Annotated in this window: 53 protein-coding genes and 2 pseudogenes (2 of these 55 only partly in view); 16 read left to right on the forward strand and 39 right to left on the reverse strand. The window is 65.7% G+C overall.

Annotated features, from left to right (window positions below; genetic code table 11):
• Positions 1 to 190, reverse strand: the 5' end (the start) of a protein-coding gene (locus tag AC5Y2L_RS12220) for a dihydrofolate reductase (protein WP_499934721.1). It extends 305 nt beyond the left edge of the window; the window shows 190 of its 495 coding nt (coding positions 1-190); the start codon lies at positions 188 to 190; its stop codon lies beyond the left edge, outside the window.
• Positions 187 to 987, reverse strand: coding sequence for a thymidylate synthase (locus AC5Y2L_RS12225; protein WP_499934722.1), 801 nt, complete (start codon positions 985 to 987; stop codon positions 187 to 189). The genes AC5Y2L_RS12220 and AC5Y2L_RS12225 overlap by 4 nt, the downstream gene beginning before the upstream one ends.
• 42 nt (positions 988 to 1,029) lie before the next feature.
• Here AC5Y2L_RS12225 and AC5Y2L_RS12230 point away from each other — a divergent pair, with 42 nt between their 5' ends.
• Positions 1,030 to 1,767 (forward strand): dienelactone hydrolase family protein, encoded by a 738-nt coding sequence (locus tag AC5Y2L_RS12230; protein ID WP_499934723.1) that lies wholly within the window; start codon positions 1,030 to 1,032, stop codon positions 1,765 to 1,767.
• 71 nt (positions 1,768 to 1,838) lie between these two features.
• On the opposite strand, the gene AC5Y2L_RS12235 is transcribed toward AC5Y2L_RS12230, so the two are convergent.
• From AC5Y2L_RS12235 to AC5Y2L_RS12245, 3 genes are read right to left on the reverse strand one after another with little or no spacing between them, the layout of a single operon-like run.
• Complete coding sequence (locus AC5Y2L_RS12235) at positions 1,839 to 2,930, reverse strand: acyl-CoA dehydrogenase family protein (protein ID WP_499934725.1); 1,092 nt, start codon at positions 2,928 to 2,930, stop codon at positions 1,839 to 1,841.
• A 5-nt stretch (positions 2,931 to 2,935) separates the two neighbouring features.
• Positions 2,936 to 4,132, reverse strand: a complete 1,197-nt coding sequence (locus tag AC5Y2L_RS12240) for an acyl-CoA dehydrogenase family protein (protein WP_499934726.1) — start codon at positions 4,130 to 4,132, stop codon at positions 2,936 to 2,938.
• A complete protein-coding gene (locus AC5Y2L_RS12245; protein ID WP_499934728.1) occupies positions 4,129 to 4,911 on the reverse strand; it encodes an SDR family oxidoreductase in 783 nt (260 codons plus the stop codon). Before AC5Y2L_RS12245 ends, AC5Y2L_RS12240 begins: the two co-directional genes overlap by 4 nt.
• Before the next feature lie 110 nt (positions 4,912 to 5,021).
• Here AC5Y2L_RS12245 and AC5Y2L_RS12250 point away from each other — a divergent pair, with 110 nt between their 5' ends.
• Positions 5,022 to 5,351: a PE-PGRS family protein gene (locus tag AC5Y2L_RS12250; RefSeq protein ID WP_499934729.1), complete on the forward strand. Its 330-nt coding sequence runs from the start codon at positions 5,022 to 5,024 to the stop codon at positions 5,349 to 5,351.
• 3 nt (positions 5,352 to 5,354) lie between these two features.
• Here AC5Y2L_RS12250 and AC5Y2L_RS12255 read toward each other — a convergent pair whose 3' ends face one another.
• The 4 genes from AC5Y2L_RS12255 to AC5Y2L_RS12270 all read right to left on the reverse strand — a co-directional run bounded on the left by AC5Y2L_RS12255 (position 5,355) and on the right by AC5Y2L_RS12270 (position 12,510).
• Entirely contained in the window at positions 5,355 to 8,579 is a 3,225-nt protein-coding gene (locus AC5Y2L_RS12255) for an acetyl-CoA carboxylase family protein (protein ID WP_499934730.1), read from the reverse strand.
• A 16-nt stretch (positions 8,580 to 8,595) separates the two neighbouring features.
• Positions 8,596 to 9,741: a PPE family protein gene (locus tag AC5Y2L_RS12260; protein WP_499934732.1), complete on the reverse strand. Its 1,146-nt coding sequence runs from the start codon at positions 9,739 to 9,741 to the stop codon at positions 8,596 to 8,598.
• Positions 9,742 to 9,771: 30 nt separating this feature from the next.
• Entirely contained in the window at positions 9,772 to 10,602 is an 831-nt protein-coding gene (locus AC5Y2L_RS12265) for a PPE family protein, SVP subgroup (RefSeq protein WP_499934733.1), read from the reverse strand.
• 378 nt (positions 10,603 to 10,980) lie between these two features.
• Entirely contained in the window at positions 10,981 to 12,510 is a 1,530-nt protein-coding gene (locus AC5Y2L_RS12270; protein WP_499935028.1) for a class I adenylate-forming enzyme family protein, read from the reverse strand.
• 56 nt (positions 12,511 to 12,566) lie between these two features.
• Between AC5Y2L_RS12270 and AC5Y2L_RS12275 the strand changes: the two genes are divergently transcribed.
• Positions 12,567 to 13,400 carry a thioesterase family protein gene (locus tag AC5Y2L_RS12275; RefSeq protein WP_499934735.1) on the forward strand — a complete coding sequence of 278 codons (834 nt, stop codon included), beginning with the start codon at positions 12,567 to 12,569 and terminating at the stop codon, positions 13,398 to 13,400.
• Here the strand turns inward: AC5Y2L_RS12275 and AC5Y2L_RS12280 are convergent.
• From AC5Y2L_RS12280 to dapB, 3 genes are read right to left on the reverse strand one after another with little or no spacing between them, the layout of a single operon-like run.
• Positions 13,397 to 13,849 carry a flavodoxin family protein gene (locus AC5Y2L_RS12280; protein WP_499934736.1) on the reverse strand — a complete coding sequence of 151 codons (453 nt, stop codon included), beginning with the start codon at positions 13,847 to 13,849 and terminating at the stop codon, positions 13,397 to 13,399. The two genes, AC5Y2L_RS12275 and AC5Y2L_RS12280, sit on opposite strands and share 4 nt — an antisense overlap.
• Positions 13,846 to 14,301 (reverse strand): tetratricopeptide repeat protein, encoded by a 456-nt coding sequence (locus AC5Y2L_RS12285; RefSeq protein ID WP_499934737.1) that lies wholly within the window; start codon positions 14,299 to 14,301, stop codon positions 13,846 to 13,848. Before AC5Y2L_RS12285 ends, AC5Y2L_RS12280 begins: the two co-directional genes overlap by 4 nt.
• Positions 14,298 to 15,032 (reverse strand): 4-hydroxy-tetrahydrodipicolinate reductase, encoded by a 735-nt coding sequence (gene dapB, locus AC5Y2L_RS12290; RefSeq protein ID WP_499934739.1) that lies wholly within the window; start codon positions 15,030 to 15,032, stop codon positions 14,298 to 14,300. Before dapB ends, AC5Y2L_RS12285 begins: the two co-directional genes overlap by 4 nt.
• 152 nt (positions 15,033 to 15,184) lie before the next feature.
• Between dapB and AC5Y2L_RS12295 the strand changes: the two genes are divergently transcribed.
• The 3 genes from AC5Y2L_RS12295 (at position 15,185) to AC5Y2L_RS12305 (ending at position 16,137) form a co-directional block, all read left to right on the forward strand.
• On the forward strand, positions 15,185 to 15,421 hold the full coding sequence (locus tag AC5Y2L_RS12295; RefSeq protein ID WP_499934740.1) for a FitA-like ribbon-helix-helix domain-containing protein: 237 nt from the start codon (positions 15,185 to 15,187) through the stop codon (positions 15,419 to 15,421).
• Positions 15,418 to 15,822, forward strand: a complete 405-nt coding sequence (locus AC5Y2L_RS12300; protein ID WP_499934741.1) for a type II toxin-antitoxin system VapC family toxin — start codon at positions 15,418 to 15,420, stop codon at positions 15,820 to 15,822. The genes AC5Y2L_RS12295 and AC5Y2L_RS12300 overlap by 4 nt, the downstream gene beginning before the upstream one ends.
• Before the next feature lie 81 nt (positions 15,823 to 15,903).
• The gene (locus tag AC5Y2L_RS12305; protein WP_499934743.1) at positions 15,904 to 16,137 is read left to right on the forward strand and encodes a hypothetical protein; all 234 of its coding nucleotides are present in this window, start codon (positions 15,904 to 15,906) and stop codon (positions 16,135 to 16,137) included.
• 479 nt (positions 16,138 to 16,616) lie between these two features.
• Here AC5Y2L_RS12305 and AC5Y2L_RS12310 read toward each other — a convergent pair whose 3' ends face one another.
• Positions 16,617 to 17,705, reverse strand: a complete 1,089-nt coding sequence (locus AC5Y2L_RS12310) for an NAD(P)H-dependent amine dehydrogenase family protein (protein WP_499934744.1) — start codon at positions 17,703 to 17,705, stop codon at positions 16,617 to 16,619.
• A 6-nt stretch (positions 17,706 to 17,711) separates the two neighbouring features.
• Complete coding sequence (locus tag AC5Y2L_RS12315) at positions 17,712 to 18,737, reverse strand: aromatic ring-hydroxylating dioxygenase subunit alpha (RefSeq protein WP_499934745.1); 1,026 nt, start codon at positions 18,735 to 18,737, stop codon at positions 17,712 to 17,714.
• A gap of 149 nt (positions 18,738 to 18,886) precedes the next feature.
• Here AC5Y2L_RS12315 and AC5Y2L_RS12320 point away from each other — a divergent pair, with 149 nt between their 5' ends.
• Together AC5Y2L_RS12320 and AC5Y2L_RS12325 are read left to right on the forward strand one after the other, a co-directional pair.
• Positions 18,887 to 19,453 (forward strand): TetR/AcrR family transcriptional regulator, encoded by a 567-nt coding sequence (locus AC5Y2L_RS12320; RefSeq protein ID WP_499935029.1) that lies wholly within the window; start codon positions 18,887 to 18,889, stop codon positions 19,451 to 19,453.
• Between the two features lie 5 nt (positions 19,454 to 19,458).
• A complete protein-coding gene (locus tag AC5Y2L_RS12325) occupies positions 19,459 to 20,589 on the forward strand; it encodes an epoxide hydrolase family protein (protein ID WP_499934747.1) in 1,131 nt (376 codons plus the stop codon).
• Positions 20,590 to 20,671: 82 nt separating this feature from the next.
• On the opposite strand, the gene AC5Y2L_RS12330 is transcribed toward AC5Y2L_RS12325, so the two are convergent.
• From AC5Y2L_RS12330 to aldR, 5 genes are all read right to left on the reverse strand, one after another.
• A complete protein-coding gene (locus AC5Y2L_RS12330; protein ID WP_499934748.1) occupies positions 20,672 to 21,748 on the reverse strand; it encodes a PDR/VanB family oxidoreductase in 1,077 nt (358 codons plus the stop codon).
• Between the two features lie 4 nt (positions 21,749 to 21,752).
• Positions 21,753 to 23,501 carry an SDR family oxidoreductase gene (locus AC5Y2L_RS12335; RefSeq protein WP_499934749.1) on the reverse strand — a complete coding sequence of 583 codons (1,749 nt, stop codon included), beginning with the start codon at positions 23,499 to 23,501 and terminating at the stop codon, positions 21,753 to 21,755.
• A gap of 3 nt (positions 23,502 to 23,504) precedes the next feature.
• A complete protein-coding gene (locus AC5Y2L_RS12340) occupies positions 23,505 to 24,413 on the reverse strand; it encodes a metal-dependent hydrolase (RefSeq protein WP_499934751.1) in 909 nt (302 codons plus the stop codon).
• Positions 24,414 to 24,474: 61 nt separating this feature from the next.
• Positions 24,475 to 24,936, reverse strand: a complete 462-nt coding sequence (locus tag AC5Y2L_RS12345) for an SRPBCC family protein (protein WP_499934752.1) — start codon at positions 24,934 to 24,936, stop codon at positions 24,475 to 24,477.
• Between the two features lie 35 nt (positions 24,937 to 24,971).
• The gene (gene aldR, locus AC5Y2L_RS12350) at positions 24,972 to 25,487 is read right to left on the reverse strand and encodes an HTH-type transcriptional regulator AldR (protein WP_499934753.1); all 516 of its coding nucleotides are present in this window, start codon (positions 25,485 to 25,487) and stop codon (positions 24,972 to 24,974) included.
• Between the two features lie 67 nt (positions 25,488 to 25,554).
• On the opposite strand from aldR, the gene ald reads away from it, so the two are divergent.
• Positions 25,555 to 26,688: an alanine dehydrogenase gene (gene ald / locus AC5Y2L_RS12355; RefSeq protein WP_499934755.1), complete on the forward strand. Its 1,134-nt coding sequence runs from the start codon at positions 25,555 to 25,557 to the stop codon at positions 26,686 to 26,688.
• Positions 26,689 to 26,869: 181 nt separating this feature from the next.
• Here the strand turns inward: ald and AC5Y2L_RS12360 are convergent, their stop codons facing one another.
• The 5 genes from AC5Y2L_RS12360 to AC5Y2L_RS12380 form a co-directional block, all read right to left on the reverse strand.
• Positions 26,870 to 27,895, reverse strand: a complete 1,026-nt coding sequence (locus tag AC5Y2L_RS12360) for a nitronate monooxygenase (RefSeq protein WP_499934756.1) — start codon at positions 27,893 to 27,895, stop codon at positions 26,870 to 26,872.
• Positions 27,896 to 27,899: 4 nt separating this feature from the next.
• Positions 27,900 to 29,207, reverse strand: a complete 1,308-nt coding sequence (locus tag AC5Y2L_RS12365) for a M16 family metallopeptidase (RefSeq protein WP_499934757.1) — start codon at positions 29,205 to 29,207, stop codon at positions 27,900 to 27,902.
• The gene (locus AC5Y2L_RS12370; protein WP_499934759.1) at positions 29,194 to 31,476 is read right to left on the reverse strand and encodes a polyribonucleotide nucleotidyltransferase; all 2,283 of its coding nucleotides are present in this window, start codon (positions 31,474 to 31,476) and stop codon (positions 29,194 to 29,196) included. Before AC5Y2L_RS12370 ends, AC5Y2L_RS12365 begins: the two co-directional genes overlap by 14 nt.
• Positions 31,477 to 31,785: 309 nt before the next feature.
• The gene (gene rpsO, locus AC5Y2L_RS12375; RefSeq protein ID WP_067113585.1) at positions 31,786 to 32,055 is read right to left on the reverse strand and encodes a 30S ribosomal protein S15; all 270 of its coding nucleotides are present in this window, start codon (positions 32,053 to 32,055) and stop codon (positions 31,786 to 31,788) included.
• Positions 32,056 to 32,166: 111 nt separating this feature from the next.
• Positions 32,167 to 33,141, reverse strand: coding sequence for a bifunctional riboflavin kinase/FAD synthetase (locus AC5Y2L_RS12380; RefSeq protein ID WP_499934760.1), 975 nt, complete (start codon positions 33,139 to 33,141; stop codon positions 32,167 to 32,169).
• Positions 33,142 to 33,300: 159 nt separating this feature from the next.
• Here AC5Y2L_RS12380 and mntR point away from each other — a divergent pair, with 159 nt between their 5' ends.
• Positions 33,301 to 33,993 carry a manganese-binding transcriptional regulator MntR gene (gene mntR / locus AC5Y2L_RS12385; protein ID WP_499934762.1) on the forward strand — a complete coding sequence of 231 codons (693 nt, stop codon included), beginning with the start codon at positions 33,301 to 33,303 and terminating at the stop codon, positions 33,991 to 33,993.
• A 283-nt stretch (positions 33,994 to 34,276) separates the two neighbouring features.
• On the opposite strand, the pseudogene AC5Y2L_RS12390 reads toward mntR, so the two are convergent.
• The 6 genes and pseudogenes from AC5Y2L_RS12390 to AC5Y2L_RS12415 form a co-directional block, all read right to left on the reverse strand.
• A pseudogene (locus AC5Y2L_RS12390) lies at positions 34,277 to 35,514 on the reverse strand (acyl-CoA dehydrogenase family protein).
• A 1-nt stretch (position 35,515) separates the two neighbouring features.
• A pseudogene (locus AC5Y2L_RS12395) lies at positions 35,516 to 36,718 on the reverse strand (lipid-transfer protein).
• Between the two features lie 111 nt (positions 36,719 to 36,829).
• Positions 36,830 to 38,356 (reverse strand): succinic semialdehyde dehydrogenase, encoded by a 1,527-nt coding sequence (locus AC5Y2L_RS12400; RefSeq protein ID WP_499934763.1) that lies wholly within the window; start codon positions 38,354 to 38,356, stop codon positions 36,830 to 36,832.
• Complete coding sequence (locus tag AC5Y2L_RS12405; RefSeq protein ID WP_499934764.1) at positions 38,353 to 39,201, reverse strand: SDR family oxidoreductase; 849 nt, start codon at positions 39,199 to 39,201, stop codon at positions 38,353 to 38,355. Before AC5Y2L_RS12405 ends, AC5Y2L_RS12400 begins: the two co-directional genes overlap by 4 nt.
• A 61-nt stretch (positions 39,202 to 39,262) precedes the next feature.
• On the reverse strand, positions 39,263 to 40,756 hold the full coding sequence (locus tag AC5Y2L_RS12410) for a flavin-containing monooxygenase (RefSeq protein ID WP_499934766.1): 1,494 nt from the start codon (positions 40,754 to 40,756) through the stop codon (positions 39,263 to 39,265).
• A gap of 96 nt (positions 40,757 to 40,852) precedes the next feature.
• The gene (locus AC5Y2L_RS12415; RefSeq protein ID WP_499934767.1) at positions 40,853 to 41,875 is read right to left on the reverse strand and encodes an AraC family transcriptional regulator; all 1,023 of its coding nucleotides are present in this window, start codon (positions 41,873 to 41,875) and stop codon (positions 40,853 to 40,855) included.
• 72 nt (positions 41,876 to 41,947) lie between these two features.
• On the opposite strand from AC5Y2L_RS12415, the gene AC5Y2L_RS12420 reads away from it, so the two are divergent.
• Positions 41,948 to 42,829: a short-chain dehydrogenase/reductase gene (locus tag AC5Y2L_RS12420; protein ID WP_499934769.1), complete on the forward strand. Its 882-nt coding sequence runs from the start codon at positions 41,948 to 41,950 to the stop codon at positions 42,827 to 42,829.
• A 7-nt stretch (positions 42,830 to 42,836) separates the two neighbouring features.
• Here AC5Y2L_RS12420 and AC5Y2L_RS12425 read toward each other — a convergent pair whose 3' ends face one another.
• The 8 genes from AC5Y2L_RS12425 to AC5Y2L_RS12460 all read right to left on the reverse strand — a co-directional run bounded on the left by AC5Y2L_RS12425 (position 42,837) and on the right by AC5Y2L_RS12460 (position 50,798).
• On the reverse strand, positions 42,837 to 44,453 hold the full coding sequence (locus tag AC5Y2L_RS12425; protein WP_499934770.1) for an acyl-CoA synthetase: 1,617 nt from the start codon (positions 44,451 to 44,453) through the stop codon (positions 42,837 to 42,839).
• Positions 44,454 to 44,468: 15 nt separating this feature from the next.
• A complete protein-coding gene (locus AC5Y2L_RS12430) occupies positions 44,469 to 45,320 on the reverse strand; it encodes an alpha/beta fold hydrolase (protein WP_499934772.1) in 852 nt (283 codons plus the stop codon).
• Positions 45,317 to 46,558 (reverse strand): acyl-CoA dehydrogenase family protein, encoded by a 1,242-nt coding sequence (locus AC5Y2L_RS12435; RefSeq protein WP_499934773.1) that lies wholly within the window; start codon positions 46,556 to 46,558, stop codon positions 45,317 to 45,319. Before AC5Y2L_RS12435 ends, AC5Y2L_RS12430 begins: the two co-directional genes overlap by 4 nt.
• A 49-nt stretch (positions 46,559 to 46,607) precedes the next feature.
• Positions 46,608 to 47,477, reverse strand: coding sequence for an SDR family oxidoreductase (locus AC5Y2L_RS12440; protein ID WP_499934774.1), 870 nt, complete (start codon positions 47,475 to 47,477; stop codon positions 46,608 to 46,610).
• A gap of 38 nt (positions 47,478 to 47,515) precedes the next feature.
• Positions 47,516 to 48,391: a MaoC/PaaZ C-terminal domain-containing protein gene (locus tag AC5Y2L_RS12445; RefSeq protein ID WP_499934775.1), complete on the reverse strand. Its 876-nt coding sequence runs from the start codon at positions 48,389 to 48,391 to the stop codon at positions 47,516 to 47,518.
• Position 48,392: 1 nt separating this feature from the next.
• Positions 48,393 to 48,833, reverse strand: coding sequence for a type II toxin-antitoxin system Rv0910 family toxin (locus tag AC5Y2L_RS12450; protein WP_499934777.1), 441 nt, complete (start codon positions 48,831 to 48,833; stop codon positions 48,393 to 48,395).
• A gap of 38 nt (positions 48,834 to 48,871) precedes the next feature.
• The gene (locus AC5Y2L_RS12455) at positions 48,872 to 50,062 is read right to left on the reverse strand and encodes a lipid-transfer protein (protein WP_499934779.1); all 1,191 of its coding nucleotides are present in this window, start codon (positions 50,060 to 50,062) and stop codon (positions 48,872 to 48,874) included.
• A gap of 160 nt (positions 50,063 to 50,222) precedes the next feature.
• Positions 50,223 to 50,798: a TetR/AcrR family transcriptional regulator gene (locus tag AC5Y2L_RS12460; RefSeq protein WP_499935030.1), complete on the reverse strand. Its 576-nt coding sequence runs from the start codon at positions 50,796 to 50,798 to the stop codon at positions 50,223 to 50,225.
• A gap of 169 nt (positions 50,799 to 50,967) precedes the next feature.
• Between AC5Y2L_RS12460 and AC5Y2L_RS12465 the strand changes: the two genes are divergently transcribed.
• Positions 50,968 to 51,210 (forward strand): ribbon-helix-helix protein, CopG family, encoded by a 243-nt coding sequence (locus AC5Y2L_RS12465; RefSeq protein WP_499934780.1) that lies wholly within the window; start codon positions 50,968 to 50,970, stop codon positions 51,208 to 51,210.
• Positions 51,207 to 51,641, forward strand: a complete 435-nt coding sequence (locus AC5Y2L_RS12470; protein WP_499934781.1) for a PIN domain-containing protein — start codon at positions 51,207 to 51,209, stop codon at positions 51,639 to 51,641. Before AC5Y2L_RS12465 ends, AC5Y2L_RS12470 begins: the two co-directional genes overlap by 4 nt.
• Here AC5Y2L_RS12470 and AC5Y2L_RS12475 read toward each other — a convergent pair.
• Positions 51,608 to 52,564: an AraC family transcriptional regulator gene (locus AC5Y2L_RS12475; RefSeq protein WP_499943978.1), complete on the reverse strand. Its 957-nt coding sequence runs from the start codon at positions 52,562 to 52,564 to the stop codon at positions 51,608 to 51,610. The genes AC5Y2L_RS12470 and AC5Y2L_RS12475 overlap by 34 nt on opposite strands.
• Before the next feature lie 187 nt (positions 52,565 to 52,751).
• On the opposite strand from AC5Y2L_RS12475, the gene AC5Y2L_RS12480 reads away from it, so the two are divergent.
• The 3 genes in view from AC5Y2L_RS12480 to AC5Y2L_RS12490 are tightly spaced (at most 1 nt apart) and all read left to right on the forward strand, a layout consistent with a single transcriptional unit that may run on beyond the window.
• On the forward strand, positions 52,752 to 53,669 hold the full coding sequence (locus tag AC5Y2L_RS12480) for an alpha/beta hydrolase (protein ID WP_499934784.1): 918 nt from the start codon (positions 52,752 to 52,754) through the stop codon (positions 53,667 to 53,669).
• Complete coding sequence (locus AC5Y2L_RS12485; protein ID WP_499934785.1) at positions 53,669 to 55,162, forward strand: flavin-containing monooxygenase; 1,494 nt, start codon at positions 53,669 to 53,671, stop codon at positions 55,160 to 55,162. Before AC5Y2L_RS12480 ends, AC5Y2L_RS12485 begins: the two co-directional genes overlap by 1 nt.
• Before the next feature lies 1 nt (position 55,163).
• Positions 55,164 to 55,789, forward strand: the 5' end (the start) of a protein-coding gene (locus tag AC5Y2L_RS12490) for a cytochrome P450 (protein WP_499934787.1). It continues 811 nt past the right edge of the window; 626 of the gene's 1,437 nt are visible here — the first part of the coding sequence; it begins with the start codon at positions 55,164 to 55,166; its stop codon lies off the right edge, out of view.

Here is a 55,789-nt window from a genome sequence, read left to right on the forward strand (position 1 = left end):
CATTTCTGCGGCCGGGCAGTGGCCTGTTCCGGGCCGGCAGCGAGTCCCAGGTTAGGCGGCCCATGACCACGGTGTGACCAATGGTGAGTTGTTTGAAGCGAACCATGTCCTCTGGCACCCGCCACGGAATGTCGCCGCCGCGACCGATCACCCCGGACGTCGACTGCGCCCAGATCAGGCCAGTGCTCATACAGCGACGGGGGCTTTGATCGCCGGATGCGGATCGTAGTTCTTGACGACGACGTCGTCGTACGTGTAGTCGAAAATCGAATCCCTTTGCGCCAGAACAAGTTCGGGATACGGTCGCGGCTGCCGACCGAGCTGGATGCGAACCTGTTCGACGTGGTTGTCGTAGATATGGCAGTCGCCGCCCGTCCAGATGAACTCGCCGACATCCAGACCCGACTGGGCGGCCATCATGTGGGTCAGCAGGGCGTAACTGGCGATGTTGAACGGCACGCCCAGGAATAGGTCGGCACTGCGCTGGTAGAGCTGACAGCTCAATCGTCGATCCGCGACGTAGAACTGGAAGAACGCGTGACACGGCGGCAACGCCATTTGCGGGATTTCGCCGACATTCCAGGCCGACACGATGATGCGCCGAGAGTTCGGGTCGGTGCGCAGCAAATGCAGCGCGTTACTGATCTGGTCGATGTGCTCGCCCGACGGCGTCGGCCAGGATCGCCACTGCACGCCGTAGATTGGACCGAGATCGCCTGCGCTGCTTGCCCATTCGTCCCAGATGGTGACTCCGTGCTGGTGCAGCCAGTTGACGTTGGAGTCGCCACGCAGGAACCACAGCAACTCGTAGACTACCGATTTGAAATGCACCTTCTTGGTGGTGAGCAGCGGGAAGCCGGCCGTCAGGTCGTAGCGCAGCTGTTGGCCGAACAGGCTGCGGGTGCCGGTGCCGGTGCGGTCGGCTTTGGCCGTGCCCCGGTCGAGCACCAGGCGTAGCAGATCCTCGTACGGCGTCGCGATCGGCACGCGGCCAGCTTAGCCGCGATCATGGAGAGTAAAACGGAGGCCATGCCGAAAATCACCGACAGCATCAGCACTCCCGACGGTAGCTGTCCCGTCCAGCTCTTCACCCCCGAGGGTTCCGGCCCGTGGCCGGGCGTCGTCATGTATCCCGACGCCGGCGGCGCGCGAGAGACCTTCTTCCAGATGGCGGCCAAGCTGGCCGGGTTTGGTTATGCCGTGCTGCTGCCCGACGTGTACTACCGGCACGGCGACTGGGCCCCCATCGACATGTCCACGGCGTTCGGTGACCCCGCCGAGCGCAAGCGGCTGATGTCGATGATCGGCAGCATCACCCAGGACATGATGGCCAGCGACGCCGCCGCGTTCTTCGACTACCTGTCCGCCCGACCGGAGGTGTCCGGCGACCGCTTCGGCGTCTGCGGCTATTGCATGGGTGGGCGCATGTCGGTGGTGGTAGCGGGGCGCCAGCCGGATCGCGTCGCCGCTGCGGCGTCCTTCCACGGCGGCGGCCTGGTTACCGACTCCGCGGACAGTCCGCACCTGCTCGCCGACAAGATCGGTGCCACGGTTTACATCGGCGGCGCCGAGAACGACGCGTCGTTCACCGCCGATCACGCCGAGCAGCTCGACAAGGCGCTGACCGCGGCGGGTGTGCAGCACACCATCGAGTGGTATCAGGCCGCCCACGGGTTCGCGGTGCCTGACAACCCGCCCTACGACGAGGCGGCCGCCGAGCGGCATTGGGCCGCGATGGTCGAGACCTTCCGCGGGGCGCTGGGCTAGCACGCGTTGAGTCTGCGGTGAGGGCGCAGCCCACTCGCAAATCTTCTACCTGTCCGCAGAGTCAATCGCCGTCAGCGCACGCTCAAGTCGACCAATTCGGCGAGCCGGCTGCGGTGCCGGTAGGCGGTGCCGAACGCCAGCTGGTCGCTCTTGGCCCGCTTGAGGTACAGGTGCGCCGGATACTCCCACGTCATCCCGATGCCGCCGTGCAGCTGTACGCACTCCTCGGCGGCGTGCACCGCCACATCACTGCAATAAGCCTGCGCGAGGGCCGCCGCGATCGCCGCGTCCGCATCACCCCTCGCGGCGGTGTCGGCGGCGTAGCGTGCGGCAGCGGTTGCCGAGTTGAGCTCTATCCACAGGTCCGCCAGCCGATGTTTGATCGCCTGGTACGACCCGATGGTTCGGCCGAACTGCTTGCGCTCCTTCGTGTACGCGAGGGTGGTATCAAAACACCACTGCGCCACCCCGAGCTGCTCGGACGCCAACAAAGCCGCGGCGGTCTGGAGCGCTTCACCCACAGCCGTGCCGCTACCAACCCGCGACGACGCGACGGACGAAAAACGCACATCCGCAAGGGGCCTCGTCATGTCAAGCGCGAGCACCGGAGACACTTCGACGCCGGCCGCGTCGCGCGCGACGGTATGCAGCTCGAGTCCGTCCGCGCCCGCGACCGGCACCACCAACACGTCGGCTTCGCGCACGCCCGCGACGTTGCTGACCACGCCGGTCAGGCCGTCGGCGCCGGCGCTCACTTTCTCGACCCGATCGCCTGGCGCGGTGGAAAACGGCACCACCAGCGCGGCGGTCGTCGTGCCCTGGGCCAGCCCCGGCAAGGTTTCGGTGTCGCCGGCACCCTGCAAGGCGAGCGTGGCGAGCACGGCACTGGACAGGAACGGCACCGGCGCGACGGCCCGGCCGATCTCCTCCATGACGACCGCGGCTTCGCGGGCGCTCGCCCCAGCGCCGCCGAGCGACTCGGGCACCAACAGTCCCGCCACGCCCAACTCCGCGGCCAGCGTCCGCCACACCCCGGAAAAGTCCGGCGCAGCTTCCACGTCATAGGCCCGCGCCACCTCGTCGGATGGACACCGGTCGGCGAAGAGGTGACGGACGCTGTCGCGCAACGCCTCTTCGGTGTCCGAATACAGCAGATTGCTCAACGAACTCACCTCGGAAGGTCTTTGAAGGGCACGGTCTTGTCGACCCGATGCTCGCCGGGCAACCCCAGGATGCGTTCGGAGATGGTGTTGCGCAGGATCTCTGAGGTACCGCCCTCGATCGAGTTGCCGCGTGCCCGCAGATAGCGATACCCGGGCCCGCGACCGATCAGGTCGACGACTTCGGGCCTGCGCATGGTCCAGTCGTCGTAGCGCAGCCCGTCCTCGGCGTGCAGCTCGATCTCGAAACCCGAAATAGCTTGTGCCAGACGGGCAAACGCCACTTTCATGCCGGCGCCCTCGGGTCCGGGCTGACCGGCGGCGGCGCGCTGCCGCAGCTGCTCACTGCTGAGCCGGAGCACCTCCGCTTCCACCCATAAGCGCATCAGCTGGTCGTGCATGGCCGGGTTGCGCAGCTGCGGATCATTGCGCCACGCCGCGGCGACCTTGCCGATGTGGCCCCCTTCGCGCGGTACGCCGGAGCGGGCGCCGATCGCGACGCGTTCGTTGTTCAGCGTGGTGGTCGCGACCCGCCAGCCACCGCCCTCGGGGCCAAGCCGGTTGGCGTCGGGCACCCGGATGTCGGTGAGGAAAACCTCGTTGAATTCCGCCTCGCCGGTGATCTGACGCAGCGGACGGATGTCGATCCCGGGCTGGGTCATGTCGACCAAGAAGTACGTCAGCCCAACGTGTTTGGGCACGTTTGGGTCGGTACGCGCGACCAGGATCGCCATCTGCGCGTGCTGCGCCATCGACGTCCACACCTTCTGCCCGTTGACAATCCAGTCGTCACCGTCGCGCACGGCGCGGGTTGCGGCCGCGGCCAGGTCGGAGCCGGCTCCCGGCTCGCTGAACAGCTGGCAATAGACGTGTTCGCCAGTAAACAACGGGCGCAGAAACTTTCGCTTCTGTTCCTCGGTCCCGAACGCAGCGATCGTGGGTGCCGCCATGCCGAGCCCGATGATGTTGCGGCCACCGCCGGCAGGCGGGGCCCCGGCGGCGGCCAGCTCCGCGTCGATGAGTCCTTGATAGGTGTGCGGCAGGCCGAGCCCGCCGTTGCCGGGCGGAAAGTACACCCAGGCCAGGCCGGCATCGAAGCGTGCGCCGAGAAACTCGCGCGCATCGGTGGTCGACGGGTCGTGTTCCGTGAGCAGCGACTGCACGCGTTCGTTCAGGTCAGCCTCAACCTGGTCCGGGGCACTCATTGCGCGCTTCCCGGCTGCATCTGGAATCCCTGCGCGGGACCCAGCAGCAGGCCCCCGTCGATGACCATCGCCTCGCCAGTGATCCAGCTGGCCGCATCGGACACCAGGAACGCCACCGCCTGCGCCACGTCGACCGGCTCACCGATGCGGCCGAGCGCTATCGACGACGCCAGCGGATCCTCGTGGTCCTTCCACAGCGCCTCGGCGAGACGGGTGCGAACCACACCCGGACAGATGGCGTTGACCCTGACCCGTGGTGAGAGCTCCAGCGCCAACTGCTTGGTGACGTGGATCAGCGCGGCCTTGGTGGCGTTGTACATGCCCATGGCCGGCGACTGGTGCAGGCCCCCGATGGAGGCGGTGTTGACCACGGCACCGCCGTGCTCACCCATCCACGCCTTGACCACGAGCGAGGTCCACAGCAGCGGTGCCCACAGGTTGACGTCAAAGATCTTGCTGAAGCGCGCGTGGTCCTGGTCGATCAGCGGGCCGTAAGCCGGGTTGGTTCCGGCGTTGTTGACCAAGATGTGGACGCCCCCGAAGCGCTCGAGCGTGAGGTCGACACAGCGTCGCGCCGCCTCCTCGTCGACCGCGTGGGCACCCACGCCCACGGCACCCTGACCCACCTGTGCCGCTGCCGCGTCGGCGGCCTCCTGCTTACGGGCGGTCAGCACGACGTTCGCACCGGCCGCCGCCAGCTGTTGGGAGATCGCCAACCCGATTCCGCGCGAGGCGCCGGTGACGATCGCGGTGCGGCCGGTCAGATCCAGTGAGGTCATTCGGTATGCCTTCGTTCGAGGGTCGAGGCGGTTGCATCCGGTCTGTGACGGAATGTTTTGTCCCGGCGTGCACGTGGTATGCGGAAAGAATGTTAGCGAAATTAAACCTCATGAAACCACTGGTAGTGGCTGGGGCTGTCGCTGCAGCGATCGCGGCGGCGCCAGCGGCCTCCGCTGATGTTTTTGCGGCTGGACCTGCGATGACTGCCCCTGCCCCGACGCACGTCGTCTTCAAGGATGACCCCGGCGGCGGTGGCTGCGATGCCAACGGCAACTGCGGTTCCGGCGGCCAGAACGGCGGGCCGGGCGGCGGTCCGGGCGGCGGCGGCTGCGCACCTGGCATCGGCTGCGGCTCCGGCGGACAGAACGCCGGACCGGGCGGCGTCCCCGGCGGCAGCGGGTGCGTGCCGGGCATAGGCTGCGGCGGCGGCCACGCCTGACGCCTAACGTTCGAGCGACCGGCGAGCTCCCGGCAGCCTGGCAATCCAGGTCCGGGAGTCCGCCGGGTCGATGACGTCGTCGAGTTCGAAGGTGGTGGCTGACCGCAGCGCCTTGCCGTGCTGGTAGGCGGCCGCCACTAGACGCTCGAAAAGCTGTTGGCGCTCGACCGGGTCTGCTGCGGCGGCCAGTTCCTTGCTGAAGCCAAGCCGCACAGCGCCTTCCAGACCCATACCGCCGATCTCGCCGGTCGGCCATGCCACGGTGAACTGCGGCGCGCGGAAGGATCCGCCGGCCATGGCCATGGCGCCGAGCCCATAGCCCTTGCGCAAGATGATCATGCCCACGGGCACGGTCAACCGAGCGCCGAGGACGAACATGCGGCCGAACCGGCGCACGGCGGCTTCCTTTTCGGCGTCCGGACCGACCATGAAACCCGGTGTGTCGCACAGCGAGATCACCGGCAACTGAAACGACTCGCAGAGCGCCAGAAAGTCGCCGGCCTTGTCCGCCGCTTCGGCGTCGATTGCGCCCCCGAGGTGGTGACTGCTGTTGGCGATCAGTCCGTATGGCAGCCCTTCGACACGGACCAGGGCGGTGACGATGCCGACTCCGTAGTCAGCGCGCAGCTCCAGCACGGACCCGACGTCGACGATGGACTCGATCGCTCGGCGTACGTCGTAGGCGCGTAACCGGTTCTCCGGCACCACATGTCGGGCCAGCCGCGGATCGGGTGCCGTCCAATCGGCCACAGCGCCCTGGAAGTAGGACAAGTACTGCTTGGCCAGCGCGACGGCATGCGCCTCGTCGCGGGCGACCAGGCTTACCACGCCGTTGCGGCGCTGCACCTCGATCGGCCCGATCGCCTCGGGTGGGTAAACCCCGAGCCCGCCGCCCTCGATCATCGCAGGCCCGCCCATCCCGATGTTGGCGTCCGGGGTCGCGATGATCACGTCGCAAACCCCGGCCAACGCGGCGTTACCGGCGAAACACCGGCCCGACACGATCGAAACCAGCGGCACTTGACCACTGAGCCCGGCCAGCATCCGAAACGTCGGCACGTCGAGTCCGGCCATCCCGCCGACGTCGGTATCGCCGGGCCGGCCCCCGCCACCTTCGGCGAACAGCACCACCGGCAAGCGTTTACGGGCGGCCAGATCGAAGAGACGATCGGTCTTGGCGTGGTTGCGCATGCCCTGGGTCCCGGCCAGCACGGTGTAGTCGTAGGAGACCACGACCGCCTCGGCCGCCGCCCGCCCGAAACGGTCCGCGCCGATCGTGGCCAGGCCCGCGACCAGTCCGTCGGCCGGGGTGTTGGCGATCAAGTCCTCCTCCGAGCGCCGGCTGCGCTGAGCGGCGATGGCGAGCGCACCGTACTCCACGAAGCTACCGGGATCGATCAGGTCGGCGATGTTCTCCCGCGCGGTGCGCCGCCCTTGCTGGTGCCGCTTGGCGACGGCCGCTTCCCGGCCCTCGTCCAGGGTGAGCAGGTGGCGTTGCCGGACCTCATCGAGGTCGCCCCGAGTGCGATCCAGATCGACTGCGGCAGGCCGTGATTCGCCGTCTGCATTCCCGCCGGTGCGGGCGAAGACCACCAACGGGTCACCGGTTCCGACCACCTGTCGGGGTGCCACCAGATTCCGCACGGTACGCAGTAAGTCCGGGGCAACCAGCACGTGCTGCATCTTCATCGCTTCCAGCACAACCATTTGCGCGCCGGCACCGAATTCGGCTCCTTCGGCCGGAATCTCGACGACCGTCCCGGCCAACTGCGCCCGCAACACCTCCTCACCGGGATACAGTTCGACGGCGGTGACCCGCGCGTCGTGCTGATGAGACAGCGCCGCGGCCGTCAGCTGCGGAAGCTTCTCGTCGAGGAAGCTGGTGGGCACGTCACCCGATTGAATCAGACTGTCGGACAACAGCTCTCGCAGGAACGCAATATTGGTGGCGATGCCCTCGATGGTGAACTCGGCCAGCGCGGTACCCGCCTTGCGCACCGCGGCCGGAAAATCCGAACTGCGGGTATGGGTGATCACCTTGGCCAGCAACGAGTCGTAGCGCGGGCTGGGGGTCAGCCCGGGACGCCCGAAGGTGTCGACGCGTACCCCCGGTCCGCTCGGCGGGGTGAACACCGTCAGCGTGCCCGACACCGGGACGACGGAGCCGTCGGCTCCGATGGTCTCCATGTTGACCCGAGTCTGAATCGCGACTCCTCGTCGTGCCGCCGGCTCGCCGATGACTTCGCTTCCGTCCGAGGCGATTCCGGCAGGCAGCCGTAGCTGGTAGTAGGACGCCCCACCGGCGATGGCCAGCTGGACAGCCACCAGGTCAACGCCGGTGACCTCCTCGGTGACGGTGTGCTCCACCTGGATTCGCGGGTTCACCTCCAGGAAGACGAACTTCTCGCCGGTGACCAGGAATTCGACGGTGGCAAGCCCATGCAACTGCACGCTGGCGCACAGCCGGGCCGCGGCCTGGTGCAGGTTTCGCCGCAGCGTATCCGAAAGCCCTTGCGCCGGCGCGATTTCGACGAGCTTCTGATAACGGCGCTGGATGCTGCAGTCGCGATCGCCCAGAGCCAGCGCATGCGTTTGCGAACCGGCGGGTGCGGCGACGATCTGCACTTCGATGTGGCGCGCGGCGCCCAGATGCGCCTCGGCGAACACCGCCGGATCGCCGAAGCCGAGTTGTGCCTCCGCCGCGCACTGCCGATATGCGTTGTCGATCTGCTCGACGCTGTCCACCTTGCGCATGCCGCGACCGCCGCCGCCGGCGAGCGCCTTGATCATGATCGGTCCGTCGTGGGCCGCGAAGAACTCGCGGACGTCATCGAGGCTGCTGGGCCCTTCGGTCGCGGCCAGCACCGGCAGCCCGGCGGCAATCGCGACTTTACGGGCCGCGGACTTGTTGCCGACCGTTTCCAGCGCCTCGGCACCCGGCCCCACGAAGCCCACACCGGCGGCCGCGCAGGCCCGCGCGAACCCGGCGTTTTCGCTGAGGAACCCGTAACCGGGATGGATCAGTTCGGCGGCGGACTCCTTGGCCGCAGCCAAAATCGCGGCCTGGTCGAGATAATCGGGTACGCCGATCGCTTCGTCCGCCGCATGCACATGGGGGCTGTCGGCGTCGTCCTCGGCGTACACCGCGACCGTCTGCATGCCGAGTTCCGTTGCAGTGCGGATGATTCGGAGCGCGATCTCCCCACGGTTGGCGATCAGCAACGTCATAGGCGCACCTCGGAAATCAGACGACTACCAGCTTGGGCATGACGACGGGCTTGACCCCGTACCGCGGCCCAGCGTAAGCACCGGAGCCCTTGGAGGCTATCGCCATTCCCGGCGCGCCGGCGATCGCGGCGTCCTCCTCGGGCACGGCCCAGCCGCTCCCCTCCAGAGCGCTGGCACCGGCCGTCGCCGGCGAGGTAGCCGGGGCGGCAGCGGACCACGCGGCTGGCACTGAAAGGCCACCGACCGAGGACGCCGTGCCCATACCTGCGAGCGTCGCTGCTCCACCGAGCCCGGCGGGCGCCACGGTATTGGCCATTGCAGCCGCCGCGGCGGCACCCGGAATCGCCCCGGCGGCTGCGCCGGCCGCCGGCATCGTGTTCAGCGTGTGGCCCAGGAATATCCCGGAGACGATGCCGGCGGTGGTAAACCAGGCGCCGGTGTTGACTCCGCCGTTAATGGCGTCCTGCACCAGCCCGGAGACGTCCGGCGCGGCAGCCGCAGCCGCGGTGACCGGCGAGGCGAGGCTCCGGACTGTGCCGGGCACGTTGCCGACCAAGTTGTTCAGCCCCACTTGCTGAACGGAACTCGAGGCTCCGGCTTGGCTGACCGCGGCGGCTTGGCCGACGATGCCGGCCGGGTTGGTCGGCTGCGCCGGCGATGTCAACGGCATCAACTTTCCAGCGACCGCCGAGGCCGCGGCATAGCCGTACATGGCCAACGCGTCCTGCGCCCACATTTCGCCATACTGCGCCTCGGTGGCCGCAATGGCTGGAGTGTTCTGTCCCAGCACGTTGGTGGCGACCAGCTGTGCCAGCAGAATCCTGTTCGCAGCCACCTCGGCGGGCGGAACCGTCATCGCGAACGCCGTCTCGAAGGCGGCCGCCGACGCGGTTGCCTGCGAGCCCGCCAGTGCAGCGGATTCCGCGGTGTAGGTGAACCAGGCCACGAACGGCTGCGCCGCGGCGACCATCGACAGCGACGCGGGGCCCATCCACTGCTCGGCGGTGAGTTGCGTGATCACCGATTCGAAGGAGGTGGCTGTGGTGCTGAGCTCGGCCGCCAAGCTGTTCCATGCCGCCGCGGCAGCCATCATCGGCGCTGCACCCGCGCCGGCGTACATGCGTGCGGAGTTGATCTCAGGGGGTAATGCTCCGAAATCCATTGGTGTCTCGTTTCTTTGGGTTGAAGTTGCTCAGACTGCCGTCGGTTTCGGCATGACGATCGGCTTGACGCCGTAGCGCGGCGCCCCGAAGCCGGCACTATTGCGGCCGATAGCGGCGTACCCCGGCATCCCGGGAAGAAGTGTCGCCGAGGTGGCTGGCGGCGCAGCGGCGGTCCAGCCCGCGCTCGGCGATACGCCAGTGGGCGACACTTGCGATACCAAAGTGGCCGATCCGGCCCAGCTAGGCGGCGCCGAAAGGGCACCGAGTGCAGTTGCCCCACCCATGCTGGCGGAGACCACACCCACACCGGCGAGCGGCGCCTCGCCGAGTCCGGCCGTCGCCGCCGATTCCAGGCTTGCGCTGTCCAAGCCCAGCAATGCGGCTCCGGCGGGGCCGCCTTGGTCGGCGGGCACCAGCAGGCCCCCGTTTGCCAAGCCGAGGAAGTTCGACGCCGCCGAGCCCCAGTTGCCGGCGCCGACGTCCAGGATGTCGGCGATATCGAGCCCCGGCGGATCTGCCGCGGCCGCGGGCAGCGCCGCGGCACCCACCGACGACAGTGGCGAAGCCGCCGCCGACGCGTTGGCGGCCTCGGTGGCCTCGTACGTGCCAGCGCTGGTTTGCAGCGTGCTGACGAAGCCGTCGTACATGGTCGTCGCTTCACCGCTGACCTGCTGATACAACGTGCCGTACGCGCTGAATAGGGACGCCTGCAAGAGGGATACCTCGTCCGCGGCCGCGGGCATGATGCCCGTGGTGGGGGCAGCCGCGGCCGCGTTCTGGGCGGCGAAGGCCGAGCCGATCACGCCGAGCTTTCCGGCAGCAGCGGCCAGCTCCTCGGGCTGTGCAGTCAGAAACGACATCTGTGCTCCTCTCGGTGTGACGTGTGGTTTTGACGAAGACAGGTCATCCGTACCCGCAATTGACGGCGCCAATGTGAGAATTCGTTAACAGATTCGTAACGTGCGCGTCGGTGTAGACGACTGACATACAGATCGCGCGTGGCCGTACGTCGCCGCCGACGTGTCGAGACTGCGGTCAGAGCGACCAAACCGGCAGCGACGTAGCCCTGGATGCAGGCTCGGCGCCGCCACCGCAGGCTCGGCGCCAGGCGCAGGGCCGTCGTCGCAGCGGCTGGTCGGCTGCGTAAACCCCGTTGGTGTCAACGCCGAGATCGACGCTGGCGCGACACCTACTTTTCCGCGCTACCGTCGATCTCGGTCCGACTCACGAAACTTCTGTCAGCGCAGCGCCGGACCCCATTGCACCTGCTCGCGCAGCTTGCCCTTGAGCAGCTTGCCGCCCGCGTTGCGCGGCAACGCATCGTCCACCACGGTGACGTATTGCGGGACCTTGAAATCGGCAAGCTGTGCGCGGCAGTGCTCGATCACCGCGGTCACGTCGATCTGCTCGGTTCCGCCGAACAGCACCGCGCCGACCTTCTCCCCCATCACCTCGTCCGGAACCGCCAGGACGCAGGCGTCCGCAACACCGGGAGCAGCGAGCAGCACCGCCTCGACCTCGACGCTGGCCACGTTTTCCCCGCCTCGGTTGATGATGTCCTTGAGCCGGTCGACGATGTGCACCCGACCCGCATCGTCGACGCGGACCACATCGCCGGTGTGCAACCAGCCGTCGACGATCGTCGCCGCCGTGGCCTCCGGCCGGTTCCAGTAGCCCGCGGTGACATTGGCTCCGCGCGTCACCAATTCGCCTACCAGTTCACCAGAACCGTCATTGAGCGGGATGACGCCCAGATCGACCGACGGCACTGCGTATCCGACGGAGTCGGCATGCTCGACGGCGTCTTCGTCGGGCAGCGCGGTCATCAACGAGGCGGTTTCGGTCATGCCGTATCCGTTGAACACCGTGGCTTGCGGAAACGCGTTCTTGACCGAACGCACCAGCGAAGGTGCGATGGGCGCGCCGCCGTAGCCCACCCAGCGGACCCCGGATACGTCTGCCGCGGGGAAGTCTTTGTGCCGCAACAACAATGAGTAGATGGCCGGAACGGTCACCATCAGCGAGATACGCTCTGCGCTCAGCGTGGCAATCAGTTGGTCGAGGTTGAGCGCGGGCATGATCACCGACGCGCCGCCGAGCCGAGTAGCCGCCAAAAGCTGTGAGTTGCAACCGGTCACGTGGAACAGCGGCACCGAGATGAGCGTGCGCAGCGCGTCACCGATATCCCTGGGCTGTCGAAGGCACCGGACCGCGTTCTCGGTATTGGTCACGAACGCTTCGTGGGTGGTGGGCACACCCTTGGGGTGCCCGGTAGTACCCGAGGTGTAGAACAGCGCTGCTATATCGGTGCGGGTGAGTCGTTCGGATACGTACGGTTCACCGTCTGGCAGAGGTGTGCCGGCAGCCAGGTCCACCTGAGCTCCGGCGTCGGACAGCACGAAATCCACTTCCGGTTGAGCCGAGCGCGTATTGACCGCCACCGCAATGCCGCCGGCCATCACCGTGCCCCAGAACGCCAGCACCCAATCGAGCCCCGCCGGATAGCGCACCGCAACGCGGTCGCCCGGTTTCAGTCCTTCCGCACGCAAGCCACCCGCAACTCGCGACGCGCGGTCCCATAGCTGCCGGTATGTCAGCCGGCCCGCTCCGAGCTCTACCACCGCTTCGCTGTCCGGACGCCGGTCAACCTGCTCGGCAAGCATGTCCAGCAACGTGGCCGGGACGTCGTCGTAGTGCGGAATGGCGTCGGCGTCGCGGGACACACCCGTCACCGGGAACGGGTTGCCGCGTCGGGAAATCTCGGTCAAAGGGGCAATCGGAGGCATGCCCGCACCTCGCTCCTCGGTGTCCTATCGTCGTAGCGGTGACGATCGAAGATTCCGCCATCATGCCCGAGGCGTTCTTCGCTGTCGACGGCGACTCGTATCTGCCGAGCGAGATGACGCGGGGGCCCTGGGGCGTCGGAATGGGCGGTCAGGTCGTCGGCGGTCTATTGGGTTGGGGAATCGAGCGAACCGGCGTGGACCCTGACTTTCAGCCGGCTCGCCTGACGGTCGATTTGTTACGGCCGGCCTTGATGGAACCGGTCCAGATTCAGACTTCCGTGCAGCGCGAAGGCCGGCGCGTCAAGCTGGTCGACGGTGTCCTGGTGCAAAGCGGAAAGACCGTCGCGCGTGCCAGTGCGCTCTTTCTGCGACGAGGCGAGCATCCTGACGGGCAGGTCTGGTCCGCCTCGGTCGAGATGCCGCCACTACCAACGAACTCCGACGGATTCCCCCCGGACATGCCCTTCCTCATTTGGGGGTACGGGAACACCTCGGACGGCAGCCCCGGTATCGCCGCCGGCGAATGGGAGCAGTCGCACTCGCAGAAGTTCGCGTGGACTCGGCTGTTTCGCCCGATGGTGCAGGGGTTTCCGTTGACGCCTTTCACTCGGCTGGCATTCGTCGGCGATATCACCAGTTCGCTAACCCATTGGGGCACAGGCGGGTTGCGTTACATCAACGCCGACTACACCGTCACCGCCAGTCGGCTTCCGGATGGCGAATACATCGGGCTTGCGGCCCAAAGTCATTACGGCGCGGCCGGGGTGGCCACGGGCAGCGCGACCGTGTTCGACCGGCACGGCCCGATCGGCACCAGCTCGGCGCTCGCGCTGGCTCAACCCGCCGAGGCCTTCCAACCGTCGTCTGGCTAATCCATCAACTGGGCGGCGACCGTCGCACCTAGTTCCCAGCAGGCTTGCAGGTCGTCTTTAGTCGGCTTGCCCGAAACCAGGACGTACTCAGCAGCTTTCACCCAACCCAGGCCAGTTGTGATGGCGCTGACGCCGCGCTCGGCGCCCTCGGTGCCTTGGTTGCCGTGCAGGTACAAGCCGAACGGGCGACCGCGGGTGCTGTCCAAACACGGGTAGTAGCACACGTCGAACGCATGCTTGAGGGCACCGCTCATGTAACCCAGGTTGGCGGGACTGCCCAGCAGATAGCCGTCGGCCTCGAGCATGTCGCTAGGCGATACCGTCAGCGCCGGTCGGCGTATGACCTCCACGGCCTCGATCTCGGGGTCGGTCGCACCGGACAGGACCGCCTCGAACATTTCCTGCATATGCGGCGACGGCGTGTGATGGACGATCAGCAGCTTGCTCATCGGCTGGCCTCTAGCTGGACGGCCTTCTTCATCGCCTCGCGGGCGCGACGGCGGTCCCCGGCGTAGTCGTACGCGCGGGCGAGCCGGTACCAGCGCCGCCAGTCGTCGGGATCGCCTTCTACCTCGCTGCGCACCGAGGCGAAAAGCGCGTCGGCGGCGTCTCTTTGGATACGTCCCGACGGCCGCCGCGGCAGCTCGCTGGCGTCGAGTTCCAGTCCGTCTTCGGCAATAAGCCGGGCCAGCTTCTGGTGGGTGAAACCGGCCCGCAGCGTGGCGATCATCGCCCATAACCCGATGACGGGCATGACGAGTAACGCCAATCCCAGGCCGACGGCGGCCGCGCGACCCGATTCGATCAGTGCGATCGCGATGCGGGCGAGCAGGACGAAGTACACCAGCATCGCCACGCATAGGAAGGCGATGAGCAACTGGATGCGAACAGTTGTGTTCATTGCAGGTTGAGCAGGGGCTCGATGCCAACCGTGAGGCCGGGCCGTTCCCTGATGCGACGCACCGCCAGCAGCACGCCCGGCACGAACGATGTGCGGTCCAGGCTGTCGTGGCGGATGGTCAGCGTCTCCCCTGCCGTCCCGAACAGCACTTCCTGGTGGGCGACCAATCCGGCCAGCCGCACCGAATGCACCGGGATACCGTCGACGTCGGCGCCACGGGCCCCGGGCAGGCTCGCGCTGGTGGCATCTGGGTTGGGCGGCAACCCTTTTCGGGCTTCGGCGATCAGCTTCGCGGTGCGCGCGGCAGTGCCGGACGGCGCGTCGGCCTTCTGCGGATGATGCAACTCGATGACCTCGGCTGAGTCGAAGAAGGGAGCGGCCTGCTTGGCGAAATGCATGGACAACACCGCCCCGATCGCGAAGTTCGGCGCGATCAGCACCGAGGTGTCCTTGTCGGCCAGCCACGATTCCACCTGCTCCAGACGTTCGGCGGTGAACCCAGTGGTACCGACGACGGCATGAATTCCGTTGTCTATCAAGAATTCCAGGTTGCCCATCACCACGTCTGGGTGGGTGAAGTCGATGACGACCTCGGTGTCGTTGTCGGTCAGCAAGCTCAGCGGATCCCCGAGGTCAACCTCCGCGGAGAGCGTCAGATCGTCTGCGGCCTGCACGGCCGACACCATCGTCGCCCCGACTTTCCCTTTGGCACCCAGCACGCCCACTCGCATTGCTGCAGCCTACTGCGGGTGCTTGTCGCGCGAACGTGCGCGGCACTCGTACGTCGTCCCTCGTGATGGTGGAGATCGCGCGGTTATGTGCTATCCACGGACCATCCGGCCGAGGCGCACATGCGCATGGCATGCGCATGTATGCTGGAGTCATGGCTGTGGCGATTCAAATAAAAGACGTCCCCGAAGAAGTCCGCGACGCCATCGCCGCACGCGCCGCGGCTCGAGGCCAGTCCACCCAGGTCTATTTGCGCTCACTTCTCGAGCGTGAGTTCCGTGCCGAACAGAACCGGCACATCTTCGAGAGCATGGCGGGGCACCGCAGTCTCGACATGCGCGTCGAAGAGGTCGTGTCGGAAGTTCGGCGCGGCCGCGAGGGCGACGATTGATCGTCGTCGACGCGAATGTGGTGTTGATGGCACTGGTCAGTTCCACAGCCGCGGGTGAGTCCGCAAGGGCCGCAATGCTCGCCGACGATGCGTGGGTCGCTCCAGCACATATGCCGATGGAGGTGCTGCGCACCTTGCACAAAGCCGTCCTCCGTGACCGCCTGACCGCCGCTGACGCCGACGCCGCGTTCCAGGCACTTATCACCATGCAGATTGACTATGTGGAAACAGATGTCGTTCTGCTGCAAGCGATTTGGGCAATGCGCCACAACATCTCGGCTTACGACGCCGTCTACCTTGCCGTAGCCGCCATCTACAACGCTCCGCTTGTCACGTTCGACGCCCGGTTAGCGAGGGCGGCCGAACAGGCCGAACCCGATATTCGGGTTGATCTGCTCTGACGACCGTGCCGCGCGCTGCCGACCGGTAGTCCGGCGTTGGCGACTGGCACCGCGCGCTCGGATGCGGTTAACGTACGACTCGTGGCCAATCTCGAGGAAACTGGCAGCGCGCTGGAAACCCTTCGCGACTTTCGCAACGCCGCAGTGGCCAGTTTCAACGCGCTTCGCGAGGACTTGAGGGATCTACGCACTCACGTTGACGAGCGCTTTGTGCGCGTGGACGACGGGTTTACTGAGATGCGAGGCAAACTAGACGCGACGGCCGCAGGCCAGCGGCAGATCGTCGACCTGATCCAAACCATCATCGATAGGTAAGGCGTCGGCCACCCTCTCGCGTGGACGTTGTCAATCGAGACCACCCCGTTGTCACAGGTCTTGGCAGCTAACCTCCGTGGTTCAATTACGCGGATGAACAACCCTCAGCCGTGGTGGCTCACATGGCCACCCGAAGAAGTGGCGGCGGCGATCCTGCCGCTGTTTTCATATTCTCCTTACGTGTATGAGAACACGATGACCGAAGGAATCCTCGGATGGTGCAGGACAGGCCAGTATCATCACCGCGTCTCTAGCTTTTTTATCAGCGGCAACGAATCGCGCAGGTTTCAAGACCCCGATTTTCGCGCGATCGCCGAGGCAATACAGGTTCTCGAACACGCGCGCTTGCTCATGCAAATCCCAGGGAGGGAGTACGCCGTCGAAATCGGATTAACCCGGCTGGGTATGCACGTACTCCAAACCAACACCGTGCGCGAACATCTCGGACTCGCCGACACCCCACCAACTGACGCCGCCGGTCAGGTTTTGAACCGCCCCGCGAACCCTCGCAACGGCAAATCAGCGCTGGTGATGAGCCCGGGACGCGCCGCGACAACCGACTTGATCGAGTGCAGCGCCGGCATCCCGGTGACCGTCATACCGATGGAGGCAAAGTTGTCCGGATTGGACAAGTCGATGCCGGGCTTCGGCAAGATCATGTGCTTGTTGTAGACGCACGGGTCGCCCTTGATCCGAGTGATGTAGCAGCCCTTGATGTTCCAGTTCGGATCGGTGTGCGGGGTCATCTGCCATTCCAGGTGCGTCTCGACCCGCGGAACCCCGTCGACCATGCCCTGGTACTTGATGTAGTTGCCGCCCAGTGACCCCTTGGGCAGGGTGTACCAGCCCAAATCGACGTCCTTGGTGCACGCACCCAGCTGGTAGCTGAACTTGACCTCGTCGAGCATCAGATCGAAGCAGTCGGCCATCATCAGCACGCTGTCGGCGAACACGCGGGTGTACTTCTCCAGCTTGGCCGGAATTTCCGGATCGTCGACGGGCTGCCCGTAGCCCACCTCGATCCAGGTTTCCTTGGAGTGATGGCACGACACGTCGACGGACTCGATGGTGGTGATGTTCTCGATCTCGGCGACGTCGGCGGAGCACACCACGCCGAGGATTTGGTTCAGGCCGGGGTTCATTCCGGTCCCGTAGAACGTGGCACCCCCCTTCTCGCACGCCTCGGCCAGCAGCTGGGTCACCGGCTTGCCCGACGGGTGCGGGTGGTTCTTGTCGCGGTGCCAGCCGGTGATCCAGTCCGCAGTGGTGACGATATTGATCCCCGCCTCAAGGACTTTGACGTAGAGATCCTCGTCGGGAAAAACGCCGTGGAAGGTGAGCACATCGGGTCGGGCCGCGATGATTTCCTCGACGCTGCCGGTGGCCTTCACCCCGTTTGGGCCCAGACCAACCAGCTCGCCCACATCCCGACCGATCTTTTCCGGCGAATAGCAATGCACGCCAACGAGTTCCAGGTCGGGATAGGCGGCGATCCGCTTGATCATCTCCGAGCCGACATTGCCCGTGGCTACCTGAAAGACACGAACGGGACGAGTGGGTGCGGTCATTGAAGTTCAGCCTTTCCGGGATGCTGCATATACTTCGGCGGCGCTGCCACCGATGCCGTCGGGATAGAACTGCTTGGCCCACTTGCGAATTGCAGTGAAGCCTTGGTACTCGTCGGGGGCCAGGGCGGGCGGGTCGGAGTAGCGCTGGTGCTGCCAGATGTGGACGTCCTGCTCGAACTGCCGGATCACTTCTCGCCCGAACTCCTGCGCCCTGAGCTCTGCCCGGGCCGGATCCTTGGCGGACGTCCGGCCGATGTACACCATGAACCGGACGTCGGAGGTGGACTCGTCGACCGGAGTGATTGCGGAGATGGTGCGGTTGTCAACCATCCCCCAGCTCTTGGTCACCGCGATGCCCAAGCCCCCGTTGATCGCCTCGACGCCGCTGTTGACGTCCTCGATCTTCTGGCCGTCGTCCCCTTCGAAGGTGATGGTGAAGTCGACGAAGGACACCGGCTCATCGAAGTCGTGGCGGGTGAACACCGGCACGATCGGCGTGTTGTGCACGTACTTGAAGTGCGCGAAGTCCACACCGTTCTCCAACACGTACTGCGGGTGCATCTCCAGGCCCTGCCGGTACAACCGCTGCTGCGGGTAGTAGTCCGCCGCTGTGCTGTCGTCGCCGAAACTGGCGAACACGTCCGGCGCATCGAAGAACGGCTCACGCCCGCTGACGTCGTGCCAGATGTAGACCGACTCGTTGCGTTCCACAACCGGATAGGTGCGGATGCGCCGGCCGCGATTGGGCCGGTCCTGGTACGGGATGCAGACGTTGCGGCCCTGCTGGTTCCACTGCCAGCCGTGGAACGGGCACTGCAATACCTCGCCGACGACCTTGCCCCCGTAACCCAGATGCGCGCCGAGGTGCTCGCAGTAGGCATTCATCACCGTGAGCTGGCCGGATTCCGCCCGCCAGGCGACCATCTCCTGGTCGAAGTACTTCATCGTGTGCACGTCACCCGCGTCGATCTCGTCCGACCACGCGACCTGGAACCACCCGGTCGGTTTCATCGACAACGGCGGTTTAGCCATCGAATCCTCCTTGGCAGATTCGTAATCAAAGTACCCTCTATGAAAAAGTATGTCGAGACCTTAGGATCAACGACGTGAGTGGGCGGGCTGCCGGGGCCGATGTCGAAGGTCGGCGTCCCAACCGGCGCGGCAACGCGACTCGTGAGAGCATGCTCGAGGCCGCGCTGCGATCGCTGGCCTCCGGCGAGCCAGGCTCGGTGTCAGCCAACCGCATCGCCAAGGACATCGGCGCCACCTGGGGCGCGGTGCAGTACCAGTTCGGCGACACCGACGGTTTCTGGGCTGCGGTGCTGCACCGCACGGCGGAGCGGCGTGCCGCGACGTTCTCGACGCTGTCGACCCCGGTCCGGCCGGACGCGCCCCTGCGGGAGCGGGTCGGCGCGATCATCGAAACGCTGTATCACGGCCTGGCATCGCCAGATTCACGCGCCATCGAAAACCTGCGCGCCGCGCTCCCCCGGGATCCCGCCGAGCTGGAACGCCTCTACCCGCGTACCGCCGCAGAGTTGTTCTCCTGGGGCAAAAGCTGGCTGGAAACCTGTCAGAGCGCCTTTGCCGGTCTCGATGTCGACCCGGGCCGGGTGCGCGAGGTGGCCGCCCTGATCCCGGGCGCGATGCGCGGTTTGGTGTCCGAACGCCAACTGGGTTCGTATGCCGATCTCGACATGGCGAGGCGAGGGCTGACCAACGCCCTGGCCGCCTACTTGGAAGGGTGACGTACATGGAACCGCTGATTCTCGATGTGCCCGAAGCCCAAATCAGCGATCTTCGCCAACGGCTCAGCAACGCCCGCTGGCCCGCCGAAATCGTCGGTGCGGGTTGGGATTACGGCACCGACCAGTCGTTCCTGCGCAGCGTCGTCGACCATTGGGTTAACCGCTACGACTGGCGTGGCGTCGAGGCGGAGGTCAACGCGATCGGCTCGTTCGTCACCGAAGCGGCCGGACAGCGGGTGCACTTCCTGCACGCACGCTCGGAGGATCAAGGCGCACTCCCTCTTGTCATTACGCACGGCTGGCCGGGCTCGATCGTCGAGTTCCTCGACGCACTACCGATGCTGCGGCAGAGGTTCCACGTTGTCGTCGTATCGATGCCCGGCTACGGCTTTTCCGGCACGACGAGCGAACGGGGCGTCGACGTCGCCCGTATCGCCGCGGCGGTCGCCGACGTGATGGCCCAGCTCGGCTATGAGCGCTACATCGCACAGGGCGGCGATTGGGGCGCGCTTGTCACGCGCCACCTCGGCGAGCATTACGCCCCCACCGTGGCCGCGATTCACAGCAATATGTTGTTCGCACCGCCCGATCAGTCCGACGCCGAACTGCTGGCCAGCGTCTCCGAATCGGAACTCGCCGCCCTCGCGTCCAGCGCGGAACGCATCCAAGATGGCACCGCGTACATGGAACTACAGTCCACGCGCCCCCATTCGCTGGGTTTCGGCTTGGAGGACTCGCCGCTGGGCCTGGCCGGCTGGATACTCGAGAAATTCCATGCCTGGTGTGACATCAGGGAGGGCATGCCCATTTCCACCGATCGGCTCGTCGACAACCTGATGTTCTATTGGCTGACCAGCACCGCGACCTCGGCGGCGCGGCTGTACTGCGAATCGAAGCGCGCAGGCACCGGCGTGCTCAGCGAATGGACCGGCAGGGTTGACTTGCCCACCGGATACGCGGTCTACCCCTATGAGTTGATGCAGACCCCGCGCGCCTGGGCGGTCGCGCGATATAACTTGGTGCACTATGCGATTCAGGACCGCGGCGGACACTTCGCGGCTTTCGAGCAGCCCGCCGCCTTCGCCGCGGATCTCGGGAACTTCGCCGATGTGCTGATAGAACAGCAGGTGTTCTAGGCGTCTCGCCGAACGTGGGCGTTATGCACGAAAAGCGCTCAAATCCCGTACATATCCCCCACGTTCGACGCGGCCCATGCCACTAGGCGTCGATGACCACCCGGTCCGATTTCGCCCGGGACACACAAACCAGCATCTCGTCGTCACCGACGACGCCTCGGCCCCGGTGATCGACTTGTCCGGCAAGCACTTTGACTTTGCAGGTTCCACAGAAGCCCTGCTGGCATGAGTACGGAGTCGTCGGGTCCTGGTCGAGCATGACGTCGAGTGCGGTCCGGTTGGCCGGGACATTGAGCACCCGTTGCGACCGGGCCAGTTCCAACTCGAACGGAACTCCGTCGACCACCGGCGGCGGGCTGAACCGCTCGTAATGCAGTGGCGCATCGGAGTGTTCGTCGCGGGCCACCCGAACCGCCTCCAGCATGGCACTGGGCCCACAGACGTAGACAGCCGTCGCCGGGCCGGCCTCGGCCAGCAGGTCATCAACGGCGGGCACGCAACCATGCTCGTCGTCGGCCCATACGGTGACCCGGTCCGGCGCCACCGAGACGACCTCGTCCAGGAATGGCATGTATTCCCGGCTGCGGCCGGCATAGATTGCGCGCCAATCGGTTCCGTATTGGTGGGCGACCCGGATCATCGGCAGGATAGCCGTCACGCCGATGCCGCCGATCACGAACAGCACATCGCGTTCGGTCGTGCCGAGATAGAAGGCGTTGCGCGGACCTTCGAAGGTCAGGGTGTCGCCCGGCCGGTACACGTCGTGCATCTCGATCGAACCGCCACCGCCGTCGGCGATCCGACGGACGGCGATGCGGTAGTCCGTGCGCCGACCGGGTGGACCGCACAGGGAGTACTGACGGCGCCGTCCCGACGGCAGCTGGACGTCGATGTGTCCGCCGGGCGTCCAGGACGGCAGCAACCCTCCGTCGGGGTCGGCCAGTGTCAATGCGACCACGTCGGGTGCGACGAGTTCGCGCCGGGTGACCACCGCAAATTGGGTGCGGCGCACGGGGACCACCCGCGCCGGTGACCAGCGCGACGCTGCGGCAAAGCCGCCGAACACCGTGCGTACGGCCCACAGAGCGGTGGCGAAGCGGTCACGGTCGCGGCGACCGTAGAGGTCGGCCGGCCTGCTATCCCAAATGCTGTTCGACACCGTCTCACTTCTGCCGCAGATCGAAGCGCGCGAACAGTCGAAGCGCCGACGGGCTGATGCGACGCAGTGCGTAGCCGATGCGGGACTCCGCGGCCACCGGCAGGACCGCCGGACCGGTCCGGACGGCCTTGACGATCGCCTTGGCGGTGGCCTCCGGGGTGAAGTTGCGACGCCGGTAGGCAGCGTCCGCCTTCTGCCGGGCACGCTCCTGCTGTTCTGCCGTCATTCCCGCGTAGACAGTGCTTTTGGCGATGTTGGTGTTGACGAAGCCGGGGCACACGGCTGTCACGGTGATGCCCTCGTCGGCCAGATCTGCGCGCAAGGCTTCGCTGAAGGCGAGCACCGCAGCCTTCGTCGTGCTATAGGCGACCATCGATTTCGACGGCATAAATGCTGCGGCCGACGCGATGTTGATGATCGTTCCGCCCTCGCCGCGATCGGCCATCTGCTCGCCGAACGCCCTGCTGCCGGCGATGACGCCGCGGACATTGACGCCGATGATGGTATCCCAGTGCGCCGACGTGGTCTCCAGGAATCGCCCGGCCATCCCGATACCGGCGTTGTTCACCAGGATGTCGACCACCCCGTGTTCTGAGAGAACTTGTGCCGCAAGGTCGTTCATCGCGGCTTCATCGCTGACGTCGACCTGGTATACCGCCGCCTCGGCACCCGCCGCACGAACCGCGTCCGCGGTTTCCTTGGCTGCCACCGCGTCGAGGTCCACGATCACCACCTTGCGCGCGCCCTGACGGGCCAGCTCGACCGCGGTGGCCCGCCCGATACCCGCGCCCGCGCCGGTGACCAAAGCGAGTTTGCCGCGCACCTCGCGTGGGCCGGGCCGCACCCCGGTCTCGCCGTCAGCACCGGCACCGGTGGCCCGGTCTACCCATTCGGCGGTCAGCCGGGCGATGACGTCGGGACGTGACGTCACCACCCAATGTCCGCCTTCGATCGTAATGACCCTGCTGCCCTGCGGAATTGAGCCGGTGAACCGCTGCAGCGCGGGGGTGACGAATACGTCCTTGCGCGGTATCAGCACTTGGACCGGCATGGTGGTTTGCGGCAGCGGCGACCCGGGTGACACGATCGGCGCGGGCATGTTTGCCCGGTACAGGGCCAGCCCGTTGACATAGTCGCCGATCGAGCGGGGCGGCACATACCGTCGGCCGCGGGTGCTGGACTGGCCGATACGTTCAAGGGCGCCAAAGACTTTCACGCCTAACCCGGAGCGAAACACCAACTCCGGCAGTCCCGGGCAAAGGAAGAAGCCGATATAACACGAGCCCACAAGCTGTTTGGCGACATCGGCGAGAGCCCGCGCAGAGCGGGCCGACCGCAGGAACCGGCCCGCGTAGCGGAGATGCGGACCCGAGATCGAGGTGAAGGAGGCCACCGTGTCGGTGAACGCGTCGTCGGTGATGGCGGGCCAGGTGGCAATCGAGCCCCAGTCGTGAGCCAGCAGGTGCACCTTGCCGACGCCCAGGCTGTCGATCACCGTGCCGGTGTCGGACATCAGCTGGTCGAAACGATATCCGGAACGTCTTGGTGGGCAGGATGATTCGCCGGCGCCCCGAACATCGTAGGCCACGAAGTTATAGCGGTCGACGAGTTCGTCGGCCACCCCGTCCCACACATGGTGGTTATCGGGCCAGCCGTGAATGGCGAGGATGGTCGGACGGTGCGGGTCGATTTCGCCGTACCGGAATACGGCCAGGGTGACCCCGTCGGACGCAATGACGTTGGTGCTGGCCACAGTTCAGTGCGATGCCCGGGCGGCGGGTGAGACAGCCAGATAGTCGACCGCCAGGTCGAGGCCGCCCAGCTGCGAGGGGTGAAAACCCGGCTTGTAGTAGTCGCCGACGACGCGTGCCAAGCGCAGCGGTCCGGGCACCAATCCGCGGCGCGCGGCCCTGAGGTAGTCGCGCCAGCGCGGCTTGCTGCCCGGCGGCAGCAGCGGATCCACCGAGTACATGAACCGCACTCCGCGGATCCACAACAGCAACATCACCGGCGTCACCGCCAGCTGGGCGCGTACCTGCCGCCAGTACCCGGCCCGCAGGTGCTTCATGGTGTCGAAGGCGACGGCCTTGTGTTCGACCTCTTCAGCGCCGTGCCACCGCAGCATGTCCAGCATCACCGGGTCGGCGCCGACGGCGTCGAGCTCCGGGGAATCGAGGATCCACTCACCCAGCACGGCGGTGTAATGCTCGATCGCCGAGATGAACGAGACCTGTTCCAGCAGCCAACTGTGCTGTCGCCGCGTGCTGCGCCGGGGTTTCTCACCGAGCAACCGCTCGAACAGCCACCTGACCTGGCTGGTGAACGGGGTCAGGTCGACGCCCTGGGCGGCGAAATGGGCGAGCACGCCGGAGTGGGCCTGGGAATGCATCGCCTCTTGACCGATGAACCCCTGCACGTCCAGTCGCAGCTGGTCGTCCTTGATCAGCGGCAGCGCCTTCTTGAAGACCTCGACGAAAAACTCCTCGCCGGCGGGCAGCAGCAGATGCAGGACGTTGAGGACATGAGTGGCCAGCGGCTCGTCGGGCACATAGTGAAACGGCAGGTTTGCCCAGTCGAACTTGACATCGCGTGCCTCGAGGACCAGGCGCTCGTGATCGAGGAACGCGTCGTGCGGACCGACTGCCTGGTCGTCAACGGTAATCATCGCTGGCCCCCTCAAATCTGGTCAGTATAGATGCCCCGCGCGATCACGCATGGTCTTCGAACTACCCGGCTTCCGCACGTTGCTTGAGGCGCTGCAGGGTCAGCTGGATGTGTTCGGCGTTGGCTGCGGCGCGGTCTTTGACACCGGTGCCTATGTGGGCGACCTTGCGAAACCAGCCGGGCCGGCGGTCCCAGGTGCTCTCGGTGACCTGGCAACCGCCGTCGGTCGCGGCGATGTCGTATTGCCAACGGGCGATCGGTAGCACGGTATAGCGCACGTCGAACGCGAAGCGGCGGCCCGGTTCGGCGTCGGTCACGGTGCACGTCGTCGTCCAGCGCTTGTCACCGTTTTGGTTGTGGCCGACGAACACCGTCCCCAGGCTGAGGGAATCGCCCTTGCGTAACTCCATCGACACCGCCTCTTCGGCCAGCGAGGCCAGTGTCGGCAGGTCGGTGATCAGCCGGTACACCTCGTCGGGACTGCGGTCGATCTGGACGGTCGCCGAAGCGGATGGCTCACTCATTCGGCGATCATAACCAGCCGGGGAATGGGCCGAAGTTAGATCGGGGCGGCACCGCGCAGGTGCTCGAAGATCAGTGAAGTCTGGGTGCCCGCGACGTCGGCGTCGGCGTTGAGGTTCTCCACCACGAACGAGCGCAGATCCTCGGTGTCGCGGGCAGCGACGTGCAGCAGAAAATCGTCGGCACCGGCCAGGAAATAGACGTCCATCACCTGCCGCCGGCGGCGGATCTGCTGAATGAAGCTGCGAATCTTGCCGCGCGCACTTGACTGCAGGCTTACCGAGATCATCGCCTGCAGGGGCAGTCCCACCGCCACCGGGTCGATGTCCGTGTAGAAGCCGCGGATGACACCGAGCTCGACCAACCGGCGCACCCGGCCGTGACTGGTCGACGGGGCGATATCCACGGCCTCGGCGAGCGCATTGTTGGTGATCCTGGCGTCGCCGTGCAAGACCCCCAGGATGCGGCGGTCCACCGCGTCCAGATCGGCCGGCCGAACATCCTTCGGCGAGTCATCCAAAGGGACCGCAAAATCCGCGGACTTATCGGGCATGGCGGGAGTCTATCGAATTATCGTCGCGTTCTTTGCGGGCTCCTCGAACTTTCTTCACACTTGAATCATGCGCATCGGCATTCCGACCGAGACAAAAAACAACGAGTTCCGGGTCGCCATCACCCCCGGCGGCGTCGCCGAACTGACCCACCGCGGCCACGAGGTACTCGTCCAGGCCGGCGCCGGCGAAGGCTCGGCAATCTCCGACGCCGACTTCAAGGCGGCCGGGGCCCAAATGGTCACCGCCGCCGAAGAAGTCTGGGCCGACGCCGAGTTGCTGCTCAAGGTCAAAGAGCCGATGCCGGTCGAGTATCCCCTGCTGCGACGCGGCCAGATACTGTTCACGTTTTTGCACCTGGCTGCATCCCGCGCCGCCACCGATGCGTTATTGGCTTCCGGGACAACAGCAATCGCCTACGAGACGGTGCAAACGGCCGACGGCGCACTACCCCTGCTGGCCCCGATGAGCGAAGTCGCCGGGCGGCTCTCCGCGCAGGTCGGGGCGTATCACCTGATGCGGACTCACGCCGGGCCGCCCGCTCGACGCGGGCTGCTGATGGGCGGGGTGCCCGGGGTAGAACCGGCGATGGTCGTGGTGATCGGCGGCGGTAACGCCGGCTACAACGCCGCCCGGGTCGCCCGAGGGATGGGCGCCGACGTCACCGTGTTCGACATCAACATCAACCGGCTTCGGGAACTGGACAGCAAGTACGGCATGTTCGCCACCCGGTACTCCTCGCTTTATGAGCTGGAAGATGCCGTCAAACGCGCCGACCTGGTGATCGGAGCCGTCTTGGTCCCCGGCGCCAAAGCTCCCACAGTGGTCACGAATTCACTTGTCGCACATATGAGGCCGGGTGCAGTGCTGGTAGACATCGCGATCGACCAGGGCGGCTGCTTCGAAGACTCGCGGCCGACCACCCACGACGACCCGACCTTCGCGGTGCACGACACGCTGTTCTACTGCGTCACCAACATGCCCAGCTCGGTCCCCAGAACGTCCACCTTCGCGCTGACCAACGCCACCATGCCTTACGTGCTCAAGCTTGCCGACAATGGTTGGCAGGCGGCATGTCGTTCGGATCCCGCTCTGGCCAAAGGGCTTTCGACCCACGACGGCGCGCTGCTGTCCGAACGGGTCGCCGCCGACCTGGGCATGGCGTTCACCGAACCCGCGAGCATCCTCAGCGACCGCGGTTAGGTGTGAATCGTTGGCGTTGAGCGTGAATCGTTGGCGTTGAGCGTGAATCGTTGGCTTTGCGCGTGTAGCCAGGGCGGAAATTCTCGCCGACTCACGCCCTGGCCTCACACCGAAAGCCGCAGCCTCACAACGAAAACCGCCGTTTCACACTAAAACCGCCAAGTCAAACCCGTCGACTCGCCTAGCCCGCTGCGAGATTGGCCACGATCTCGGCGACGGGCGCAGAGCACGCCTGCCGATACGCAGTACCCGCCCACAAGCTGATGCCGTTAGGGTCATCCACCTCGACCGCGGCCGCCCGTATCGGCGCCGTCATCTGGTTGACCTCGGGATAGCCCAACGGCGCCACATTGTCCAGCAAGCGGGTGAACTCATTTTCCAGTGCGCGCGCATACCTGCCCGAGAATGCCTTGGTGACAACGGTATTGGTGAATTGCGGATGTTTCAAAGCGGCGCGGTAGGTGGGGTTGGTGCCGGCTTCGTCGGCCAGCAGCAGGGCCGTGCCGATTTGCGCGGCCACCGCTCCCCTGCGCAGCACGCCCGCGACGGCCTCGGGACTGCCCAGGCCGCCCGCCGCGACGAGCGGAATATCACGGTGGGCGTGGCCAATCCGGTCGATCAGCTGGTGCAGCGACTCGTCACCGGGCTCCATGTCCGGCGCGAAGGTGCCCCGATGACCGCCGGCATCCGGCCCCTGCACTACCAGGCTGTCCGCGCCCGCGGCGATGGCCACGCCCGCCTCGTAAGCCGATGTCACCGTGACCATTACCAGAAGTCCCAACGCGCTCAGCCGCGCGACGACGTCGGGTGGCGGCGCACCGAAGGTGAACGACACCAGCTCCGGGCGTAGGTCGGCCACTACCTCGAGCTTGCCTTCCCACTCGTCGTCGTCACCGAATTCCGGCCGGCCGACCTCCACCTGATAGTGCTCGGCGACTTCCTCCAGCTCCTCGGCGTAGTACTCCAGCTGCACCCAGTCGGCGACACTGGGTTGGGGCACAAAGAGATTCACGCCCAGCGGTCCGGTGGTGGCGGCGCGTGCGGCGGCGATGTCGTCGGCGAACTGCTCCGCACTCAGGTACCCGGCGGGAACGAAGCCGAGCCCGCCCGCATTGGACACCGCCGCGGCCAGCGCCGGACCGCCGGGGCCACCGGCCATGGGAGCGCCCACGATGGGCACCGCGAGGTCCCAGAAGCCGAGCACCATCGCGCTAATTTACCATCGCCCGAAGTGGTTGCGGCAGTGATCGTTTGGAGCTGTAGGGACCAAGCACGGCCGCCCCGTAGCGGCCACCCAGCAGCCGGCGGGCCACCGCGTTGACCTCGTCGACGGTGACCGCCTCGATCTGCTGCAGGGTGTGTTCGATGGTGCGGTGCCTGCCGTAGTTCAACTCGTTGCGGCCGATGCGGCTCATCCGGGAGCTGGAGTCCTCCAGGCCGAGCACCAGGCCGCCGCGCAGCGAACCCTTGGCGATCCGGCACTCCGACTCGGTAATGCCGTCGCGTGCCACCGATTCAAGCACGTCACCGGTCACGCGCATGACCTCGGCGAAACGCTCGGGCAGACAGGCGGCATACACCGACAGCGCGCCGGTGTCGGCGAACATGTCCAGCGCCGAGTACACCGAGTAGGCCAGCCCGCGTGATTCGCGAACCTCTTGGAACAGCCGGGAACTCAGGCCACCGCCGAGTGCGGTGTGCAGCACCGACAGCGCCCAGCGGTGGTCCCAGCCGCGCCCGGGCGTGCGCACGCCCAGCGACACATGGATCTGGTCGGCGTCGCGTCTGCCCAGCCTCAACTGCGGACCGCCGTTCACCCGTCCGGCACCTTTGCGCGGCGCGACCGGACGCCGGCCCCGCACCAGACGCGGCCCGAAATACTCCCGCACCAGCGCCACCACCTCGTCGTGGTCGACGTTGCCGGCCACCGCGACAACCATCCGCTCCGGTGTGTAGCGCCGCAGATGAAACGAGTTGAGCTGGTTGCGCGTCATGGCGGATACGGATTGCGCCGTGCCGATCACCGGGCGGCCCACCGGATGGTCACCGAAGAGCGCCGTGAGGAACATGTCGGCCAACGCATCCTCGGGGTCGTCGTCGCGCATCGCGATTTCCTCGAGGACGACGGCGCGTTCCAGCTCGACGTCCTCGGCGGCGCAGCGACCGTTGAGCACCACGTCGGCGACCAGGTCCACCGCCAGTTCCAGGTCGCTGTCGAGCACATGCGCGTAATAGCAGGTGTGCTCCTTGGCGGTGAACGCGTTCAGCTCGCCGCCGACGGCGTCCATGGCCCGAGCGATGTCCACCGCCGAGCGCGTCGGTGTCGACTTGAACAGCAGGTGCTCGAGGAAGTGCGCCGCTCCGGCCACCGTGGCACCCTCGTCGCGCGATCCGACCGCCACCCACACCCCGATGGACGCCGAGCGCACTCCGGGCAGATGTTCGGTGACCACCCGCACGCCGCCGGGCAACGTGGTGCGGCGCGGCGCCCCGTCGGTCGCGGGGTCAGCTAGTGGCATCGGCCGGTGCGGTACCCGAATCGGCAGGAGTCGTGTCTGCTGTTTCCGTGGTGATCTCTTCGGCCACCAGCACCAGCGAGATCTTGCCGCGCTTGTCGATGTCGGCGATCTCCACGCGCAGCTTGTCGCCGACGTTGACGACGTCCTCGACCTTCGCGATGCGCTTGCCCTTGCCCAGTTTGGAGATGTGCACCAGCCCGTCACGGCCGGGCAGCAGCGACACAAAAGCGCCGAAATCCGTTGTCTTGACCACGGTTCCGAGGAACCGCTCACCCACCGTCGGCAACTGCGGGTTGGCGATGGCGTTGATCCGGTCGATCGCGGCCTGCGCCGAAGGCCCGTCGGTGGCGCCGACGAACACGGTGCCGTCGTCCTCGATCGAGATCTGCGCGCCGGTCTCCTCGGTGATGGCGTTGATGACCTTGCCCTTGGGGCCGATCACCTCGCCGATCTTGTCCACCGGGACCTTGATGGTGGTAACCCGCGGGGCATACGGGCTCATCTCGTCCGGCTTGTCGATGGCTTCGGCCATCACCTCCAAGATGGTCAGCCGAGCGTCGCGGGCCTGGTCGAGCGCACCGGCGAGCACCTGCGACGGAATCCCGTCGAGTTTGGTGTCAAGTTGCAGCGCGGTGACGAAGTCCCTGGTGCCGGCGACCTTGAAGTCCATGTCGCCGAAGGCGTCTTCGGCGCCCAGGATGTCGGTCAGGGTGACGAAGCGCCGCTCGGCGCCGCCACCTTCGACCTCGACGTCGTCGGAAACCAAACCCATCGCGATGCCCGCCACCGGTGCCTTGAGCGGAACCCCGGCGTTCAGCAACGCCAGCGTGGAAGCGCAGACCGACCCCATCGACGTCGACCCGTTGGAGCCCAGGGCCTCCGACACCTGCCGGATGGCGTACGGGAATTCCGCGACGCTGGGCAGCACCGGGACCAGCGCCCGCTCGGCCAGCGCGCCGTGCCCGATCTCACGCCGTTTGGGCGAGCCGACACGGCCGGTCTCGCCGGTGGAGAAGGGCGGGAAGTTGTAGTGGTGCATGTAGCGTTTGGTGGTCTCCGGCCCCAGCGAGTCGATCTGCTGGGCCATCTTGACCATGTCGAGCGTGGTCACGCCGAGGATCTGGGTTTCGCCGCGCTCGAACAGCGCGCTGCCGTGCGCCCGCGGGACGACGGCGACCTCCGCGGACAACGCGCGGATGTCGGTGATGCCGCGGCCGTCGATGCGGAAATGGTCGGTGAGGATGCGCTGGCGGACCAGCTTCTTGGTCAGCGACCGGAATGCGGCGCTGACCTCTTTTTCGCGGCCCTCGAACGTGCCGGCGAGCCGCTCGAGCACTTGGGCCCGCAGCTCTTCGGTGCGCTCGTTGCGTTCGGCCTTACCGGGAATCGTCAGCGCCGCCGACAACTCCTCGGTGGCTGCCGAGGACACCGCGTAGTAGACGTCTTCGCCGTAGTCGGGGAACGTCGGGTACTCGTTCGTCGGTCTCGCGGCCGCGTCGGCAAGCTCCTGCTGTGCGGTGCACAGCGCGGCGATGAACGGCTTGGCCGCCTCGAGGCCTTGCGCCACAACGCTTTCCGTCGGCGCCTGGGCGCCGCCGTCGATCAGTTCGATGACGTTCTCGGTGGCCTCGGCCTCCACCATCATGATGGCGACGTCGGGCTTGCCATCATCGTCCGTGCCGACGATACGGCCGGCCACCACCATGTCGAAGACGGCCCGCTCGGTCTGCTCGACGGTGGGGAAGGCCACCCAGGTGCCGTCGATCAGCGCCACCCGCACCCCCCCGATGGGGCCGGAGAACGGCAGGCCGCCCAATTGGGTGGAGGCCGATGCGGCGTTGATCGCCAGCACGTCGTAGAGGTCGTTGGGATCCAGGCTCAAGATGGTGACGACGATCTGGATTTCGTTGCGCAGGCCGTCGACGAACGACGGGCGCAGCGGGCGGTCGATCAGCCGGCAGGTCAGGATGGCGTCGGTGGACGGGCGCCCCTCACGACGGAAGAACGAGCCGGGGATGCGGCCCGCGGCATACATCCGCTCCTCGACGTCGACCGTCAGCGGGAAGAAGTCGAAGTGCTCCTTAGGGCTCTTGCTGGCGGTTGTCGCCGACAACAGCATGTTGTCTTCGTCCAGGTAGGCGACCACGGCGCCGGCGGCCTGCAGGGCCAAGCGCCCGGTTTCGAATCGGATGGTGCGGGTGCCGAAGCTCCCGTTGTCGATGGTGGCGGTCGCCTCGAACACGCCTTCTTCAATTTCAGCTACAGACATAGGTGTCCGGATGGCCTCTCTGGGTATTCAGCTGTTTCGCGCGTCCATGCGAAACCCGAACGGGGTGCTCGTCAGGAGCAAATCTGAATACGGCTACGGCCATCGATCGAAGCGGCCGGTCTGCCCCAGATGAGGAGAGCCCGGCAGCCACTACCGAAGACCGCCCGATACAGACTGGGCTGCTCCCTACGTGACACGCTGGAACGGCACACGCGGAGCTGCGTGAACCGCACCGTTTGCTGGACCGAGCCGGTCCAGAACGCTCTCACTCTACACGGGCTAACGCGCAGGTCTAGAGGGTCTGCGGCGTCAGCGACGCAGACCCAACCGCTCCACCAGCGAACGGTAGCGCTCCACGTCGATCTGCGACACGTACTTGAGCAGCCGACGCCGCCGCCCCACCAACAGCAGCAACCCCCGCCGGGAGTGATGGTCGTGCTTGTGCACCTTGAGGTGCTCGGTCAGGTCGGCGATCCGCTTGGTCAGCAGCGCGACCTGGGCCTCCGGCGACCCCGTGTCGGTGTCATGCAGGCCGTAGGTGCCCAGGATTTCTTTCTTTTGCTCGGCTGTAAGCGCCACGAATTATCTCCATCAAGTGGTCCGCGATCAGGGATTTGACGGCGCGGCCACCGCGAACCGCAGCACGCGCCGATGTCGTCGGGCAGTTTAGCAGCGCACCAGCGAGCGGCGTTAACCCGCAGCTAGCAGCGCCCGGGTGCGCTCGGTGTCCCTGGCGATTTCCGCGACGAGGTCGTCCACCGAATCGAACTTGCGTTGGCCGCGGATGCGCGCGGCGAAGTCCAGCGCCACGTGCTGGCCGTACAGGTCGGCGTCGGTGTCCAGGACAAAGGCCTCGACGGTGCGGGTGCGCCCGGAAAAGGTCGGGTTGGTTCCGACGGACACCGCCGCCGGATAGCGCTCACCCGGGACGACGCCGCCGGTCGCCGGACCCTGCCCCAGCACGGTGAACCACGCCGCATACACGCCGTCGGCCGGGATGGCCGAATACATCGGCGGCGCCACGTTCGCGGTCGGAAAGCCCAGCTGGGCGCCCCGGCCGTAGCCGCGGACGACGACGCCTTCCACCCGGTGCGGGCGACCCAGCGCCTCGGCTGCGGCGATCACATCGCCGGCGTCCACGCAGGATCTGATGTAGGTGGACGAGAACGTCACGGTCTCGTTGCTGTGGTGCTCGGACAGCAACGACATCGACTCCACCGCGAACCCGAATCGTTCGCCGGCCTTGCGCAGGGTGTCGACGTTGCCCGCGGCCTTTTTGCCGAAGGTGAAGTTCTCGCCCACCACGACCTCGACCACATGCAGGTTCTCCACCAGCAGTTCGTGTACGTAGCGTTCGGGCGTGAGCTTCATGAAGTCCGTGGTGAACGGCATCACCAGGAACACGTCGATACCCAGTTCTTCGACCAGCTCGGCGCGCCGCGTCAACGTCGTCAGCTGCGCCGGATGGCTGCCTGGGTAGACCACTTCCATGGGATGCGGGTCGAAGGTCATCAAGACGGTCGGCACATTACGGGCGCGGCCTGCTTTGACCGCATGCGCAATCAATTCGGCGTGGCCGCGGTGGACGCCGTCGAATACCCCGATGGTGAGCACACATCTGCCCCAGTCCGTCGGGATCTCGTCCTGGCCGCGCCACCGCTGCACGATCGCAAGCCTACGGGTCCAGGTCGAAGGCGTGCCGGATCCCCGGTTGCACGTCGCCGCCCGATCCTGCGCTGAGGGCGCTCAGACTGCGGTGAGGGCGCCGACAACGCCGTCGGACGGACCGTCACTGCAGTTTCGTTGGCCCTAGACTCGTTGGTTGTGAAGGCTGAGGAAGAGCCTGGCGGTCTTACCGCGGTTGCCCAGGACTATCTGAAGGTCATCTGGACGGCGCAGGAGTGGTCGGTCGACAAGGTCAGCACGAAGATGCTGGCCGAGAAAATCGGCGTGTCGGCCAGCACGGCCTCGGAGTCCATCCGCAAGCTCGCCGAGCAGGGCCTGGTCAACCATGAGAAGTACGGCGCGGTGACCCTGACCGATGCGGGGCGGCGAGCGGCGCTGGCGATGGTGCGCCGGCACCGGCTGCTGGAGACGTTTCTGGTCAACGAGCTCGGCTACGGCTGGGACGAGGTGCACGACGAGGCCGAGGTGCTCGAACACGCGGTCTCGGATCGGCTGATGGCCCGCATCGACGCGAAGCTTGGGTTTCCGCGGCGCGATCCGCACGGCGACCCCATCCCCGCCACCGACGGACAGGTGCCGACACCGCCGGCCCGGCAGCTGTGGGCCTGCGATGACGGTGACACCGGGACGGTGGCCCGAATCTCCGATGCCGACCCGGAAATGCTGCGCTATTTCGCGAGCGTCGGGATCAGTTTGGACTCGCAGTTCCGGGTGCTGACCCGCCGCGAGTTCGCCGGCATGATCTCGGTGGCGATCGAGTCGGCCGACGGCGCCCAGACCACCGTCGAGCTGGGCAGCCCGGCCGCCCGGGCGATCTGGGTGGTCGCCTAACCCCGCCTTGCGCGCTTGCTGCGGCGAGTTTTCGGCCCGTTCCAAGATTGGGCTCCCTTCCGCAGAGGTACTGGGCGTTCGTTGTGAACTCACGGATTTCGTTGTGAACTCACGGATTTCGGCGTGAACTGACGGCTTTCGGTGTGAGCGTAGGGCGGAAATCGGCGCGAATTCTCACCCCCACTTCACAACCAAATCCAAGACTTCACAACCGAATCCAAGGATTCACAGCCAAAGCCGGGGAACCGCAGCGCGCCCGGCTCCGCCGCGCTTGCGATCGCCGCTAACTCAGCAGGCCTTTGGCGATGTGGGTCACCTGGATCTCGTTGCTGCCCGCGTAGATCATCAGCGATTTGGCATCCCTGGCCAGCTGCTCCACCCGGTACTCGGCCATGTAGCCGTTGCCGCCGAACAGTTGCACGGCCTCCATCGCGACGTCGGTGGCGGCCTCGGAGGAATACAGCTTGATTGCCGACGCCTCGGCCAACGTCAGCGGTTTGCCGGCCTGCTGCCGCTCGATGGTGTGAAATACCATGTTCTGCACGTTCATTCGGGCGATTTCCATCTTGGCCAGCTTGAGTTGGATCAGTTGGAATTGCCCGATGTTCTTGCCCCACAGCGTGCGCGTCTTCGCGTAATCCACGCACAGCCGGTGACATTCGTTGATGATGCCCAGCGCCATCATGGCGATCCCGATGCGCTCGGTGGCGAAGTTGTCCCGGGCACTCTCGCGGCCGTCCACGTCATGGCGTTGGTTCTCGCCGAGCAGCCGGTCCGGGCTCAGCCGCACATTGTCGAAGAACAGTTCGCCGGTCGGCGAGGACATCATGCCCATCTTTTTGAACGGCTTGCCCTGGGTCAGGCCGGGCATGCCGGCGTCCAGCACGAAGATCAGCACCGGCCGGTTGCGCTTGTCCACCGACGGGTCCCGTCATCGAGCTTGGCGTAGACGACGAGAACGTCGGCGAAGGGCCCGTTGGTGATAAACGTCTTCTGGCCGTTGAGGATGTAATCCTCGCCGTCGCGCTTGACGTGAGTCTTCATGCCGCCGAACGCGTCCGAGCCGGAGTCCGGCTCCGTGATCGCCCACGCCGCAATCTTTTCCAGCGTCATCAGCTCGGGCAGCCAGCGTTCCTTTTGGGCCAGCGTGCCGCGACTCATGATGGTCCCCGCGCCCAGGCCCAGGCTGACCGACACCGTGCTCAGCAAGCCGATGCTGACCCCGGCCAGTTCGGAGACCAGCATCGCGACCATCGAAGCCTGACCAGCCAGTCCGCCCGAGCTGCCGCGATTTTGGTCCTGCCCATCACCGGCAGCGCCGGCCCGCTCCCGCTCCAGCATCGACTTGACCGCCTCGGCAGCCATCGCATCAAGACCGAACTGGCTGAACAGCTTTCGGGCGATCGGATACGGCGAGAGCTGACCGGTTTCCAGCTCGTCCAGATGCGGGCGGATCTCCTTGTCGATGAACTGGCGAACGGCGCCGCGCACCACCAGGTCGGTTTCGGACCACTCGAACATTTCAGCGCTCGGCCCGCTGGTAGGCGGTGACGACGGCGGCGCCGCCCAGGCCGATGTTGTGCTGTAGGGCCGCGGTCACGTTGTCCACCTGGCGTTTGTCGGCGGTGCCACGCAGTTGCCAGGTCAGCTCGGAGCACTGGGCCAAGCCAGTTGCGCCCAGCGGGTGTCCCTTGGAGATCAGCCCGCCCGACGGATTCACCACCCAGCGACCGCCGTAGGTGGTCTGATTGTCATCAACCAGCTTGGGCGCCTCGCCTTCTCCGCATAGGCCCAGCGCCTCGTAGAGCAACAGCTCGTTGGCCGAGAAGCAGTCGTGCAGCTCGATCACCTGGAAGTCCTCCGGGCCCAGCCCGGACTGCTGGTAAACCTGTTAAGCCGCTTGCACGTTCATGTCGTAGCCGATGATGTTGCGGGCGCTGCCGTCGAAAGTTGACGCGAAGTCCGTGGTCATCGCCTGTCCGACGATCTCGACGGCCTGCGCCGCGAGATTGTGCGTTGCGACGTAATCCGCACTGGCGAGCACCACCGCCGCCGAGCCGTCGGAGGTGGGTGAGCATTGCAACTTGGTGAGCGGGTCGGAGATCATCTTCGCGGCCAGGATGTCGTCGAGGGTGTACTCCTCCTGGAACTGCGCGTACGGGTTGTTGACGGAGTGCTTGTGGTTCTTCAAGCCGATCTTCGCGAAGTGCTCTGCGGTGGTGCCGTATTTCTTCATGTGCTCGCGGCCGGCCGCCCCGAACATCCACGGGGCCACCGGAAAAGCGAACTCGTCGATCTCGGCCAGCGCCGCGACGTGCCTGCCCATCGGCGATTCCCGGTCGGTGGCGCCGCCGCTGAGCGATCCGGGCTGCATCTTCTCGAAGCCCAGCGCCAGCACGCAGTCGGCCAGTCCGCCGCGGATCGCCTGCGCGCCCAGGTATAGCGCCGTAGAGCCGGTGGAGCAGTTGTTGTTGACGTTGACAATCGGGATGCCGGTCATGCCGAGCTCGTAGAGGGCGCGCTGCCCGCTGGTGGAGTCGCCCGCGACGTAGCCCACGTAGCCCTGCTCGATCTCGGTGTAGTCGATCCCGGCGTCCTCGAGCGCTTTGGTGCCGGACTCCTTGGCCATCTGCGGGTAGTCCCACCCCTCGCGACGGCCGGGCTTCTCGAACTTCGTCATGCCGACGCCGACGACGTAAACCTTGTTGGACCCGCTTTTAGCCATGACGCCCTTCCGAACCGCTGGAGAAGCTAGAGACCTGGGCCCAGTGTGCATCTTGGCCGTGCGCGACCAACGACCGGGTGGGACAGCCGCCGCGCGCACGCGCGTCGCGGATCAGCGCGGCACATGCTTGAGCGCGCCTATTGCCGCGCCCATCAGTCGGCCGTGCACCCCGCGAGGTAATCCCAGCCTGCTGTCAGGTGAGGTAAGTCGTTGCACCGCAACGGCTTGCGGCTCGGTGTATCGCAGAAGTCCGGCGTCGCCGTGCCGCCGGCCGAGTCCGGAAGCCTTCATACCGCCCGACGGGGCGGCGTGGGATGCGAAGGCCGCCGTGTACGCATCATTGATGTTGACTGCTCCGGCTTCTAAGCGGGCAGCCATTTTGACACCCTGTTTGGTGTCACGGGTCCACAAGCTCGCCGAGAGTCCGTATTCGGTGGAGTTCGCCAGGTCAATTGCTTCGTCTTCGGTGTCGAAACGGTAGACGGAGACAACCGGGCCGAAAACTTCTTGGGTGTGCAGGTCGGCAGCGGCGGTGACGCCCGACAGGATGGTGGGTTCGTAGAACAACGGACCGAGGTCTGCTCGTGCACGCCCGCCGACATGGATTTGTGCACCGGATGCCGTCGCCTGCTCGACGTAGTCGGTTGTCCGTTTCAGGCCCGCGGCAGTGGTGAGCGAACCCATATCGGCTGCGAAGTCCAGCGACGGACCCAGCCGCATCGCCCGCGTCTTGCGGCAGGCTAGCTCGACGAACTCCTCGAATATCGACGAGTGCACGTACAGTCGTTCCGTCGTCAGACAAATCTGGCCCGCGTTGGCGAAACTGGCTCGCGGCAGGGCCGATGCGGCGCGCCGCAGGTCGGCGTCCGGCAGCACGATCATCGGGTTCTTGCCGCCGAGTTCGAGTGAACATCCGATCAAGTGCTCGCCGGCGCGGGCGGCGATCTTACGACCTGTCGCGGTAGATCCGGTGAAGGCGACATAGTCGGCGCCCCCGATCAGCGCGTCACCGATCTCGGCGGGATCGCCGAGCACGACTTGGAAGATGTCGGCGGGGATTCCGGCCGCGACAGCTGTGCGTTGCAGGAACAGGGTGGATAGCGCAGTTTGGTTGTCCGGTTTGAGGATCACCGCATTTCCGGCCAACAGCGCTGGGATGCTGTCGCCGCCACCGATCCCCATCGGCGCGTTCCACGGCGCGATCACGACGATGACACCTTTCGGATGCCGGATCTCGGTCGTTGCGGTCAGGCCTGGGAGCGCCCCGCTGTGGTGGCCGGGCTTCAGGAGGCGCTCTGCGTGCCGCGCGCACCAGCTTCCGCTGAGGATCATCTCGCCGTAATCGGAGCAGGCGTCGATCCGGGCCTTCCCACCCTCGGTCTGCAGGAGGTCGAAGAAAGCGACCCGGTCCTTTTGCAGAAGATTCAGGAGACGCACGATCAGTGCCCGGCGTTCGGAGACCGGCCGGCGTGCCCACTGGGGCTGAGCGGATCTCGCCCTGGCAAAGGCGGATTCGATATCAGCCACGGTGCACTGCGGAATCCGCGTCAGCGGCGCACCGGTGAACGGTGCTGTCAATACATGTAATTCACCGCGGCCTGGCGGTGTGTGGTCGGTGAGTTGCGCGAGGATGCTCACGATGCGCTGGGCGCGCCGTTAGCCCGAGCGTGGTAGGCGTCGCGGGTGGCTTGGTCGACGTTCAAGTAGAGCCGCTCGGTATGCATCCATCGGTGCAGGGCGCGACGCGGCCGTTCGGGAATCGCGTTCGCGGTGCGCAGCGCAATTCCGAGGCGCCCGGGCGCGTACGTCAGTGCCTTGTTGCGCTGGACGGCACGCACTACCGCGTCCGCGATGTCGGAGGGCTCCACCGATCCAAATTTCTCGAGAGCCGCCGGGAGCTGCAGTCCCGCCGAGAGCTCGGTGTGGACGATCCCCGGTAGCACGGCAGAAACCCGGATCCCGGTGGGCGCCAGTTCTTCTCGCAACGCCAAGGTGAACCCGACGACGCCGAACTTGGTGCCGCAGTACGTCGCGACGCCGGGGAAGCCCGCGGCGCCTGCCATCGATGCGACGTTCACGATGTGGCCGCTGCCCCGCTTGACGAAGTTCCTGGCCGCCAGCTGCGCGCCGGTGATGACGCCGCCGAGGTTGACCGCGATCATCTTTTCGGCGGTCGCCCGCTGCTCGTCGAGGAAGTCGCCGGTGAGCATCACGCCGGCGTTGTTCACCAGCACGTCGATCGGTCCGAACTGCGCCTCGGCGTCGGCGAGGAATGCGGCGAACGAGTCCGGGGCGGTCACGTCGAGCGGCAGCGCGATCGCAGCACCTGGCACGCTTGCCGCTGACTGCTTTGCCAGGTCGATGTCGATGTCGCCGATCGCGACGCTCGCGCCTTGGGCCGCAAAGGCTTTCGCGGTCGCGAGCCCGATTCCGCGGGCGGCACCGCTGATTGCGACCACCTTTGGAGCTGGCTGGCGCTTCATCGGGATATCACTACTCTGCTTGCGGAGAGCCAGCATGTCAGCGGCGGGACGTGGATGGCCATCAGCGAGTGCTTGCCGTCGCGCTGCCGACCGCGGATCGCAGTTCATAGTTGTCCAGAACGGGTGGTTCACCGAGACAGGCGCGATGGTGCGTCGGGGTCCAGGGCCACAGTTCGGGCAGGCCGTCGGCACCCAGGTACCAGCTGGTGCATCCGGTCGTCCAGACGGTGTTCGGCATCGCCTCGCGTATCTGGGTGTAGTACGCGTCGGTGGCGGCTTGGGTGGGTGCGATCGAGTCGAACTGTCCGTCTTGCCACCGTTGGATCCAGCCCAGAATGTGCTCGGCCTGCGTCTCGGCGACGGCGGTCAGCGAGTAGTTGCCGAACGGGCTGTTCGGGCCCATCAGCATGAACATGTTCGGGAATCCCGGTATCGCCACGGTGAGGTGGGCCCGCGGCCCGTCACTCCACGCGTCGTCGATCGTGACGCCGTCGCGGCCGGTCAGCCGCATCGGCCGCATGTAGGCGTGCGCGTCGAAACCGGTGGCCAGGGCGATGACATCCACCTCATGCAGCACACCGTCCGCGGTGACGATGCCGCGTGGCTCGATGTGGTCGATGCCCTCGGTCACGAGGTCGACGTTCTCGCGTTGCATCGCCCGGTAGAAGCCGGCGGAGATGATCAGCCGCCGGCACATCGGCTGGTAGTCGGGGGTGAGCTTGCGCCGCAGTTCCGGGTCGCGCACGGTGCGCAGGTTAGCCCGACACGCCTGGCTGAGCAGGGTGCGCTGCCAGCCGGGCCGCACCAGCGCATGCGCCAGGAGTTCGAAAGCATTCCGGTAGGTGTGGTAGGCAAGGGGGCCCAACACCGGCAGCCGCTTTCGGATCCGGTCGGTCACCCTCGAGTACGACGGGTTCGGGAGCGGAAACACCCACTGCGCGCTGCGCTGGAACAGCTCGAGCCGCTGGACAGTCGGCGCCAATCCGCACACGAGCTGCACCCCGGTCGAGCCGGTGCCGATGACCGCGACCCGCTTGCCGGTCGTCTCCACCGAGTGGTCCCACCGCGCCGAATGCATGATCGCACCGTCGAAGTCAGCAAGCCCCTCGATACTGGGGTAGCGCAGTTCGCGCAGGACCCCGGCCGCCGAGATCAGGAAGTCGACCTCATGCTCGTCGCCGGCGGCCGTACGCAGCCGCCACTTGTGCTCGGTGAACATGGCATCGACGATCTCGGTGTCGAACCGGATCTGATCGCGCAGACCGTAGTCGTCGGCGATCTTGGTGAAGTAGGACTGGATCTCCGCGCCCGGGGAGAAGAAATGGCTCCAGTTCGGGTTGGTGGCGAAGGTGAACTGGTAGAACCGGGAGGGGACATCGCAGCTCAACCCGGGGTAGGTGTTGTCGCGCCACGTTCCGCCGACCTCGGAGGCTTTCTCGTAGATCGTTGTGTCGGTGATTCCGGCCTGGCGCAGCTTGATCGCCACACAGATGCCGGACATGCCGGCCCCGATGATCGCCACCGACGGCATGCGCCTCCGCTTGCCACTACTCATGCACCCAAGCTAAGTGCGGGTCCAGCTGCTGCGGAATGCGCAAACCGGTCACGTATTTGATAGAACCAGACGTCGGAGGTCCATCGTCCGGACGAACTATCGACGGTTCAGCCGACTCGGCGGGTGTCCCCGCCACCGGGTGAACGCGTGGGTGAACGCCGCGGTTTCGGCGTAGCCGAGTCGACGCGCGACTTCTTCGACGGTGAGGTCATTGCCGAGCAGTTCGACGGCGAGAGTTTCCCGGACCTCGTCCACCAAGCTGCGAAAGCTGGTGTTCTCCGCGGCCAGCCGACGGTGCAAGGTCCGCTCGGTCACCGCGAACTCACGGGCGACGACAGCCATCGACGGCATCTGCGCCGGATCCTTGATCAGGCGGGCCCGTAGCTGTGCCGAGAATCCGCCACGATGGCGGCGCCGGTCAAGCAATTCCTCGCATTGCGCGATGCACGTCGCCGCGGTGTCCGGATCCGCGGCCGGCATCGGCTGGTCCAGCAGCGCACGGGGGATGGTGATCGCGGTCCGTGGGGCGGCAGCCGCGACGGAGAACGAGACCCCAGTGGCCGCCAACAGGTCGAGCGGGAAATCGGATTCCGGCAGCTCGATTTTCACGCCCGCTACGGAATCTGACGTTCCGACCAGCAACGGCGCGATATGCGCGATGGCCGCCAAGTCACGGTCCAGCAGAAACCGGCGCACATCGGGCGGGATCTGGCTCGCATCGAATTCCAGCACCAGCCCCTCGTCGGATTCGTGCATGACGACGTCGAGGAAAATCGAGCTCAGGGTCGCAAATCGTCTGCCGATGGTGACAGCGTCACGCACGGTGGGACTGGTGAGGAACGCATACCCGAGGATTCCGGTGCTGGCAAGGCTGTACCGCAGCCCGGTTTCGATCCCCAGCCCCGTCGGATCGTCGACGTGCTGCAGCAGGTTGCGCACGATCGCCAGCTCCTGCCGAGCTTGGACGACTGTGGCGGGGTCGGCGAGTTGCGCCGCGGTGAGACCCGTTCCCGCGAGGATCGCTGCGGCGCCGATGCCGTGCGCTTCGGCGGTCTCGAGCAGGTGCCGGCTGGCGTCCGGAGAGCGCGGGAAATCCCAGTTCGCACCGGAATCGGCCATGCGTCGGAAAATATCAAATCGGTGTCCGATTCCCGCATTCCGCGCCGCACTGGCGCTTCGTAGTCTTCAGCCATGGCACTTAGACGGCTGCGCCTCGCGAACCGAGCGAATCTCACGGACAAGGTAGTGGTGATCACCGGCGCCGCAGCGGGTATCGGGGAAGCCACCGCCAGGCAGCTGGTCGCCGAGGGCGCCCGGGTGGCACTCGTCGACCGCGACAAGGAAGCGGTTCAGCGCGTTGCGGAATCGCTGGGCGGACGCGCAGCGCCGTTTCTCGCGGATGTCTGCGACGCCGCTGCCGTCGACCGCGCGATATCACTCATCATCGATCATTTCGGCGGTATCGATGTGGTGGTTGCCAACGCCGGAATCGTCGGGCCGGTAGCGACATTCGCGGCGCTAGGTACTGACGCATTCGAGAAGGTTATCGACGTGAACGTCTTCGGAGTGGCTCGCACGGTGCGTGCCGCGCTGCCGTCGGTGATCGAGCGGCACGGCTACGTACTCGTAATCGCCTCGGCGGCAGCGGCGATTCCCACGCCGACCATCGCCGCGTACGGCGTGAGCAAAGCGGGTGCCGAAGCGCTGGGCAGGTCGTTGCGGATGGAACTCACCGAAACCGGTGCCAGCGCCGGTGTCGCCTACTTCGGTCTGATCGACACCGGAATGGTGCGCGACGACTTGCTGGGTGGCACCGGACTCGAAGCGATCCTGGCTCCACTGCCAAAGTGGTTCAGCGAACCCGCGCCCGTCGATGATGCGGCCCGAGCCATCGTGGCCGGGATCAAGGCCAGGGCGCGGTGGGTCTACGCGCCGCGTTACCTGCCGGTGCTGCTCGCCTTACGAACGACCATCGCGCTCGCCGAACCGCTGATGGCCCGCAGCGCCCGATTGCGCGCCGCGATTCGGCAGGCCGACCTGGCCGAAGACCGGAAACCCGCAGTGTCCTCCTGACTTTCGCCTACCTCTCGGCCAGCTGGTTTCGGAGTAGCTTGCCGGTCGCGTTGTGCGGCAGCTCGTCGACAAACACCACGTCGCGGGGAACCTTGTGGCGAGCCAGATTTGCTTTGACATAGGCCTTGATCTCGTCGGCATCGAGGTTGCACGACGATGCCGGCACGATGAAGGCGCGCAGGCGTTTCCCGAAGTCAGCATCATCGACACCGATGACCGCTGCCTCACTGACGTCGTCGCGATCGGCGAGTAGGTTCTCGACCTCCAGCGGGAAGACGTTCTCGCCGCCGGAGACGATCATGTCATCGTCGCGACCGTCGACGTACCACAGGCCGTTCTCGTCGAAATGCCCGACGTCGCCGGTGGACAGCAGGCCGTCGACCATCTCCTTGTGCCCGCCGCCGGTATACCCTTGGAAGCTCAGACCGCTGGAGACAAAAATTGTTCCGGTGACCCCCGGTTCGGTAATCCGCTGGCGCTCTTGATCATAGAGCGCAACACGGCAGCCGACCGGTGGCCTGCCGACCGTCCCCGGTGCCTCGCGCAGTTCTTGTGGCGTGGCGACCGCGGCGATGGAAACCTCGGTCGAACCGTAGAGGTTGTAGAGCACGTCACCGAAGATCTCCGCGGTGCGCTTACACAGATCGGGCGATAGCGAGGACCCCGCGGCGAAGATGATCTGCACCGACGACAGGTCATACTTCGCGTGCACTTCGGGACCCAACTCCACGATGCGATGCAGCATCGTCGGCACCACGACCACGGTGGTCACCCGGTGCTTCGCAATGAGCTGCAAAGTTTTCTCCGGATCGAAACGCCGCTGCAACACCACCCGGTTGCCCAGCGCAAGGCCGAGGCTGAATACGGCCAATCCGGTTGCATGGAACATCGGTGCTGCGACACAGAAGGTTTCGCGCGCGGGCCAGGGTATGCGGTCCAGCAGTTGTGCCGATTGCAGCGGATCGACACGGTCCCGCGGCGCGCCCTTGGGAGTTCCGGTGGTACCGCTGGTCAACAACACTATGCCGCCGGGCCGCGGTGGTGAGGGCACCGGGGTCGTCGGTTGGCCTTCGATGAGGTTGTCAATTGTCTTGGCACCGTTGGCTTTCGCAGCATCCTCGTCGTCGATCCGGGTAAGGATGCGCGGTATCTCTGCCGGTATCGCGTCGAGCAGATCGGCGAACTCACTGTCCATCAACACGACGCTCACACCCTCGCGTGCGGCGACGTCGGCAAACTGTGGCTTGGCAAAGCCGGTGTTCATCAGGACAAGTCGCGCGCCGACCTTGTTGGCCGCTATCACGGTCAGGGCTAGTCCGCGATGGTCGCGGCACAGTGCGGCGATCACATCGCCCGCGCCAATTCCGAGGCCAATCAGCCCGCGCGCCAGCGCATTGGACCGCTCGTCGAGTTGCCGGAAGCTCAGCACACCCCACTCGTCGAGGATCGCCGGCGAGTTGCCATACCGCACGGCGGCATGGTTAACCACCCCGGCGAACGGCCCATAGCGGCGAAAACTGATAAGCGACCGCGCGATGTGATCGGGGCGTTGCGGCTCGACGATCCCACTGCGCAGCAATACGCGTGCGCTGTTGACGTAGTCACGGATCTTCTCGACAGGCACCTGCGCTCCCCTTACTTACCAGTGGATTTCCGGCTGTTGCATCGATGAAATGTTCAGGATGAGCCGGGTGACCTGGTCCGGGTTATCCAGCTGCGGGCAATGTCCGGAGCGGGGCAGGATCACCAGCTCGCTGCCCGGGATCTGTTGGTGCAGAACGCGACTCGACTGTACCGGGATGATGCGATCACGCGCGCCATGCACGATCACCGTCGGGCAGCTGATCCGCAGCCCGCGGTGCGCGCCGAGGGCTTCATGGGCGTAGCGGAAAGCGTCGCGTCCCAACGTCGCGACATCGGAGGCCCCTGATACTAACTGCGTCCAATACGCGACGACTTCGGGATCGACGATAGCCCCCGGTCCGTAGAGCACCTTGGGCACGGCGCGCCCGGTCGCCCAGCGCAGCGCCGTCGGCGATATCGGGATGCGCCCCACCCGTGACCAGAACCCGGCCGAGATCTCGCGCCGGCGGGCGAGCCGGGCGATCCAGTGCCGTGCGTTCAGCGGATCATTCAGCACCACAAGTGCTTTCACCAAGTCTGCATTGCGGGCGGCCGCACGCACCGCGGTCGCGGCACCCAGTGAGTTGCCCACCAGCACCGCCGGACCGGTGTCGGCGAGGATTGCGTCGACGAAATCATCGAATTGCGCCACCAGCGGCCCGGACCGCCGCGCATCCGCCTGCCCGCAACCGGGCAGGTCGACCGCGATGGCGTGGCGGCCGGCCGCCGCCAACCGGGTAAGTACCGGCCGCCACGTCTGGGCGCTGTCGGCGTAGCCGTGCAGCAGAACGATCGGCGTCCCGCTGCCCGGCACCGAGAGCACCCGGGTGCCGACACCGCCATAGTCGGCCCGGGCTGCGGTGATCATCCGGCCAGTAGGTCCTTGGCGATGTGGGTCACCTGAACTTCGTTGGTGCCGGCGTAAATCATCAGCGACTTGGCGTCGCGGGCCAGTTGTTCGACCCGATACTCGGCCATATAGCCGTTGCCGCCGAACAACTGAACGGCGTCCATTGCGACATCGGTCGCGGCCTCCGACGAGTACAGCTTGATCGCCGAGGCCTCCGCCAGCGACGGCATCTTGCCGGCCTGCAGCTTCTCCAAGGTCTGAAACACCATGTTCTGCACGTTGATCCGGGCCACCTCCATCTTGGCCAGCTTCAGCTGGATCAGCTGGAATTGCCCGATGTTCTTGCCCCACAGCGTGCGGGTCTTGGCGTAGTCCACGCACAGCCGGTGGCATTCGTTGATGATCCCCAACGCCATCAACGAGACGCCTATCCGTTCAGCGGCGAAGTTCGCTCGGGCACTTTCCCGTCCGTCGCCGCTGGTGTGCCGTTCGGTCTCACCCAGCAGCCGATCCGGCGTGAGCCGTACGTTGTCGAAGAACAACTCGCCCGTCGGCGAGGACATCATGCCCATCTTCTTGAACGCCTTGCCCTGGGTCAGGCCCGGCATACCCGAATCGAGGACAAACGTCAGCACCGGCCGGTTGCGCCGGTCCACCGCCGGGTCGCCCTCGTCGAGCTTGGCGTAGACGATCAGCACGTCGGCGTACGGCCCGTTGGTGATGAACGTTTTCTGGCCGTTGAGGATGTAATCCGCACCGTCACGTTTGACCGTCGTCTTCATGCCGCCGAACGCATCCGAGCCCGCATCGGGTTCGGTAATGGCCCAGGCCGCGATCTTCTCCAGCGTCACCAGCTCGGGCAGCCAACGTTCCTTCTGCGCCAGGGTGCCGCGGCTCATGATGGTGGCCGCGCCGAGACCCAGGCTGACCCCGATGGTGCTCAGCAGCCCGATGCTGACCCCTGCCAGTTCGGACACCAGCACGGCGGCCATCGACGCCTGGGCGCCCATGTCGCCCAGCCCACCCGATGCACGCTGCTCCGGTTCGGCTTGCTTGGCGCGCTCTTTATCCAGGAGCGTCTTGATCGCTTCGGCGGCAACCACATCCAAACCGAACTCACTGAACAGCTTGCGCGCGATCGGGTACGGCGACAGCTCGCCGCTTTCCAGCCCGTCGCGATACGGCTGGATCTCCTTGTCGATGAACTCGCGCACGCTCTCGCGAATGAGCTCGTCGGATTCCGACCATTCGATCATTTCTATTCCGCCTCCTCCTCGTCACTGCGTTCCGCATCGTCGGCGGTGGCTATGACTGCAGCCTCGTTGCGATGTCGTCGATCAGCCACAGGCCGTCAGTTTCGATGGTCTTCACGTCATGCCAGCCGGCCAGCTCGGAGATCGCGCCACCCTGCACCGCGAACACCTTCCCGGTAAGCGGGCACTTCTCCGAGGCCAGGTAAGCCACTAGCGGCGAGATGTTAGCCGGGCTGAACAGGTCCAGCCCGCCGTCCTCCGGCGCGCCCATCAGCTCGCCCATGCCGGGCGTCGCCAGGGTCAGCCGGGTGCGCGCGATCGGCGCAATCGCGTTGACGCGCACGCCGTATCGTTCCAACTCCTCCGCCGCGACCAACGTCATCGCGGCGATTCCCGCCTTCGCCGCTCCGTAGTTCACCTGTCCTGCGTTCGCGATCGTCAACCCCGATCCCGACGCGGTGTTGACGACGGCGGCGTTGGGCTGGTTACCGGCCTTGCTCTGCGCCTTCCAGTAGGCGGCGGCGTGGTGCAGCATCGCGAAGTGCCCCTTGAGGTGCACAGCCAGGACGGCATCCCACGCCGATTCCTCCATCCCGGCGATGAAGCTGTCCCGCAGGATCCCGGCGTTGTTGACCAGAACGTCCAGGCCGCCGAACTCGTCGATGGCCTGTTGCACAACGCTTTGCGCGCCCTCCCAGGTGGCGATGTTCTCCGTGTTGGCGAGGGCCCTGCCTCCGGCGGCGACGATCTCGTCGACGACTTCGTGTGCCGGTCCGGTGTCCGCGCCCTCGCCCGTGTTGCTGCCGCCGAGGTCGTTGACGACGACCATGGCTCCCTCGCGGGCGAACAGCAGCGCGTGCTCGCGGCCAATGCCGCGACCGGCGCCGGTGATGACGGCGATCCGTCCGTCCAAAGCTCCCATGTGTCTACTCCGTAATTTGTCTAGTCGGCTTACATCGTCTAGTCGGCGATGACGGCCAGGCCGTCGGTGATGGCGAGTTCCTCGCCGGACTCGCCGTTTCGCGCGGTCTCGAATGCGTACGTCGTCGCGTCACCGGTACGACCGGTCCGCCAGATTCGGGTCTCCAAATCATCCCCGGGGAAGACCATCTTGGAGAACCGCACCGCAAACCTCTTGAGCCGCTCTACGTCAGATCCACCGACCTCGGTGAGCACCGCCCACGAAGTGAACGCCATGGTGCACAAACCGTGGGCGATAATGCCGGGCAGCCCAGCGTCTTTCGCGACCTCCTCGTCCAGGTGAATCGGCATCGGGTCGCCCGCGGCCGGTGAGTAACGGAATGTCTGGTCGGCATCGACATGCTGGACGATCTTGGCCAGCGGCGGCAGAGCGCGCAATGCGTCGTCGAACCTGTGGGTGGGGCTCAGCTCACCGACCTTCTTGCCCGCGTTGTGGCCGCGGAAGAAGCAGGTCACGTACTGCTCGTTGACCAATTCGCCGTCCTGCGTGCGGCATTCGAGGTAGACCGCCGCGCGGGTCCCCTTCTCCAACCCCTCGTAGCCGATCATCTTGCCGCGGGACACCAACGTGTCGCCGGGGCGGATCGGCCGGTGGAAATGAAAGTCCTGCTCGCCGTGCACTACCCGCGGGATCAGCTCCACCGGTGCGACGTCGACGGTCGGGGTCATCAGTGACTCGAATACCGGCACGATCGCGAATACCGGCGGGGCCACGTCGCCGGCCAGGTGCGCCGGGATCGGGTCGTTGGTCGCCTTCGCGTATTCGACAAGCCGCTCGCGGGTGACCTCGAAGCGGTCCTCGTCGGTCCACTTGTCCAGACCGTCGTCGTCGAATGCCAAGTCCTCATCGGACATTTCAAACCCCCGCGGAGGCCAGCGCGTCGAGTTGCTCCAACGTCTTGTCGAGCTGCTTGGCGCCGTCCTTTTCGACCGCTTTGGCCAGCGCCCCTTTGACCAGGGCGCCCTCGAAGTCGCCGGCCACGCTGAATTCCGTGCCGTCACCCGTCGGCGTCAGCGTGAAGTCGAACCGGGCTTTGACCCCGGCCATTCCGGTTCCGGACAGGGCGAACGCGGTCGGCGCGTCCATCCGCTCGATCTTCCATTCGATCTTGTTGGCCATGCCGAGCATGACGATCTTCGCGGTGAGCGTGGTGCCCGGAGTGATCGTCTCCGGCACGTCGCTCAGCCACTTCTCGTGGACGGTGAACCACTTGTCCCAGTTGGGAAGATCCGCCACGATCGCCCACAGCGCTTCCGGGGTGGACGACAGTTTTTTGGTGGCTTCGATGTGTCCCATGGCAGTTGCTCCCTAATTCGTTGGTGGTTGGTTGGTTTTCAGCGCTCGGCACGCTGGTAGGCGGTGACGACGGCGGCGCCGCCGAGCCCGATGTTGTGCTGCAGCGCCGCGGTGACGCCCTGGACCTGGCGTTTGTCGGCGCTGCCGCGCAGCTGCCAGGTCAACTCGGCACACTGCGCCAAACCGGTCGCGCCCAGCGGATGTCCCTTGGAGATCAATCCGCCGGACGGGTTGACCACCCAACGTCCGCCGTAGGTGGTGTCGTTGTTGTCGATCAGCTTGGCGGCCTCACCCTCGCCACAAAGCCCCAGTGCCTCATACAGCAAAAGTTCGTTGGCCGAGAAACAGTCGTGCAGTTCAATGACCTGGAAATCCTCTGGTCCTAACCCGGATTGCTCGTACACCCGTTGTGCCGCAGCCACATTCATGTGGTATCCGATCAGCGCCTTGCAGGTGCCGTCGAAGCTGTCGGCGAAGTCGGTGGTCATCGCCTGCCCGACGATCTCGACCGCTTGCCCGGCCAGTCCGTGCTTGTCGACGAACTTCTCCGAGGCCAGAATCGCCGCACCCGAGCCGTCGGAGGTCGGCGAGCACTGCAGCTTGGTCAGCGGGTCGTAGATCATCCGTGCGCCCAGGATGTCGTCCAGCGTGTACTGCTCCTGGAACTGTGCATAGGGGTTGTTCACCGAATGTTTGTGGTTCTTGTATCCGATTTTGGCGAAATGCTCTGCGGTGCTGCCGTATTGCTTCATGTGCTCGCGACCCGCCGCCCCGAACATCCATGGCGCCGGCGGGAAGAGAACCTCGGAAATCTCGGCCATCGCCAGGATGTGTTTTTCCATCGGCTGTGCCCGGTCGTCGTAGGTCGACTCGAGCGAGCCGGGTTTCATCTTTTCGAACCCGAGCGCGATTGTGCAGTCCGCCAGCCCACCGCGAATCGCTTGGGCGGCAAGGTAGAGCGCCGTCGATCCGGTCGAGCAGTTGTTGTTGACGTTGACGATCGGGATGCCGGTCATCGCCAGCTCATAGACGGCGCGCTGTCCGGACGTGGATTCGCCGTATACGTAGCCGACATAGGCCTGTTCAACCTGGCGGTAGTCGATACCGGCGTCCTTCAGCGCATTGGTGCCCGACTCCCGGGCCATGTCGGGGTAATCCCAGCCCTCACGGCGGCCTGGCTTCTCGAACTTCGTCATGCCGACGCCGACGACGTAGACCTTGTTTGACATCACACTCCCATCAGCGGACTTGGCCCCTCGTGGACAAAAACATACAGGCGTGTGTGTATCTTCGCAAGGGCGCTGTTTTTGGGATGGCCACGAACAAGCGCTTTTGCTGCATCGAGCGATTACGCGCGGCGGAGTGGCGCGGCGTTCAGTGCAGCGGCGTTCAGGGCAGCGGCGGCAAGGCTGCGCTGACGATCTCGCGCAGATGGGTGCAGGCGCGGTCCCACCTTCGCCGGGCACGTTCGGTGTTTTGGTCGACGAAGCTCGCCACCAGGATGCCGCGCAGCGTATCCATTGCGGTGTAGAGGAGGTTCGCGAGCTCCGTGGGCGCCGGGTGCTCCGGCAGCACATGGGCGATCGCGGCAATCAGCGCGCTGGTGACGACGGGTTCCACTCGTTCGATCTGTTGCGCCAGCACCCGATCGGTGCGGGCGGCAACCCAAAGTTCCATTGTCGCAATGAATAGCGGGCCCTGGTGGACCTCCCACATGAAGTCCAGCATCGCCGACACCCGGTCCGGGCTGTCGTGCAGGCGGCCGAGTTCACGAATAGCGGCTTGAGCCCGCTGTTGTGCCAGGTGCTCGATGGCCGCTACCACTAGGTCTTCCTTCGACCCGAAGTGATGGACCTGGGCTCCACGGGTGACTCCGGCCATCTCGGCAATGCGCGGTGTTGTCGTTCCGGCGTATCCGTGGCTAACCAGGCATTCGACCGTCGCGTCAAGCAGACGGGTGCGCATCGCCGCGCTGCGCTCCGCCTGGGTGCGCCGCGCTGCACCGCCCTCGCCATTCGTCACCACCGCTAACCCGCCTTTCCGGCGTTCATCCTAATGCCAGAGACGGAAATACATGCAGTATTGCATGTAAATGCCGATTCGAGAGATGTTATGGCACTGGTACCATAACCATATGGCGCTCAAGAAGACGACAGTCATGGTCGACGAGAACGACCTTGCGGTGATCAAGGAAGCGGCCGAGCGTGAGGGGCGACCCGAGTCGGAGTACTTTCGCGAAGCCTTCCACCTCGCCGCACTGAGGGCACGTCGCTGGCCCGAGAAATGGGACATTCCCACGCTGGATTTTGGACATGCGGTGAGCGCTGAGGAGATCCACCAGGCCGTGGCAGACGAGGCTGCAGACAGCGCGCGATGATCGTCGTCGGAGACACTTCCGGGCTCTTGGCAGCGTTCAACACCGCTGACCCGGAACACACGGCGGCGCGCAAGGTCCTGATCGAGGCGGCACTCACCGTCATCTCCCCGTTGGTATTTCTCGAGATCGAACACGTCACCACCCGAAATGTCGGTCGGCGGGAGGCACTTGCGATCAACGATTGGCTACTCGCGCAGGAGCGTACCGGCCGCGTTGCCATCCCCGCTGTTTCGGCACCAACACTGCGGACAGCGCGAAGTATCCAAAACCGTTATGACGCTTTGCGCCTCGACCTCACCGACGCGGTCTCCGTCGTGCTTGCCGAACAGTACGAAACCGACACGGTGCTCACGCTTGACCGTCGAGATTTCCGCGCACTCACTCCTCTGACCGGCGCTCAGGCGTTCCGACTGCTGCCCGACGACAGGTAGTGTTCGCGCCCTCGATGCATGCTAGGCGGTTTGCCGCTCCATCGCATAAAGGCGCGGCTGAACGCAGCCGTCTCCGAATACCCGAGTTGGCGAGCTGTTTCCTCGACGGTGAGGCCCGATTCGAGCAGGGCTGCTGCGAGCGTGGCGCGGATCTCGTCGACGAGTGCCCGATAACTGGTGTGGTCAGCCGCGAGGCGGCGGTGCAGCGTGCGCTCGGTGACGCAGAATTCCTTGGCGATCGTGGCCATCGATGGCAGCCGACCGGGATCTCGGATTAGGCGGGCGCGCACCAACGCGGCCATCCCCCTGCGCTGGCGGCGTTCTTGTAACAGATCTTCGCATTGCTGCACGCACGCTGCGGCGGTCACAGCATCGGCGGCCGGCATCGCGAGCACCAGCACCTCGGTGGGGATCGTGATAGCGCTGCGCGTCGACGATCTATCGAAATCGATTGTCAACCCGGGAAACTCGAGCCGGTCTACCGGCAAGTCGATGCCCCCCAGCTCAACCTTCAGGCCCACATCCGATTCCAGTTGCCCGATCAACAGCGGCGCTAGATTGGTTATGGCGAACATGTCGCGTTCGAGCATGAACTCCCGCACATCCGCGGGAACCTGGCTGTTGTCGAACTCGATGACGGCGCCGGCGGGTGTGTCGTGACGAATTAGACGGAGGAACGTCGAGGACAAAGTCGCGTATCGGCAGGCAACGTTGACCGCATCGCCGATAGTCGGACTGGCCAACAGTGCGTAACCGAGGATCCCCATGTTCGCAAAGTTGTACTGAAGCCCGACATCGCGAGCGAACTCGTGCGGATCATCAACGCAGGCAAGAACATTCCGAACCATCCCAAGCTCCTGGCCGGCTTGTACCTCCGTTGCGTTGTTCTCGAGGTCGGCGACCGTCAAGTCCGTGCCGGCCAAGCATACTGCTGTGCCGATTTCATGGAGTCGCGCCGCCGCCAAGAGGTGTCGGCACGTCGCCACCGGCCGCGGGACGTCCCATTCCGCGCCTGGGCGGTCACCGTCGACCCGCATGTGTCCGAACATATCAAATCGACGTCCGTCCAGATCATTCCGGCGTTGTTCGGCGGGCCATACCGTGGCATTCGTGTCAGTTCCGCTACCCCGCGCTGTGGTGGCGCCCGGTGTGCGCACCGTTTCGAGGTGGGCCTTCTCCGGCGGCCGCGACTGGCCGCAGATTCGTCGACGGCTGCATTGGATTACGGCCTGGCCGGGGGCGCCGCGGTCAATAATCCTGGAGCAGACCTGCCTGGACGGCGTGCCAGCGGAGGTCAGCCGGCCGCCGATCGGTCAACCGCGCCGCGCCGTGCTCTACCTGCACGGCGGCGGCTACACCACAGGTTCGCCACGCACGCACTGGGCCCTCACCGGACGGCTGTCCGCCGCGATGAACGCGGCGGTCTACTCGGTGGACTATCGCCTCGCCCCAGAGCATCCCTATCCCGCAGCCATCGAAGACATGATGACGGCCTACCGCGCGCTGCTAAACGATGACTGGCCTGGTGAGCAGATCGCGGTCGCGGGTGATTCGGCGGGCGCCGCACTTGCGTTGGTGTGCGCGCTGCGTGCGCGGCATGCGGGCATCCCATTACCCGCGGTCCTCGGGTTGATCTGTCCGGCCTGTGATGTCGGGACCGAGGCGCTGCAAGAACTCGACGAGCGCACCCGGGATCCCGTTCTGACCAAGAGTCTGGTCCACCGTTTCGCGGCGGCCTACTGCGCCGGTTCAGACCCTAACCAGCCCGACGTCTCACCGGCGCGTGCCGCCCTGAACGGCCTGCCCCCGCTAGTAATCGACGCAGCGTCCAACGATCTGATCGTTGCCGGCGCCCGCGACCTGGCGCGGCGAGCACGCGAGGCAGGCGTCATCGTTCGCTACCGCGAGCACACCGGGATGTGGCACGTCTTCCACCTGATGGCGGGACTGCTAGCCGCAGCAGATACCGCTGTCGACGAATTCGCTTGTTCCCTAACGGATTTTATGACCGCTCAGGTGATTGCTTAATGACCGAACATCGTCATATCGCGATCATCGGCGCCGGTTTCGGCGGTATCGGGCTGGTCATCAAGCTGCGCGAGGCAGGATTTGACGACATCTTGGTGCTTGAGCGGGCCGGGGACGTCGGCGGGACCTGGCAGCAGAACAACTATCCGGGCTGCGCATGCGATGTGCCATCGCATCTGTATTCGTTCTCCTTCGAACCGAAGCCAAATTGGTCGCGGATATATGGCAATCGTGACGAGATACTGGACTACGCGCGTACTGTGGCGGCCCGCCACGACGTGACCCGCGATGTTCGGTTCGGCTGCGAGATGCTCAGTTCCCGTTGGGACGACGGCGCCGGCCGCTGGAATCTGGACACCACCCAGGGTCCGATGACAGCCGATATCGTCATCAGCGCGGTTGGCCCGTTTGGTCGCCCCGTCACGCCTGAGTTCCCCGGGCTGGACACCTTCGCCGGCAAGACGATGCATAGCGTCGCGTGGGACCGCGACTACGATCTCTCGGGAAAACGGGTCGCCGTCATCGGCACCGGCGCGTCTGCGGTGCAGATCATTCCAGAAATCCAGCCGCTGGTGTCTCAGCTGCGGGTATTCCAGCGCACGCCGTGCTGGATCATGCCCCGATTCGACTGGAGCACCTCATCATTGGAACATCGGCTTGCACGAATCACACTGCTACGCAAAAGTATTCGCCTCCTGCAGTACCTGATCTACGAAAGCTACGGCACCTTCAACTTCGTCGACAATCGATTTGCCTACCTGTTCGAGGCGGTGGCCCGCGGACACCTGCGGATCCAGGTACCCGACCCAGCACTGCGCCGCAAACTCACGCCCAGCTACCGGATCGGCTGCAAACGCGCGGCAGTCAGCTCGAATTACCTGCCGACCTTCAACCGGCCGAACGTCGAGCTGGTGACCGAACCGATCAGCGAAATCCGGCGCCACGGCATTGTCACGACCGACGGCACCGGACACCGGGTGGATGTGATCGTGCTCGCCACCGGGTTCTCGCTGCGTCATCCCCTGGCTGACGACATCATCGGTCGGCGGCGTCGACCGCTCGCCGACGCGTACGACGGTCGTCCGCAGGGCTACCTAGGCACCGCGGTGTCTGGTTTTCCAAACCTTTTGTTCACCTCGGGTCCGTTTGGTGGCGCGGCCAACCAATCGTTCATCTACATGCTGGAAGCACAGTTCGGGTTCATCGTCGACGCGTTGACATGGATGCGACGCCACCGGGTCGGCACCTTCGAAGTGAAACCGCAAGCGCAGGAAAATTTCGTGGCCGAAGCCGAGCGGCGTAGCCAGAAAACCATCTGGCTGCGCGGCGGCTGCTCGGGGTACTACACCACCGCCGACGGCACCCGTAATGCGGGCCTGTGGCCGGACTGGAGCTTCAACTACCGCAGGCGGACCCGACGCTTCGATCCCGACGACTTCGACCTGCAAGCCGCGAAGCGCACGATTCCCGAACCAGTACCGAAAGGCGCATGACATGACTTGTGATTTACGGGCCCAGCGCACTCTGCCCCGGCCGACGGCGTTGCCGCTCAGGGCGGTTCCCCGGCTGCTGCGAGCCGCCCGCCAGGACATGATGCCGGCCTTCAGCGTGCTGTTCGACACGACGGGATCGCCTGCCCGATTGGCGATACCCGGCGTGGTGGACATTGTGCTGGTGGACCGACCCGAAGACGTCGAGCAGGTCTTCCTACGCAAACAGGACGTATACGTCAAGGATCAGGAGTACGACGTGCCCGCTCTGGGGCTACGCCGTGGCCTGGTCACCAGCCGCGGTGAACGCTGGAAGCGCGACCGCGGGATGCTCAATCCGCTGTTCGCTCGCCGACACCTCGAGCCGTTCGCGAACACCATGGTCGATCACGCAAACAGCATGCTTGACGGGTGGTCGGCCCACCCGGACGGTGCCCGGATCGACGTAGCGCACGAAATGATGGTCGTGGCACTGCAGATCGCTGCGGAGACGATGTTCGGAACGCAACTATCCGACGCCGAGGTGGCCATGGTCGGCGAAGGCATCACGCAGGTACTCGAAGACATGCTGCTGGTCGGAAACTCACCGTTCACCTGGCTGCTCCAGGCGCTGCCGGGCATGACCATGGC

It is taken from the genome of Mycobacterium sp. NGS66 (genome assembly GCF_059812225.1).

Bases quoted from the DNA above. Each gene is read 5' to 3' on its own strand.
- AC5Y2L_RS12230 (WP_499934723.1), top strand. From the start codon at position 1,030: ATGCCGAAAATCACCGACAGCATCAGCACTCCCGACGGTAGCTGTCCC.
- AC5Y2L_RS12240 (WP_499934726.1), bottom strand. From the start codon at position 4,132: ATGAGTGCCCCGGACCAGGTTGAGGCTGACCTGAACGAACGCGTGCAG.
- AC5Y2L_RS12245 (WP_499934728.1), bottom strand. From the start codon at position 4,911: ATGACCTCACTGGATCTGACCGGCCGCACCGCGATCGTCACCGGCGCC.
- AC5Y2L_RS12250 (WP_499934729.1), top strand. From the start codon at position 5,022: ATGAAACCACTGGTAGTGGCTGGGGCTGTCGCTGCAGCGATCGCGGCG.
- AC5Y2L_RS12255 (WP_499934730.1), bottom strand. From the start codon at position 8,579: ATGACGTTGCTGATCGCCAACCGTGGGGAGATCGCGCTCCGAATCATC.
- AC5Y2L_RS12260 (WP_499934732.1), bottom strand. From the start codon at position 9,741: ATGGATTTCGGAGCATTACCCCCTGAGATCAACTCCGCACGCATGTAC.
- AC5Y2L_RS12265 (WP_499934733.1), bottom strand. From the start codon at position 10,602: ATGTCGTTTCTGACTGCACAGCCCGAGGAGCTGGCCGCTGCTGCCGGA.
- AC5Y2L_RS12280 (WP_499934736.1), bottom strand. From the start codon at position 13,849: ATGAGCAAGCTGCTGATCGTCCATCACACGCCGTCGCCGCATATGCAG.
- AC5Y2L_RS12285 (WP_499934737.1), bottom strand. From the start codon at position 14,301: ATGAACACAACTGTTCGCATCCAGTTGCTCATCGCCTTCCTATGCGTG.
- dapB (WP_499934739.1), bottom strand. From the start codon at position 15,032: ATGCGAGTGGGCGTGCTGGGTGCCAAAGGGAAAGTCGGGGCGACGATG.
- AC5Y2L_RS12295 (WP_499934740.1), top strand. From the start codon at position 15,185: ATGGCTGTGGCGATTCAAATAAAAGACGTCCCCGAAGAAGTCCGCGAC.
- AC5Y2L_RS12310 (WP_499934744.1), bottom strand. From the start codon at position 17,705: ATGACCGCACCCACTCGTCCCGTTCGTGTCTTTCAGGTAGCCACGGGC.
- AC5Y2L_RS12315 (WP_499934745.1), bottom strand. From the start codon at position 18,737: ATGGCTAAACCGCCGTTGTCGATGAAACCGACCGGGTGGTTCCAGGTC.
- AC5Y2L_RS12320 (WP_499935029.1), top strand. From the start codon at position 18,887: ATGCTCGAGGCCGCGCTGCGATCGCTGGCCTCCGGCGAGCCAGGCTCG.
- AC5Y2L_RS12325 (WP_499934747.1), top strand. From the start codon at position 19,459: ATGGAACCGCTGATTCTCGATGTGCCCGAAGCCCAAATCAGCGATCTT.
- AC5Y2L_RS12340 (WP_499934751.1), bottom strand. From the start codon at position 24,413: ATGATTACCGTTGACGACCAGGCAGTCGGTCCGCACGACGCGTTCCTC.
- AC5Y2L_RS12345 (WP_499934752.1), bottom strand. From the start codon at position 24,936: ATGAGTGAGCCATCCGCTTCGGCGACCGTCCAGATCGACCGCAGTCCC.
- aldR (WP_499934753.1), bottom strand. From the start codon at position 25,487: ATGCCCGATAAGTCCGCGGATTTTGCGGTCCCTTTGGATGACTCGCCG.
- ald (WP_499934755.1), top strand. From the start codon at position 25,555: ATGCGCATCGGCATTCCGACCGAGACAAAAAACAACGAGTTCCGGGTC.
- AC5Y2L_RS12360 (WP_499934756.1), bottom strand. From the start codon at position 27,895: ATGGTGCTCGGCTTCTGGGACCTCGCGGTGCCCATCGTGGGCGCTCCC.
- AC5Y2L_RS12365 (WP_499934757.1), bottom strand. From the start codon at position 29,207: ATGCCACTAGCTGACCCCGCGACCGACGGGGCGCCGCGCCGCACCACG.
- AC5Y2L_RS12370 (WP_499934759.1), bottom strand. From the start codon at position 31,476: ATGTCTGTAGCTGAAATTGAAGAAGGCGTGTTCGAGGCGACCGCCACC.
- AC5Y2L_RS12405 (WP_499934764.1), bottom strand. From the start codon at position 39,201: ATGAAGCGCCAGCCAGCTCCAAAGGTGGTCGCAATCAGCGGTGCCGCC.
- AC5Y2L_RS12410 (WP_499934766.1), bottom strand. From the start codon at position 40,756: ATGAGTAGTGGCAAGCGGAGGCGCATGCCGTCGGTGGCGATCATCGGG.
- AC5Y2L_RS12415 (WP_499934767.1), bottom strand. From the start codon at position 41,875: ATGGCCGATTCCGGTGCGAACTGGGATTTCCCGCGCTCTCCGGACGCC.
- AC5Y2L_RS12420 (WP_499934769.1), top strand. From the start codon at position 41,948: ATGGCACTTAGACGGCTGCGCCTCGCGAACCGAGCGAATCTCACGGAC.
- AC5Y2L_RS12430 (WP_499934772.1), bottom strand. From the start codon at position 45,320: ATGATCACCGCAGCCCGGGCCGACTATGGCGGTGTCGGCACCCGGGTG.
- AC5Y2L_RS12435 (WP_499934773.1), bottom strand. From the start codon at position 46,558: ATGATCGAATGGTCGGAATCCGACGAGCTCATTCGCGAGAGCGTGCGC.
- AC5Y2L_RS12440 (WP_499934774.1), bottom strand. From the start codon at position 47,477: ATGGGAGCTTTGGACGGACGGATCGCCGTCATCACCGGCGCCGGTCGC.
- AC5Y2L_RS12445 (WP_499934775.1), bottom strand. From the start codon at position 48,391: ATGTCCGATGAGGACTTGGCATTCGACGACGACGGTCTGGACAAGTGG.
- AC5Y2L_RS12450 (WP_499934777.1), bottom strand. From the start codon at position 48,833: ATGGGACACATCGAAGCCACCAAAAAACTGTCGTCCACCCCGGAAGCG.
- AC5Y2L_RS12455 (WP_499934779.1), bottom strand. From the start codon at position 50,062: ATGTCAAACAAGGTCTACGTCGTCGGCGTCGGCATGACGAAGTTCGAG.
- AC5Y2L_RS12460 (WP_499935030.1), bottom strand. From the start codon at position 50,798: ATGCGCACCCGTCTGCTTGACGCGACGGTCGAATGCCTGGTTAGCCAC.
- AC5Y2L_RS12465 (WP_499934780.1), top strand. From the start codon at position 50,968: ATGGCGCTCAAGAAGACGACAGTCATGGTCGACGAGAACGACCTTGCG.
- AC5Y2L_RS12470 (WP_499934781.1), top strand. From the start codon at position 51,207: ATGATCGTCGTCGGAGACACTTCCGGGCTCTTGGCAGCGTTCAACACC.
- AC5Y2L_RS12485 (WP_499934785.1), top strand. From the start codon at position 53,669: ATGACCGAACATCGTCATATCGCGATCATCGGCGCCGGTTTCGGCGGT.